This window comes from Acetobacter musti, from assembly GCF_011516835.1.
Classification (GTDB): Bacteria; Pseudomonadota; Alphaproteobacteria; order Acetobacterales; family Acetobacteraceae; genus Acetobacter; species Acetobacter musti.
The window spans coordinates 115343-156339 of record NZ_WOTB01000008.1 but is presented as its reverse complement, the minus strand read 5'-3'; the positions used below and the strand labels follow the sequence as shown (position 1 = coordinate 156339).

General features: G+C 61.4%; 31 protein-coding genes, 1 tRNA gene, 2 pseudogenes and 1 riboswitch (1 of these 35 cut by a window edge). Of the genes and pseudogenes, 17 read left to right on the top strand and 17 right to left on the bottom strand.

All coding sequences use genetic code 11. The annotated features are described in order from the left end of the window. Positions 1 to 322 precede the first annotated feature (322 nt). Positions 323 to 3142 carry a UvrD-helicase domain-containing protein gene (locus tag GOB93_RS08275; protein ID WP_173583023.1) on the top strand — a complete coding sequence of 940 codons (2820 nt, stop codon included), beginning with the start codon at positions 323 to 325 and terminating at the stop codon, positions 3140 to 3142. A 294-nt stretch (positions 3143 to 3436) separates the two neighbouring features. Here GOB93_RS08275 and GOB93_RS08270 read toward each other — a convergent pair. Beyond that, positions 3437 to 4140, bottom strand: a pseudogene (locus GOB93_RS08270) (transposase); the annotation flags it as partial. A gap of 482 nt (positions 4141 to 4622) precedes the next feature. On the opposite strand from GOB93_RS08270, the gene GOB93_RS21490 reads away from it, so the two are divergent. Beyond that, a complete protein-coding gene (locus GOB93_RS21490; protein WP_173583022.1) occupies positions 4623 to 4865 on the top strand; it encodes a helix-turn-helix domain-containing protein in 243 nt (80 codons plus the stop codon). A gap of 99 nt (positions 4866 to 4964) precedes the next feature. Here GOB93_RS21490 and GOB93_RS08260 read toward each other — a convergent pair whose 3' ends face one another. Both GOB93_RS08260 and GOB93_RS08255 read right to left on the bottom strand, forming a co-directional pair. Further along, positions 4965 to 6173 (bottom strand): tyrosine-type recombinase/integrase, encoded by a 1209-nt coding sequence (locus GOB93_RS08260; RefSeq protein WP_018308250.1) that lies wholly within the window; start codon positions 6171 to 6173, stop codon positions 4965 to 4967. Between the two features lie 155 nt (positions 6174 to 6328). Beyond that, positions 6329 to 6417 (bottom strand) — tRNA-Ser (locus GOB93_RS08255). 230 nt (positions 6418 to 6647) lie between these two features. On the opposite strand from GOB93_RS08255, the gene rplU reads away from it, so the two are divergent. The 4 genes from rplU (at position 6648) to proB (ending at position 9561) form a co-directional block, all read left to right on the top strand. Next, positions 6648 to 6962 (top strand): 50S ribosomal protein L21, encoded by a 315-nt coding sequence (gene rplU, locus GOB93_RS08250; RefSeq protein ID WP_173583021.1) that lies wholly within the window; start codon positions 6648 to 6650, stop codon positions 6960 to 6962. Positions 6963 to 7014: 52 nt separating this feature from the next. Next, a complete protein-coding gene (gene rpmA, locus GOB93_RS08245) occupies positions 7015 to 7284 on the top strand; it encodes a 50S ribosomal protein L27 (protein WP_173583020.1) in 270 nt (89 codons plus the stop codon). A gap of 118 nt (positions 7285 to 7402) precedes the next feature. Then, positions 7403 to 8440, top strand: coding sequence for a GTPase ObgE (obgE, locus tag GOB93_RS08240; protein WP_173583019.1), 1038 nt, complete (start codon positions 7403 to 7405; stop codon positions 8438 to 8440). A 5-nt stretch (positions 8441 to 8445) separates the two neighbouring features. Then, complete coding sequence (gene proB / locus GOB93_RS08235; protein WP_408742374.1) at positions 8446 to 9561, top strand: glutamate 5-kinase; 1116 nt, start codon at positions 8446 to 8448, stop codon at positions 9559 to 9561. A 228-nt stretch (positions 9562 to 9789) separates the two neighbouring features. On the opposite strand, the gene GOB93_RS08230 is transcribed toward proB, so the two are convergent. The 4 genes from GOB93_RS08230 to gatC all read right to left on the bottom strand — a co-directional run bounded on the left by GOB93_RS08230 (position 9790) and on the right by gatC (position 15290). Next, positions 9790 to 11478, bottom strand: a complete 1689-nt coding sequence (locus GOB93_RS08230; protein ID WP_173583017.1) for a putative bifunctional diguanylate cyclase/phosphodiesterase — start codon at positions 11476 to 11478, stop codon at positions 9790 to 9792. Positions 11479 to 12064: 586 nt separating this feature from the next. After that, the gene (gatB, locus tag GOB93_RS08225) at positions 12065 to 13519 is read right to left on the bottom strand and encodes an Asp-tRNA(Asn)/Glu-tRNA(Gln) amidotransferase subunit GatB (protein WP_173583016.1); all 1455 of its coding nucleotides are present in this window, start codon (positions 13517 to 13519) and stop codon (positions 12065 to 12067) included. Continuing rightward, positions 13516 to 15000 carry an Asp-tRNA(Asn)/Glu-tRNA(Gln) amidotransferase subunit GatA gene (gene gatA, locus GOB93_RS08220; RefSeq protein WP_173583015.1) on the bottom strand — a complete coding sequence of 495 codons (1485 nt, stop codon included), beginning with the start codon at positions 14998 to 15000 and terminating at the stop codon, positions 13516 to 13518. Before gatA ends, gatB begins: the two co-directional genes overlap by 4 nt. Beyond that, the gene (gatC, locus tag GOB93_RS08215; protein WP_173583014.1) at positions 15000 to 15290 is read right to left on the bottom strand and encodes an Asp-tRNA(Asn)/Glu-tRNA(Gln) amidotransferase subunit GatC; all 291 of its coding nucleotides are present in this window, start codon (positions 15288 to 15290) and stop codon (positions 15000 to 15002) included. Before gatC ends, gatA begins: the two co-directional genes overlap by 1 nt. Before the next feature lie 73 nt (positions 15291 to 15363). Between gatC and ruvX the strand changes: the two genes are divergently transcribed. Then, complete coding sequence (gene ruvX, locus GOB93_RS08210; protein WP_173583040.1) at positions 15364 to 15861, top strand: Holliday junction resolvase RuvX; 498 nt, start codon at positions 15364 to 15366, stop codon at positions 15859 to 15861. A 174-nt stretch (positions 15862 to 16035) separates the two neighbouring features. Here ruvX and GOB93_RS08205 read toward each other — a convergent pair whose 3' ends face one another. After that, a complete protein-coding gene (locus tag GOB93_RS08205) occupies positions 16036 to 17076 on the bottom strand; it encodes a hypothetical protein (RefSeq protein ID WP_173583013.1) in 1041 nt (346 codons plus the stop codon). Continuing rightward, positions 17073 to 18491 carry a sensor domain-containing diguanylate cyclase gene (locus GOB93_RS08200; RefSeq protein WP_173583012.1) on the bottom strand — a complete coding sequence of 473 codons (1419 nt, stop codon included), beginning with the start codon at positions 18489 to 18491 and terminating at the stop codon, positions 17073 to 17075. The genes GOB93_RS08205 and GOB93_RS08200 overlap by 4 nt, the downstream gene beginning before the upstream one ends. Before the next feature lie 207 nt (positions 18492 to 18698). Between GOB93_RS08200 and dapD the strand changes: the two genes are divergently transcribed. From dapD to GOB93_RS08185, 3 genes are read left to right on the top strand one after another with little or no spacing between them, the layout of a single operon-like run. Next, entirely contained in the window at positions 18699 to 19547 is an 849-nt protein-coding gene (gene dapD, locus GOB93_RS08195; RefSeq protein WP_173583011.1) for a 2,3,4,5-tetrahydropyridine-2,6-dicarboxylate N-succinyltransferase, read from the top strand. Positions 19548 to 19557: 10 nt separating this feature from the next. Then, the gene (dapE, locus tag GOB93_RS08190) at positions 19558 to 20700 is read left to right on the top strand and encodes a succinyl-diaminopimelate desuccinylase (RefSeq protein WP_173583010.1); all 1143 of its coding nucleotides are present in this window, start codon (positions 19558 to 19560) and stop codon (positions 20698 to 20700) included. Beyond that, positions 20697 to 21332 (top strand): hypothetical protein, encoded by a 636-nt coding sequence (locus tag GOB93_RS08185; RefSeq protein WP_338422324.1) that lies wholly within the window; start codon positions 20697 to 20699, stop codon positions 21330 to 21332. The genes dapE and GOB93_RS08185 overlap by 4 nt, the downstream gene beginning before the upstream one ends. 151 nt (positions 21333 to 21483) lie before the next feature. On the opposite strand, the gene GOB93_RS08180 is transcribed toward GOB93_RS08185, so the two are convergent. The 6 genes from GOB93_RS08180 to GOB93_RS08155 form a co-directional block, all read right to left on the bottom strand. After that, positions 21484 to 22593 carry a Gfo/Idh/MocA family protein gene (locus GOB93_RS08180; RefSeq protein ID WP_173583009.1) on the bottom strand — a complete coding sequence of 370 codons (1110 nt, stop codon included), beginning with the start codon at positions 22591 to 22593 and terminating at the stop codon, positions 21484 to 21486. Positions 22594 to 23541: 948 nt separating this feature from the next. After that, the gene (locus tag GOB93_RS08175; RefSeq protein WP_173583008.1) at positions 23542 to 24675 is read right to left on the bottom strand and encodes a glycosyltransferase; all 1134 of its coding nucleotides are present in this window, start codon (positions 24673 to 24675) and stop codon (positions 23542 to 23544) included. A 135-nt stretch (positions 24676 to 24810) separates the two neighbouring features. Continuing rightward, positions 24811 to 26862, bottom strand: coding sequence for a heparinase II/III domain-containing protein (locus GOB93_RS08170; protein WP_242010627.1), 2052 nt, complete (start codon positions 26860 to 26862; stop codon positions 24811 to 24813). After that, positions 26816 to 27490, bottom strand: a complete 675-nt coding sequence (gene rpe, locus GOB93_RS08165; protein ID WP_173583007.1) for a ribulose-phosphate 3-epimerase — start codon at positions 27488 to 27490, stop codon at positions 26816 to 26818. Before rpe ends, GOB93_RS08170 begins: the two co-directional genes overlap by 47 nt. A 219-nt stretch (positions 27491 to 27709) precedes the next feature. Beyond that, positions 27710 to 28552, bottom strand: coding sequence for a hypothetical protein (locus GOB93_RS08160; RefSeq protein WP_173583006.1), 843 nt, complete (start codon positions 28550 to 28552; stop codon positions 27710 to 27712). 10 nt (positions 28553 to 28562) lie between these two features. After that, positions 28563 to 29972, bottom strand: coding sequence for an RsmB/NOP family class I SAM-dependent RNA methyltransferase (locus GOB93_RS08155; RefSeq protein ID WP_173583005.1), 1410 nt, complete (start codon positions 29970 to 29972; stop codon positions 28563 to 28565). Between the two features lie 116 nt (positions 29973 to 30088). Here GOB93_RS08155 and GOB93_RS08150 point away from each other — a divergent pair, with 116 nt between their 5' ends. From GOB93_RS08150 to GOB93_RS08120, 7 genes and pseudogenes are all read left to right on the top strand, one after another. Continuing rightward, positions 30089 to 31231: a hypothetical protein gene (locus GOB93_RS08150; RefSeq protein ID WP_173583004.1), complete on the top strand. Its 1143-nt coding sequence runs from the start codon at positions 30089 to 30091 to the stop codon at positions 31229 to 31231. 2 nt (positions 31232 to 31233) lie between these two features. Beyond that, the gene (locus GOB93_RS08145) at positions 31234 to 32547 is read left to right on the top strand and encodes a hypothetical protein (protein ID WP_173583003.1); all 1314 of its coding nucleotides are present in this window, start codon (positions 31234 to 31236) and stop codon (positions 32545 to 32547) included. Between the two features lie 327 nt (positions 32548 to 32874). After that, positions 32875 to 33094: riboswitch (cobalamin riboswitch) on the top strand. 117 nt (positions 33095 to 33211) lie between these two features. Then, the gene (locus GOB93_RS08140) at positions 33212 to 35311 is read left to right on the top strand and encodes a TonB-dependent receptor plug domain-containing protein (RefSeq protein WP_173583002.1); all 2100 of its coding nucleotides are present in this window, start codon (positions 33212 to 33214) and stop codon (positions 35309 to 35311) included. 1 nt (position 35312) lies between these two features. Next, a complete protein-coding gene (locus tag GOB93_RS08135) occupies positions 35313 to 36173 on the top strand; it encodes an ABC transporter substrate-binding protein (protein WP_173583001.1) in 861 nt (286 codons plus the stop codon). Next, positions 36170 to 37177, top strand: a complete 1008-nt coding sequence (locus tag GOB93_RS08130) for a FecCD family ABC transporter permease (RefSeq protein ID WP_173583000.1) — start codon at positions 36170 to 36172, stop codon at positions 37175 to 37177. Before GOB93_RS08135 ends, GOB93_RS08130 begins: the two co-directional genes overlap by 4 nt. Positions 37178 to 37260: 83 nt before the next feature. Further along, a pseudogene (locus GOB93_RS08125) lies at positions 37261 to 37974 on the top strand (ABC transporter ATP-binding protein); the annotation flags it as partial. A 106-nt stretch (positions 37975 to 38080) separates the two neighbouring features. Beyond that, positions 38081 to 38473, top strand: a complete 393-nt coding sequence (locus GOB93_RS08120; protein ID WP_173582998.1) for a hypothetical protein — start codon at positions 38081 to 38083, stop codon at positions 38471 to 38473. 105 nt (positions 38474 to 38578) lie between these two features. Here the strand turns inward: GOB93_RS08120 and acs (GOB93_RS08115) are convergent, their stop codons facing one another. Continuing rightward, positions 38579 to 40531, bottom strand: coding sequence for an acetate--CoA ligase (gene acs / locus GOB93_RS08115; protein WP_338422323.1), 1953 nt, complete (start codon positions 40529 to 40531; stop codon positions 38579 to 38581). A gap of 270 nt (positions 40532 to 40801) precedes the next feature. Then, a protein-coding gene (gene acs / locus GOB93_RS08110; RefSeq protein ID WP_173583037.1) for an acetate--CoA ligase crosses the window boundary here: on the bottom strand, positions 40802 to 40997 show its 3' portion. The gene runs 1751 nt beyond the window's last position; only the last 196 of its 1947 coding nucleotides appear in the window; its start codon lies off the right edge, out of view; its stop codon occupies positions 40802 to 40804.

Sequence of the window (40997 nt, the reverse complement as noted above, 5' to 3'; positions counted from 1 at the left end):
TGGTATCCATACCTTCACCGCTGGCCGCTCTTGTCCTCTACGTCAAGAAAAACCGAAAATAGTCCGCTATTCGAGAAGCTTAACCGGGCATTGAATGACAAAAATGAGGCGTAAGTGGATGTAAGATGGGTGTCGAATGTCATTTCCGAAATTGACTGTGAGCTTCCCATGGAACAACGTCTGCTATTGCCAAAGAAAAGCGACAGATGCTTCTTTGAGTGCCGTAGCGCTGCTGATGCCGCATTTCTGCCTCTGGCTACTGTAGCCGTCAGCACTATCGAGGATCCTGAAAACGGATCTGCTGACAAGACTGAGGTGCAGAGTGACGTCGAGCAAGAGCCAGAGCCAGGCATGGAAGCCTTCAAAGTGGGGGCAGATCTTCACCGGCTCGCCTGAGTGGCGACTGCAACTCGAGGGGGAGGATTTTGTCCTTGTCCTTAATGGTGAAGACCATCGCACTCCGATCCGCGATGATGCGGTCATGCGTGTGCAGCCAGGTCTCTTTTGGGCAGATGTCGCGCTAAGTCCGGGAAGCGATCATGAACTGAAGGTCGACGGTCTCCCCAATGCCCAAGCTGTCGCTCTCCAGGCGGCGCTGGACAGCGTACTGAGTGAACAGAGGCTCCGTAGAGACACGGACTTCGTGCTCAAAGGTTATGCCACTATCCAGGACTGGCTGCGTCAAATAACCGGCATTCTCCAGCAAGCTGAGATCGATCGGCGCTGGATCCCCTATGAAACCCAAAGTAGTCTGCTGGCCGCATGGCCTGCTCTTGATGGCGAAACATTGGAGGCGCGTTTTCAGCAAGCTGCTGTTAAAGATCGGCTGGGTAAGAAAGGGCAGAATATTGAGACGGCTCTTAGGTTATGGAAATGCCGCTGGCAGCCGGACTGGGTGCAAATCAATGAGAAGCATACCCTGCGCGAGTTGAGCGCTTGCAAGGTATTGCTTGATAGTGTTGAGAGCCGCCCGCTTACGGAGGAGCAGGCGCGAGCGGTTATCTGTTTCGATAATCGCGTGCAGGTCGTGGCATCGGCCGGATCTGGCAAGACTTCAATCATGGTGGCAAAGGCTGCGTACGCCATCCATCGTGGGTTTATGGCTCCGCAGAATATTGTTCTGATGGCCTTCAATAAAAAGGCAGCCGAGGAACTGAAGGATCGCGCCATTCGTTCTTTTGAACGCCTCGGCATGGATGGCAATGGCGTTGAGGCCACGACGTTTCATGCGTTGGGATTAGGCATTATCGGTAAGGCGACGGGTAAGAAACCCGATGTTCCAGCCTGGGCGACTGATACCGGAGCCTCGTGCGAGAAGATCCTCGAGATTGTGGACCGCCTAAAAGATCAGTCCGATGAGTTCCGGACGCGGTGGGATATGTTTCGTATGGTCTTTGGTCGTGATCTGTCACCACCAGGTCAGCCCGTCGAGGGCGACGCCTGGGACAGAATGGGCACGGCTCTGATTAAGACTCTGGATGGCCAGCGCGTGCGCAGCCAGGAAGAGGCCATTATCTGCAACTGGCTTTTTTATAATGGTGTTCATTACGAGTACGAGCGCCCTTATGAAACGGACACGGCGGACGTAACGCATCGACAATACAAGCCTGATTTCTATTATCCAGACATTCAGCTGTATCACGAGCACTTCGCGTTGGATGCAGAGGGCAAAGCGCCGCCCCAGTTCAAGGACTACGTGGAAGGGGTGAAGTGGAAACGACAGCTCCATCACGACATGGGGACTGCGCTGATTGAAACGACTTCACATCAGGTAAGAAACGGCGGTGTTTTTGAGCATCTTGCTCATGAATTGACGTCACGTGGCGTCAAATTGGATCCCAATCCGAACCGGCCTATTCCTCAGGGTGCGATAAGGCCAATGGAAGCGATGGAGCTTGCTTACCTGGTTCGCAGCTTTATCAGTCATGCGAAAAGCAACTGCCTCAATTCTACAGATTTGCGACGTCGTCTGGATGCCATGCCAGAAGGCTCATTCAAGTATCGCCATCGCATGTTTCTGGATCTTTTTGAGCCAATCATTGCGAACTGGGATCGTGCTTTGGCTGAAGACGGCGGGGTCGATTTTGAAGACATGCTCAACATGGCAGCAGAACATGTTGAGCAGGGACGCTGCCAGGTTCCGTATGATCTGGTTATGGCGGATGAGTTCCAGGATGCGTCCCGCGCTCGTGCCCGTCTGTGTCATGCGATGGTACAGAAACCGGGACGCCACTTCTTCGCCGTTGGCGACGATTGGCAGTCGATCAACCGTTTCGCCGGAGCAGACGTGTCGGTCATGACAGACTTCGAACGCTGGTTCGATCATGGACAGCTTCTGAAGCTGGAGCAGACGTTTCGTTGCCCGCAGGCGCTGTGTGATGTCTCTAGTCATTTCGTCACTAAGAATCCGACACAGATCCGTAAGCGGGTGCATTCGGACACGCCAGCCGTCGGCCCCGTGCTCCAGGCATTCGAGGTAAGCAAAGAGCGTGAACTCGAACGAGCCGTCGGAGAATTTCTGGCCTCTCTCTACCAAGGAATATGTGCCGGACACATTCCTTTGGGGCGGCATGGTAACGTATCAGTATTTTTTCTAGGACGTTATAGGGCCGATAAACCGGAGCATCTGAGGCGCTGGAAATCTCAGTACGGCAGCAAGATTGAGCTATCTTTCGTGACGATTCACAGCTCAAAAGGCAGTGAAGCCGACTATGTCATTCTGCCATCAATGATCAGCCGTTTACGCGGCCTTAGTTTTCCAAGTACGCGGACGGATGATCCTGTACTGCAGATGGCCATGCCCTCGGGTGATAACTTTCCTCAAGGTGAAGAGCGACGGCTGTTTTATGTGGCACTGACGCGTGCTCGCCGGTCGGTGATCATGTTCACGGTTAAGGGTGAGCGCTCCACCTTTCTCGATGAACTAGTCGCTGACAAAGCGGTCACAGTGACGAATCTCCATGGGGAGAAGATTGAGGAGCAGCGATGTCCGGCATGTAAGCGAGGAGTGATTGTCACACGGACAGGACCCTTTGGTGAGTTCCAAAGCTGCTCCAACTATCCTGCGTGTGAGTATAAACCGTCCTCAAAAGATTATCCTAAAAATAGAAAAAAACTCTCTGAAATCCTCTCTCATCTGTGAGTGACGAGGTGGTTCTGGTTCTCTCCGACGCATAGAGAATTAACCGAAAGAAGATGCGGACGTTTCAGTGCGGTAGTTTTAAAATAGCGCTTGAAATCTTCAGTATGCTTCATGGTCTCGTCGGTCTCCTGATACGAACTTAAAACGCTCAGATGACCGGCACAAAACCATTACAAGTGGCGGGCTCGAAGAATCGTTGATTGAAGACCTTTCTGCCTGATTTTGGGCTTATAGTCTGGTATTGAAGGCTCTGCATGGTGATTTTTACTCTGCGTTTTAAACAGAGAGAGGGTTTCATGCTCTGGATTGCTTCGCGGCGGCGTTAATCCGCTCCAAGAGGAGAAAGCGGCGCATATTATAGACGATGTTGGCCTGCCCGATCCTCATATGGTGGCTCGAGCGATGCCTACAGTCCGGACGAACAGCCTCGTCTGTGATTTCTGATTGGCAAAGACATTCTCGACATGCGGCCGGATGACGGACTTCCCGGCATTGGAGCGTTGGGTGTGCCGGGGCATAGGTTTGGGATGCAGCTTCTTGCGATGGATTTTTGAGACAAAGCTTTGCTTTTCCATAAAGTCCTCATTGGCTTTTGAACGGAAGACTGTGTTTGCCCAGAGTGTTGAGGCTGTATTGGTTTTATCAAGCAAGCCTTCTCTCAATCGCGCACCATCACTGGCGGCGGCATCTGTCGTCTTCCATTTGCGGAGCAGACGAAATTTCCGGTCGATGGAAATATGAGATTTGTAGCCAAAGAACGGGATGGCCAAGTCTGTTGCGGGCATACTCCCGTCCTCCTTTCGTTTCGCTTTCGTGAACTTCAACGTCCAGCGCGCATGACGTTCCTTGTGGGACAGCTTGGAGGCTTGTCCTGCCTGTCCCTGTGGGATCCGTCGGATCCATCCTTCCCGCAGATCCGCCTTTTCATCGTTGGTATTGCGCTACTTTGGGGCTGCTACCAATGTTGCAGCCAGAATCTGGCCTGACATCGACAGATACGGGCGATGATCATGTTTGTGGAGAAGACGCATCCTCTCGATTCGAATCCGATTCGCGCAGAAAATGATCATTTTTACATCACTTGAATTCATGCCTTTTTTATGTGCAGTAAATAAATCATTGAAATAAAATTAGAATATTCATTTTCGTATTAGAGTAATATCGGATAACTTCAATTTATTTTATTGTTTATTTGAACATATTGAGTAATGTTTTCTCCTTTTCATATTTATATTAAAAATATGAGCGAATGTTATTTTTGAGTTCAATGGTTGGAAATTGCAAAGCCGCATATATTCACGTGTCAAGTCCAGAATATATGAAAATATACATATGAATACATGATTCTGGCAACAAGCTGAAGAATTCGGCACTATTTTTTGCTGATTATCAGGAATTTTTTCTATATTTGTGCAGATAAAAATATTTTATTGTTTTAAGTCGCGTTTTTTCGAGATATACCATTCGCATCAGAGGCGATATGCCTCGATATACTCTAATTTTTAAAGTAATTATTGGAGTATATGTTTTCTCGGAGGTAATGATGGCAGAAAATCTTCTGACAATTGCTCAGGTGTGCGAACGCGTGTCCATGTCGGCCTCTCACGTACGCAAAAGGATTAAGCTGGGAAAATTTCCAGCGGCGACGCACAGGTTGAGCACACGTATGGTGAGATGGAGCGAAAGCAGCATTAATGAATGGATTGAAAAGACGCACGAGTAGAAAAAACACTAAACTGTTGAATATAAAACAGAATAACTCATGACTCATGTGTAGAATGAAATGAATGGAAGAATTTACTCGATACGACGATCACCGACCTCACCGTTTTCTGTGTTGTAGAAGTGTCACGGCGTCGGCTGCGTCTGACATCAGAAGATCGGCCCATATCTGAGCCAGCTCCTGCCGACGTTCCATATGCAGAGCCCGGTTATACGCGGCTTCAACTCTGTTTTGATTTGAGTGTGCCAGCATAAGATCAATGACAGCTCTGTCCTGCGGATAATGCTCGTTCATGATGGACGAAAACGAAGCACGAAAACCATGTGGCACCTGTCTGCCAGCGTAGCCTGCCCGCTGCAGAAGATAACCGAGAGCGTTTTCGCTCATCGGGCGATGGGCCCACCGCGCATTAGGAAAAACAAGAGGGCCTCTGCCCGTCAGCGTAGAGACCGCATCAAGAATGTCCCGTGCCTGACGCGATAAGGGAACAACGTGCTCACGCCGCATCTTCATGCGCTCTGCTGGAATGACCCAGGTGGTTCTGTCCGCAGACACCTCATGCCAGGCCATTGCATGTACTTCACCGGGACGCACAGCAGTCAAAGCCAGAAAACGCATCGCCAGAAGCGTAACCGGATGGGCCGGGATGGCTTCGACGTCCTGGAAGAGCTGTCTTAGCGCATCAAGATCAATGAGGGCAGGTTGCCGTCCTTTCTTCAGAGGAGCCAGAGCGCCTTTGATAACGGCGGCGGGATCATGAGAACCCAGCCCATGCGCGATACCGAACAGAAAAATTGCACTTAATCTCTGTCTGATCCGGCGCGCCGTTTCCTTCGCACGCCCAGCTTCAATTTTCCTGATTGCTTCAAGGACCATCGGAGCAGTGATATCGTCCAGGTCGATGTGCCCCAGATGCGGCCAGATCAGACGCTGAAGACTCGTTCGAACGTCTTCACTATGTCGGGGTGTCCACCGGGCAGATTGAGTCTGAATCCACATTTCGCCGACATGCTGCAGCTGTCTATCAGTGCGCCTGGCTTGCGCTTGTCTCTGACGACGGGTCAGAGATGGATCACGGCCCGCCCGCAGCTCCGCGCGTGCCTGATCACGGGCGTCACGGGCCGCTGCAAGCGTCACCTCAGGGTAAGCGCCAAAAGCGAGCAGCTTTTCCCGCCCACCAAAGCGATACTTCATGCGCCACAGACGCGAGCCATTTTTCTGGACCAGAATGAACAGTCCGCCTGTATCGGCAAGCTTGTATGGCTTCTCTCGGGGTGCGAGGCGACGCAGCTGAACGTCTGTCAGCATTGATACCCCAACACCAGAAATGATACCCCCATATCTACCCCCACAATGCATGAGCTTGAAGGAACATCACAGCGCGTCATAGAGCACATAAGTGGCAGAAAACTGCCAGTCTTTCTGTGCTTGAAACGCTATAGACTGCTATGGGATATATCAACTGGCGGAGAAGGTGGGATTCGAACCCACGGTACCCATAAGGCACAACGGTTTTCGAGACCGCCCCAATCGACCACTCTGGCACCTCTCCGCACGCCTTCCGGCGTCTGAAGCGGCTTTTAGGGAAATCCGGCTCCCGGCACAAGAGAGATTTTTATCGCAGAACCGATTCTGGTTGACTGTGCGGCGGACTGCCGCGTAAAAGCGCCACTCCGCCGGCAACAGGCGGGGCAGGCTGCGTGTGCGGCCAACGAGAAAAAGCGACTGGACCTTACGCCTGCGCCAAAGCGCCGCGAGGGGCCGACAGATCGGAAAGACAGTATGTTCGCAGTTATCCGCACCGGCGGCAAACAGTATCGTGTGACGCCCAACTCCGTGCTCAAGGTCGAAAAGCTCGAAGGTGAAGCCGGTTCGACCATCACCTTCTCTGAAGTGCTCGCTGTTGGTGGCGAGGGAAGCACGACAATCGGCGCTCCGCTGGTTTCCGGCGCGACCGTGACAGCGACAGTCGTTGCTCAGGACCGCCTCCCGAAGGTCATCATCTTCAAGAAGCGTCGTCGTCAGAACAGCCGCCGCAAGAATGGTCATCGCCAGCCGGTTACCGTCCTGCGCATCAGCGAGATCAAGGCTGCCTGATCTCTTCTGACAGGAAGATCGATCACAGCCAGTTAATCCAGGAGCAAATCTCATGGCACAAAAGAAAGCAGGCGGTTCATCCCGTAACGGACGCGACAGCGCCGGCCGTCGCCTCGGTGTAAAGAAGTTCGGTGGCGAAGCCGTCATCGCCGGGAACATCATCGTTCGTCAGCGCGGCACGAAGATGCTAGCCGGTGCGAATGTTGGCATCGGTCGTGACCACACCCTGTTCGCTCTGGCCGATGGCAGCGTCCGCTTCCAGCGTCGTGGCGACAACCGCGTCCACGTCTCTGTCGACGCACTGCCAGTCGCCGCCGAGTAAGCGGCCCGGCGCGGAATTATTCCGCGTTCAGAGTATCAGACAGGGGCCGGTCCATCAGGATCGGCCCCTTTTTGTATCCCCGGCTCAACCCTGCCTGGACGGATACCGGAAAGCGACGATGAAATTTCTCGACCAGGCTAAGATTTATGTGCGCTCGGGTGACGGCGGTGACGGCGTCACGGCTTTCCGTCGCGAGAAATACATCGAGTTCGGTGGCCCTGACGGCGGTAACGGTGGCAGAGGCGGAGACATCATTTTTGAGGCTGTCCCGAATCTGAACACGCTGATCGACTTTCGCTACACACAGCATTTCCGCGCCCGGAAGGGCGGCAATGGCGCCGGATCGGACCGGACCGGTGCAGCGGCAGATCCTGTAGTGATTCAGGTGCCCATCGGCACGCAGATCATGGATGACGATCGGGAAACGCTGCTGGCCGATCTCGATAAAGCGGGCATGCGCGTTACGCTCTGCCGGGGCGGTGACGGCGGCCACGGCAACGCGCATTTCAAGACCAGCACGAACAGAGCGCCGCGCCGCTCCGATAAGGGCTGGCCGGGAGAAGAGCGCTGGGTCTGGCTGCGTCTGAAACTGATCGCAGATGTGGGGCTCGTCGGTCTGCCGAATGCCGGGAAATCGACTTTCCTGTCCGTCGTATCGGCGGCGCGCCCGAAGATCGCGGATTATCCGTTTACAACGCTGCATCCGCAACTCGGTGTCGTGCGGCTGTCGGTCACCGAGGATTTCGTGATCGCGGATATTCCGGGGCTGATCGAGGGCGCGCATGAGGGCACAGGGCTCGGAACACGGTTCCTGGGGCATGTCGAGCGATGCGCGGTTCTGCTGCATCTGATCGACGGTTCGGCCGGGGATGTCGTGGAAGCCTGGCGGACAATCCGTCATGAACTGGCGGAGTATGGCGGCGGCCTTGCGGACAAGCCGGAGATCGTTGTGCTGAACAAGGCAGACGCGATGTCGCCGCAGCAGATTTCCGGGCGTAAACGGGCGCTGGAAAAGGCATCCGGAGCGCCGGTGATGGTCATTTCCGCAGTGGCGCGGCAGGGCGTGACCGAAGTGTTGCGGGCTTTGTTCGAACATGTGGTCGAAGCGCGGGCGGAGCGTGCGGCGGAAACGCAGCAGGCTGACGACGAGGCATGACGGGAATGGTTCCGGATCTCGCCTCGGCGCGTCGGGTTGTCGTGAAGATCGGCAGCGCGCTGCTGGTCGATCCGGAGCGCGCGGCCCCCCGCGAGGCCTGGCTTGCCGGGGTGGCGGACGATATCGCTGCGTTACGGGCGGCCGGGACAGAGGTTGTGCTGGTCTCGTCCGGGGCAATTGCGCTGGCCCGGCATTCTCTGGGGCTGACGCGGCGGGCGCTGCGGCTGGAAGAAAAGCAGGCCGCCGCCGCCGTAGGACAGATTCGGCTGGCGCAGGCCTGGAGCGCGGTTCTGTCCGAGCGCGGGCTGACGGCGGCGCAGCTGCTGCTGACGCCGGACGACACGGAGGATCGCAGGCGGTATCTCAACGCACGGGCGACGCTGGATACGTTGCTGGGGCTGGGATGTATTCCGGTCATCAACGAAAATGACACCGTGGCGACGACAGAGATCCGGTTCGGCGACAATGACCGTCTGGCTGCCCGCGTCGCACAGATGATTGACGCGGATCAGCTGATCCTGCTCTCGGATATTGATGGTCTGTATACGGCCGATCCGCGGACGGACCCGGAGGCGGCGCATATCCCGGTGGTGGAGACGCTGACGGCCGAAATCGATGCGATGGGCGGGGCGCCTCCGCCGGGATATTCCTCAGGCGGGATGCGGACAAAACTTGTGGCGGCGCATATCGCGACCGGGTCGGGCTGTGCCATGGCGATCGCGCTCGGCAAGCGCGAGCATCCGCTGGCGGCTTTGCGGGACGGCGCACGATGCACGTGGTTCCTGCCCGGGGCGGACAGCCGTTCGGCGCGCAAGCGGTGGATTGCCGGAGGACTGACACCGGCCGGCGAGATCATCGTCGATGCCGGAGCGGCGCGAGCCCTGGCGCAGGGAGGCTCATTGCTGGCAGCCGGCGTCGTCGGGGTGACGGGGGAATTCGAGCGCGGCGATCTGGTGCGGGTCATCGACCGGGACGGCGAGGAACTGGGGCGCGGGCTGTGCGGCTATGCGGCTGACGAGGCCCGCCGGATTGCCGGGCGGCGCTCGGAAGAGTTCGAGGCAGTCCTTGGCTGGCACGGACGCGACGAGCTGATCCATCGGGACGATCTGGTGCTTCTCTGAAGGCAGCGCTGTCGTCGGGAAATGTACCTGGCCTGACGGAGTTTCCCGAAGAGGCGGGAGTGGAACGAAATGCCGGTGGCAATCTGTTCGTGCAGGCGAACAGGCGATGGACTGATGGTGATCGGTCTGGTGCCGGCGGCGGTGTTCAGCGGATGGGATTTACACCCTTCCGATGTCTTTACGAAATCAGCAAAGATTTTCGGAAGATGCGGGCGTAAGTAAGCCTGTTCAGGCTGCCTCTCGCTGCTGTCGGAGAAGACGGTTGATTTCATCGACGCGGGTGGCGTCCGCCTTGCCAGGAGCGGGACGTCTGATGAGATATCCCTGGATCTCGCTGCAGCCTTCTTCGGTCACTCTGGCGAGATGTTCGGCAGTCTCCACGCCCTCCGCGACTGTGGTGACACCGAGGCGACGTCCCAGATCGGCGACGGCCTTGACGACGGCGGCACAGTCCGGGCGCGTCACGGCATCGCGGACGAAGGTTCCGTCGATTTTGATCTTGTCGAACGGATAGGCGCGCAGATGTGCCAGCGAGGAATAGCCGGTGCCGAAATCGTCAAGGGCAATACGGACACCGAGTTTTCGCAGCCGCCCGAAATCACCGATGACATCGTGCTCTCCCGAGAGCAGGGCGGTCTCCGTGACCTCGATTTCGAGCCGGTCAGGCTGAAGACCCGTTTCCATGAGCGCCTCGCGAACGTTTTCAGTCAGCATCCCGTTGCCAAACTGGGCGGCGGAAACATTGACGGCGACGCGGGCGCCGTCTTCCCATTTTGCGGCGTCGGCGCAGGCGCGGTGCAGCACGAAGCGGCCGAGCGGTTCGATCAGGCCGCTTTCTTCCGCCACGGGAATGAACTCGACCGGTGAGATCCAGCCCCGATCCGGGTGGTACCAGCGCAGCAGGGCTTCCCGCGCAGTCACTTTCCGTGTCCGGATATCGACGATCGGCTGATAGAAAACAAACAGATCGTCCATGGTCTGAAGCGCGGCGCGGAGATCGGCTTTCAGATACTCACGATCGCGGATGCGCTCACCCATAACAGGTTCGAACACGACATATTTCCCCTTGCCGGCTGCCTTTGCGACATAGAGGGCGATGTCCGCGCGGGACAGAAGCTGTTCGACAGTGTTTCCGTGAGACGGGGAATAAGCAATGCCGATCGAGGTTCCGATCTGCATATTGGCGTGGTCGCCGAAACTGTATGGCGCGCCGAGTGAGGCGACCAGCTCCGCAGCAAGGCTTTCGGCCTGATACGGATCGTCGCCGGGCAGCAGAACGGCGAATTCGTCGCCGCCGATCCGGCCGATTTTTGCCTCTGCCGGGCCGCAGACCATTCGCAGCCGCTCGGCTACGGTTCTGAGAACCGCGTCGCCGACGCTATGTCCTCTTGTATCGTTGATGGTTTTGAAACCATCGAGATCGAGGAAAAATATCGTCATTGGCTGCCCCGCGTGTTCCAGGCCGGCCTCGATCCATTCCTGGAAGGTGTTGCGGTTCGCAAGGCCCGTCAGCGTATCGTACTGCGCGAGACGGAGGATGCGTTCTTCAGCGGCGACTTCACGGGTGACGATCGCCCAGGTCAGCATCGGCCCCAGGAAGCTGCCGTCATCGGCTGTAATGGCGGTGACATTCAGGTCCAGGGACTCCGGACCGAGCCGGATGCGGGCATTGTGGGGCAGGTTCGCGGGATCGGAGATCAGGCGGCGCTGGTGTTCGGGATGTCTGTGGAAAACGTCGATCGACGAGCCGACGAGGTTGTCGGCTTTGAGAGGCAGGAGATGCTCGATCTGACGGATCAGATTCTTCGATGTCTCATTGGCATAGGTGATCGTGAAGTTTTCCGGGTCTACGGTCATCACGGCGACCGGCATGTTGTCGATCATCCGCAGGAGACGGGAGACGTCACGCGCTTCCATTAACGGGTTGCCCTAAAGACCGTGTGACGGATCATGGCACGAAGCCCTGACCGGAGAGTCTGTCGGGACTGCTGACGCTGGCGGGATATCCTGGACCAGAGAAGGCGGTTTTCGAAGTGCGGCTGTGTCTGCATATCGGGTCCCGGTTTCTCCGCTTCGATCTCGCATGACGGATCGATACCGAAACAGAGTCCCGGTCTGTCCTGCCTGCCTTCTGATATGGCAAACCGGCCTTTCTTATTGATTAACGGAAGGTGGCAGATCCTGTCGGATGGCGCCGGGACGCGCGACTGGTGGCTGCTCATATCCGGTCAGGAACCTGGCAGGCGTCTGTGGCCGCCGGCATGCCGGTGACTGACGGGCTCGCCAGATTGTCTCCCGGAGCGGATTCCGGGACGGGTTTTTTGCGTTGATGTATTATGCAGACAAGAGACAAAGCAGGGCTCTGCCCCGTAATCGCAAGGGGTCGCCCCCATCATCCATTTAATTTAACAAACCGGGATCAAAGGGACTGCGTTTCTTTGCGGAGTTCGGGACAGCGCCCCGAAATAAGCCCGGGACTGTGACCGCCCGGGCTCCGGCATATTCAGCCGTGGATTTTCTTTTTCAGAATCTCGTTGACCATGGCCGGATTGGCCTTGCCCTGCGTGGCTTTCATAACCTGACCAACGAAGAAGCCAAAGAGCTTGTCCTTGCCGCCGAGATACTGCTCAAGTTTGTCGGCGTTCTTTGTAAGGACCTCGTCGGCGGCTTTTTCGATGGCGCCGGTGTCGGTGACCTGACGCAGACCCTTGCGCTCGACGATCTCCAGTGGAGCCTCGCCGGTCTCGAACATCGTTTCCAGCACCTCCTTAGCGATTTTGCCGTTGATGGTGCCGTCAGCGATCAGGTCGAGCATGGCGCCCAGCTTATCGGCACCGACCGGACTTTCCTCAATGGATTTGCCGGTGCGGTTGAGGGCGGCGAAGAAGTCCCCGGTCATCCAGGCGGCGGCGGATTTACCGTCACGGCCTTTAGCCACGGTTTCATAGAAATCCGCGATGGCCTGTTCAGCGACAAGGACGCCGGCATCGTAAGCGGTGATGCCGTATTCCTTCTGCAGCCGGGCGCGTTTCTCGTCTGGCAACTCGGGAAGGCATGCTTTGAGCTGATCGACCCAGCTCTGCTCAATGACCAGCGGGAGCAGGTCGGGGTCGGGGAAGTAGCGGTAATCGTGCGCGTCTTCCTTGGAGCGGAGTGAGCGGGTTTCACCACGGCCGGGATCGAAGAGGCGGGTTTCCTGATCGACCTCGCCGCCGGATTCCCAGATTTCGACCTGACGCGCGGCCTCGATTTCGATGGCCTGGGTGACGAAGCGGATGGAGTTGACGTTCTTGATTTCGCAGCGGGTGCGGAACGGCTCGCCGGCCTTGCGGACGGAGACGTTGACGTCAGCGCGCATGGAGCCTTCATCCATGTTGCCGTCGCATGTGCCGAGATAACGCAGGATCTGACGCAGTTTCCGCAGATAGGCGCCTGCTTCCTCGGGGGTGCGGATGTCAGGTTCGCTGACGATTTCCATCAGAGCCACGCCGGCGCGGTTGAGGTCCACGAAGGAGCGCTTCGGGTCCTGATCGTGCATCAGCTTGCCGGCGTCCTGTTCAAGATGCAGGCGGGTGATGCCGATTTCGCGGGTGCTGCCGTCGGAGAGTTCGATCTCGATTTTGCCTTCCCCGATAATGGGATGGGCGAACTGGCTGATCTGATAGCCCTGCGGCAGATCGGCGTAGAAATAGTTCTTCCGGTCGAAACGGCTTTCCAGATTGATGCGGGCCTTCAGACCAAGACCCGTGCGCACGGCCTGAGCGACGCATCCCCTGTTGATGACCGGCAGCATGCCGGGAAAGCCCGCGTCGATGAGGCTGACATGCGTGTTCGGTTCGCCGCCGAACAGAGTGGACGCGCCGGAGAACAGCTTGGAGTTGCTGATGACCTGCGCATGGACCTCAAGCCCGACGACGATTTCCCATGGGCCGGTGCTGCCTTCGATTACGTAGCTCATGCGGCTGCTCCTGCGCGCAGATCGGGCCGGGCGGAGAAGGCGGCGGCTTTCTCCAGCGCGGCGCCGGCGGCGATGAGGGTTTCTTCGTCGAAATGGCGGCCGATCAGCTGGAGACCAAGCGGCAGTCCGCGGCTGTCGAGCGCGACAGGTACGGACATGGCCGGCTGCCCGGCCATGCTGGCCGGAACGGTGAAGATGTCGTTGAGATACATCTGCACCGGGTCTTCAGGCTTTTCGTCGCGTCCAAAGGCGGCGGTAGGGGCTGTCGGGGTGAGCAGCACGTCCACTTTTTCGAAGGCGCTGGTGAAGTCACGCCGGATCAGAGTGCGGACCTTCTGAGCTTTCAGATAATAGGCGTCATAATAGCCGGCCGAGAGGACGTAGGTCCCGACGAGGATACGACGACGGACCTCCTCGCCGAAGCCGTCATGACGGGTCTTTTCGTAAAGATCGTCAAGACTGGCGGCCCCTTCGGCGCGGACGCCGAAACGGACCCCGTCATAGCGGGCGAGGTTGGAGGAACATTCAGCCGGAGCGATGATATAATAGGTCGCGAGGCCGTATTTCGTGTGCGGCAGGGAGACATCGACAATTTCGCAGCCGGCGTCGCGGAGCATATCGATGCCCTTCTGCCAGACGGCAAGAAGTTCCGCAGACATGCCTTCCGGGCGGTATTCGGCCGGGATGCCGACGCGCAGGCCCTTAAGGCTGCGGGTTGTGGCGGCGCGGTAATCCGGAACGGCGAGATCGGCGCTGGTGCTGTCTTTCGGGTCATGGCCAGCCATGGCCTGCAGCATGATGGCGGCATCCTCGACGGTGCGGGTCATCGGTCCCGCCTGGTCGAGCGAGCTGGCGAAAGCAATGGTGCCCCACCGGCTGCAGCGGCCGTAAGTGGGTTTCAGACCGACGATGCCGCAATACGCGGCGGGCTGACGGATGGAACCGCCGGTGTCAGTGCCGGTCGCACCCATGGCGATATGGGCGGCGACGGCGGCGGCCGACCCGCCGGAAGAGCCACCGGGGACGAGAACAGACGCATCGCCGGTGCGATGCCAGGGGTTTTCGACTTCACCAAAGGCAGAGGTGAGGTTGGCCGAGCCCATGGCGAATTCGTCGAGATTGGTTTTGCCGAGGAATACGGCACCGTTTTTCAGCAGATTTGCCGTGACAGTGCTTTCATAGGGCGGGACGAAATTGCCGAGGATGCGGCTGGCGGCGGTGGTTTTCACGCCTTCCGTGCAGAACAGATCCTTGATGCCGAGCGGAATACCGGTCAGCGTCGGGGCATCACCGGCGGCAAGAGCTTTGTCGGCCTGTGCGGCGGCGGCTTCGGCCTTATCGGCAGTGACGGTGATATAGGCGTTCAGGCGCTCATTGAGCTGACCGATTGCACCGGTATGCGCTTTCGTCAGTTCAGCGGCGGAGAAGTCGCGCCTGCGGAGGCCTTCGGCGGCCTGGGCGATTGTCAGATCTGTCAGCATCACTCGACCACCTTCGGGACGGTAAAGAAAGGACCGGCGCGGTCGGGCGCGTTCGACAGCACTTTTTCCTGACAGTCGCCGTCCGTTACGATGTCCTCGCGTTGCGGGAGGGCAGCGTTCATGCTGGTGCCGACCATGGGAGGCACACCTTCGACCTCGACCTCATTAAGGATTTCGATCCAGCCGAGGATGCCGCCGAGCTGGGTGCGGACGGCTTCCGTTTCCTGGTCATCGAGCCCGATCCGGGCCAGTCTGGCTATGCGTCTCGTGGTCGCGGGATCGAGCGACATGAAGCAAAATCTCTCAGGTCAGAGGAAAAAAAGAGCTGGCGTTGCCACCGGCGGCGCAACATACCCTCAGGCCATGGCACTGTTCAACATAGCGGAGCTGATGGCTGACCTGGGTCCGGGTCAGCGGCTGCTCGGAATCGATCCCGGCGCGAAGAGCGTCGGACTGGCTCTCTCGGATGTCATGCGGATGGTGGCATCTCCGTACGGGGTTCTGAAACGGGAAAAACTTTCGGTGATGGCGGTGAAGATCGACGCGATCATCCGGGAGCATGGCGTCGCCGGTCTTGTGGTGGGGCTGCCGCTATCGCTTGACGGGCAGTTCGGACCTGCGGCGCAGGCTGCGCGGGACTGGGCGGTATCATTGTCGGAGATGGTGAAGGTTCCGGTGACGATGTGGGACGAACGGCTGTCCTCGTCCGCCGTCAACCGGGCGCTGATCGGGGAGGCTGATCTGTCCCGGAAGAAGCGGGCGGATGTAGTCGACAAAATGGCCGCAGCCTATATGCTGCAGGGAGCGCTGGACCGGTTCGCGGTCTCTTCCTCGCCGTCATGGTTCAGTGAGGAAGAGTAGGGGCCTCTCTGCTCATTCTGGATTGTATATTTTGTGAAGCGGATGGGGCGGGTTTTCGGGGCTTTGCCCTGAGCCCCACAAAGGGACACGGTCCCTTTGATCCCGGGTTGCTAAGCAATGGAGGATGAAGGGCAGACTCCTGTCCAGACATCCTTAAATTTGCGGAGGAGCGCGTCAGGCGGCGACGGCCAGGCATTTATCGCGCAGGAAATCCAGCTGCCAGTTCATTTCGCGCGGGGTTAGGGCGTATTCACCGTCCGGGGCTGGCAGAATGGCGCGGGTCGGTGGAATGAGCGCCAGGTGAATCTGCAGCGCCGATGTCAGGGACGCGGGCAGGCCGAGTTTCCAGCCGAGGGCCGTGATGGCGCGGGCATTGCGTCCGGTGATGGCTTCCCGGGCGAGAGTGGCAGAACAGCCGGGCAGGCGCGACAGGATGCCGATCATGGCTTCGACGTCGTTGTCGTGCAAGGCGCGTTTCGCAGCCTCGACATTGTCATCGGAGGCCTCGGGCGACACAGCCGGGTCTTTCGGAGCTGCTGTTGTGACCTCGGATGCGGCTGAAAGCTCGAAAGACAGCTCTTTCTCGATTTTCATCCGCACAGGTGGCACGAGGCTGGCGCAGCGTTCTCTGACGAGGGCTTTCACTGTCACGGTGCAGGCGTAATCAAGTACGCCGGGGTGCGCAGGCTGGCGTTCCATTTCGTCGAGTGCCGGTTCAATCCGGGTGATTTCGCGGGTCGAGAGCGTTGCCAGCATGGCCTCCGAGCAGGAACTGACCGGCACAGGAGACATTCTGGCGCCTTCCTCACGGCGGTGCAGTTCGTCGCTGAGCATGGCGTCATCGATTTCGGTCATCAGCCGCGTGACGACCACCGGAGATTCCGAGAGGGATCCGACGATGGCGATGGCCAGCGCTTCCCCGGCCGCATCGGCAATGACGCGCTGGGTGCGTTGCCAGTTTTCCGTCAGAAGCTGTTCGAGCGTTCCCTGAAGGGATGTGAAAAGAGCATTGATCCGGGATGTGCTGAGATCAGGTCTCCGGTCCCGGATACGCTCTTTCAGCGGCTCCCACGCGGAAGAGGAGACCTGGCCCGGAAGCGTGGATTTTCTGACGCGGGTTCTGATGCGGGCGGCCTCTCCGGGCGTGGCGGGCACGGAGGACAATGAACGGGTGGGGAGAACCTGAAAGAATTTGGGATTGGCTGAGGATGTCATGGTGAGGACTCTTCCAGGGAGGTGTGCCAGCGGGCGCCTCCGGCAAGTTTCACGCTGCGCATGGCGAGACTTGCGCGGTCGATGAGGGATTCGACTCCTTCTCCGGTTTCCCAGTTGCGGGCTGCGAGACCGACCGAGAACGTCAGGGTGACGGGCTCGGAGAGGAAAATGGCGGCGCCCTGCTGACAGAAGGTTTCGGCGCGTTCGGCGGCGACAAAATGGTCCGCGCCGTCGAGCCAGAGACCGAATATGTCTCCGCCCAGCCGACCGGCGAGATCGGTCGGGCGGATGGCGTCGCGAAGATAGGTCGCGACCTGCTGGAGCGCGCTGTCACCGGCTTCGAAACCAAAGCGGGCGTTGATGTCCGAGAACCGGTCGAGACCGATGACGAGCAACGTTCCGGAGAGGCGCTCGCGGTCGAGCCGGGGCAGGCGCCGGGTGATCTCGGTGATCATGCCGTTGCGGTTCAGCATTCCGGTCAGCGGATCGAAGCGGGCGTTGCGGGCAAGCGCCCGGTTGAGCGCGCCCAGTTCTAGCGCGGAGGCGAAGGTGGCCAGAGCGGCGTCGGCGAGACTGGCGTCATCCTGGCTCCAGACACCGAGGCCGGCGCGCCACAGGGCCATGGAGGCCGGAGCGTTGTAGCGCACGCGGCTGCGGCAGATGATCACGTCATGCCCGTCGATCTGCATGAACCGGGGCTCGAAGGCCGTGCCGTCATTAGGCTCGCGCAGTCGCGCTTCGATTTCCGCTTCGAACGGAGTGATTTCGCCTTCGATGCGATGGACGAGATCTCCCTCGTCTTCTTCGGAAAACTCTGTTTCGCCTTCGGGCGTCTCGGAGATCAGAATCCCGCCGGCAGCGCCAAGCAGGGCCGCGAGTTCCTCGAAGGCGGGAGGAATGCCGAGCCGGGACAGAGCGCGGGAACGCATCGTGGTGGTGATGCGCCGGATGATTTCGCTGTGGAGGCGCGCGACGGACAGATCCGCATTCGTGTTCGCCTCGTCCGATACGTCGATTCCAAGGCCGCGCACGCCGGCGTGCTGGCCGGTGGGGGACTGCAGCGGTGTCGCGTAGATGAGCAGACAGGCGAAGCTTCCGTCAGCCCGTTTGATCCAGCAGCGGCGTCCACGTATGACGGTATGGGTGCGGAACGGGCTGGGACCGGGGGCGGCGTCCACGAAGGGAAGGAGACGGTTGCTGTTTTCGCCGATCAGCTCATGATCGGGCCAGCCGAGCGCGGAGCCGGCCTCGAAGAAGGTGAATTCCCCTTCGGCATCGGTTTCGAAGATGAGATCCGCGACCAGCTGCGTCAGGCTTTTCCACCGTTTGCGGCTGGCCAGAAGGGCGTCCATGAGTTCGCCACCACTCTCGGGTGGATTCGAATCCGGAACGGAGGAGGATGGCATCGTGTTCATGTCGGAGCCATTTCACCCCTGAATGGTTTCCGTCCCGTTAAAAACCTCTGCTCTGTTAAAGTCCTCTGCGTTGACAGGAGGGGACACGATCAGCATGGTCCCGCACAACGATGTGTCCGCGGACCGTGGCGGGGCGGCATGACACAGCCAGTTTGGGTAACCGGTCCGGGCAGCCAGCCTGGCAGACAGTTTTGAATGTGGAAGACGATGAGCGAAGATAAACTTCAGTCCCGGATCGAGGCGCTCTGGGAGGCGCGGGCTTCTGTTTCTCCGGCGACGTCGGGCGAGGACCGCGCCGCGATCGGGGCCGCGCTTGAAGCTCTCGATTCCGGCAGGCTGCGCGTCGCTGAGCCGTCCGGGTCCGGCTGGCATGTGCATGAATGGCTGAAGAAGGCCGTCCTGCTTTCGTTCCGTCTGTTCGACAACGTGGTGATGGAGGCCGGGGCTGCGGGTGCGCCGGCCTTTGATAAGGTTCCGCTGAAATTTGCCGGCTGGGATGCGGCGCGGTTCGCCTCTGCCGGGTTCCGGGCAGTTCCGGGCGCGGTGGTGCGTCGCTCGGCATTTATTGCGCCGGGCGTGGTGCTGATGCCGAGCTTTGTGAATGTCGGCGCGCGCGTGGACAGCGGCACGATGATCGACACCTGGTCGACGGTCGGCAGCTGCGCGCAGATCGGGAAGAACTGCCATATCAGCGGGGGGGTGGGGATTGGCGGCGTGCTGGAGCCGTTGCAGGCGGCGCCGGTGATCATCGAGGACAACTGCTTTATCGGGGCGCGGTCCGAAGTGGCTGAGGGCGTGGTTGTCGAGACCGGAGCCGTGCTCTCGATGGGCGTGTTTCTGGGGGCTTCGACGAAGATCGTGGACCGGACGACGGGTGAGATTCATGTCGGGCGTGTGCCGGCATATTCGGTGGTCGTGCCGGGAACGCTGCCGCCGAAGACGCCGGTGAACGAACACGGGCAGCCGAACCCGTCCCTGTCCTGCGCGGTGATCGTCAAGCGTGTGGATGAGCGCACCCGCTCGAAGACCTCGATCAACGATCTGCTGCGCGACTGATCGCCATCTGATGTCCGGTCCGCTCAATGTTACCGATCTTGCCGCCGATCTGATCCGTCACCCGTCGGTGAGTCCGGACCCCGGTGAGTCCCAGCTTGCTCTGGGCGCCATACTGAGCGCGATGGGCTTTACCGTGACGCATCTTCCGTTCGGGGAGGGAGCGGAGCGTACGCCGAATCTGTTTGCACGGCTGGGCACGGGTGCACCGCATCTCTGTTTTGCCGGGCATACGGATGTGGTGCCGCCGGGCAGCGCCGGCTGGACGCACGGGCCTTATGCCGGGGAGGTGGCGGACGGCCGGCTCTACGGGCGCGGGGCCTGTGACATGAAAGGTGGCATCGCCGCTTTCGTCGCGGCGGTGTCGGCTTTTCTGGCGGATCATCCGGAGCCGCGCGGGTCGATCAGCCTGCTCATCACCGGTGACGAGGAGGGGCCTGCCCGGTTCGGCACGCTGAAGGTGCTGGAGTGGATGCAGGCGCATGACCAGATCCCGGATTTCTGCGTGGTGGGTGAGCCGACCAATCCGACGCAGATGGGTGAGGTCATCAAGATCGGGCGGCGTGGCAGCATCAATGCCCGGATCACGGTGAACGGGCGGCAGGGGCATGTCGCCTATCCACACCGGGCCGATAATCCGGTACACCGGCTGCTGCGGATTCTGAATGCGCTCACCACGGAGCCGCTCGACAGCGGATCGGAGTGGTTCGAGCCGTCGAGTCTGCAGGTGACGAGCATTGATGTCGGAAACCCCGCCACCAATGTCATTCCGGCGCGGGCTTCAGCCGCGCTGAACATCCGGTTTAACGAACTGCATACGGGAGCGGCGCTGGCGGGGTGGATCAGCACGATCTGCCAGCGTTATGCGCCGGGCGCTGTTGTGGAGACGCAGATCAGCGGCGAATCTTTTGTCACGAAGCCGGGGCCGGAAGTCGATGCGCTGGCGACGGCGGTCCGGACGGTGACCGGGCGTGAGCCACGTCTGGACACAGGCGGCGGCACGTCCGATGCGCGGTTTATTGCTCTGTACTGCCCCGTAGCCGAGTTCGGACTGGTGGGGACGAGCATGCATCAGGTGGACGAGCATGTATCTGTCGACGATCTGCGGGCGCTGACCCTGATTTATGAAGACCTGCTGAAAAGGATGGTGGCGTGAGCAGCACCCGGCCGGACGAAACACCGGATCCGAAATCCATTGTTCAGGGAATGGCGCTGCTGGCCTGCGGGCGGGCGGAGGGGATCAGCCGGTTTCGCGGAACGGTAAACGCCTTCCTCGCGGCTCTGGCACCGGGAATTGCCTATAATGTCGTCATTTTCTTTCTGGCATTGCTGCAGAAGGACACCATTGTCGGCCTGATCCGGGTTGAGCTGTCGCTCTGTGCGTTTCTGGCGCTGCCGGTGATTTCGTATGCCTTCGCGAAGCGGTGGAACCGGGAGGAGCGGTGGCTGCGCTATGCGACAGCGTCGGCCTGGAGCCAGTGGACGTCGCTGTTCGTGTTTGTGATGGTCATGGCGATCAGTGCGCTTGTGCTTCCCGGGCTGGCGAATCGTCCGGGGTTTGACCGGGCGGTGATGATGGCCTCGCAGCTTTATGATCTGTGGCTCGGCATGTTCATCGCGCGCTGCGGTCTGGAGATCAGCCGGTGGCGGGCAGCACTGCTTTATGGTTCGACGGCGCTGTTCGTGCTGATCTGCTACACAGTGGCGACCTTGCTGCCGCCGCATCATTCCTATCTCTCGGAAATTCTGCTGGCGGATTTCGGCGCCCACGACAGGATGTCCGGCTGAGGCAGATTTCCCGTGACCGAGCGGCGAATCCGAGGAGAGGACCAGAGTCCTGCCCGGACAGGCGTGAAGCGGCGGGCGATAAGGGCGGGCCGCCGGTCTGTGCCCGGTCTGGCTGCATTCCGTTCAGGCTGAGTCTGGTCCCGGTGACGGTTCAGGGTGACTGAGGAACGATGCTGATCATCTCGTCCGGTGCGGGCTCTTTTACAGGCGGAAAGTCGCGGGCCTGGGAGAGTTCAGGACGTTTCCTGCGTGCAGCCGGAGGCAGGATCTGTTCCTGACCGGTGGCGAGGGCGCGTTCGATGGCTTCCAGAACACGCATGTCCATCAGTCCTTCCTCGCCATCCGGTTCCGGGTTTGTGTTGTTCAGGATGCAGTCGCTGAAATACCCGATTTCGCCGCCGAACTGTTCCGTAGGCTTATGAGAGAAGGTCCTGGTGCCTTCTTCCGTGGTGACGGTGTAACTGATGCCGGTATCCGGGCCGAACATGAAGCAGGGCGAGGCACGGACGGAGGCCCGCGTGCCCGCGAGGCGAATTTCCTCGACCGGCGCGCAGGTATAGCTGACGGTGAAGCTGGCGAGGCCGTGCCCTTCAAAACGAAGAGTGACGGCGACGGTGTCGTCAAAACTGAAGCCGCGTCCGGGCGTTCTGAAACCGTGCGCTGACACGCCGACGGGTTCGCGTCCCATGAGATTGCGCAGGGCGTTCAGCGGATAGGTGCCTAGGTCGGGAACGGGGCCGGACCAGTAGCCTGAGTGGCCGCGATGGTTGGCCTCGGCGAAGTTCTGGCCAAAGGAGGCGCTGAAAAACAGGATGTCGCCGAACTCGCCTTTCCGGCTGCGGTCGATCATCTCCAGCGTGCCGGGCTCGCAGTGGAGGCGGTAGGCGATCATCAGTTTGCCACCGCCTTTCTTCTGTGCCGCAATGATGGCCTCGGCGTCTTTCATGCTCCCTGCCATGGCTTTTTCCAGGAGCAGGTTTTTGCCACCTTCGAGGATGGGGATGGCATGCTTCGGATGCAGCGCGTTCGGGGTTGCGAGATAGAAGGCGTCGATCTCGTCAGAAGCGATCAGGCGAGGCAGATCATCGTAATGATACGCGGGGATGTTGTACTGTGCGGCGAGCCTGTCGGCTTTCACGGGATCGCCCGTGACGAGCGCGGCGAGAGTGGCGTTTTTCGCACGGGAGATGCCGGGCATGAAGGCCTGCTGTGAGATCTGGCCGCCCCCTACGACAGCGAAACGAATTTTCCTGTCAGTCATGCTTTCTCTCCACTGTTGCTCCGGAAGTAACGGGGGAGTGTGCGATCCGTTTCAGAAAAAGGATTTTCCCGACCGGTTCGGTGGACAGACTGACGGCTCTGCTGGGTTTTTGTGACGGAGCAGGATGTATAGAAATTCAGGCACAGCATCATGAGATGAATTTTCCGGTTCTTCATGAATGATCCTGACAAAGGAATAATATTTTCGAAGTATCGTAACAGATGCCGGGGGTGACATTCGTTTACGGTCGGTCTGGTCAGGGAGTTCCGGGAATCCGTTTGTGTGGAAGATGTTGTGAGAGGGACAGACTGATCTGTCTGGTCACGGCTCTGCCTTTTGTATGGCGTCGGGACGCGGAGCCGGGCCACGCAGCCAGATAGTTTAGGTGTCGCCGTCTGTGACCATGAGTCCCTCTCTCCATCCCATAAGGAGACGGTCGGCCAGGATGAGAAGGACGGCTCTGGAGGCGCACCAGAAGGGCAGCAGCGTAGCTCAGATCAGAAAGACAGATAGGCAGCGAGGAGGCCCGGCCGTACAGGACCGGAAGACCGCGCTGCCGGTCGCTGATTCGGCCGGCAAAGAGGTGGGTGGCCAGTGTGGTGAGAGACTGAACGCCTATGATCCGACCAGTTGACGACGCGTTTCTGAAATACGGTGTTTGTCTCTTTCGTGCCCGGCCCAGGGTGAAGGAGAGATTTTTCTTTTATATATTCTGGACAGAGAGTGCAGGGCCTCCCTGCATTCTTTAATTTAACAGACCGTGATTAAAGGGACTGCATCCCTTTGCGGGGTTCGGGCAGAGCTCCCCGGAACTCTGCTCCGCATATTTGCAAAGTATACAAAGAGCTTTTCAGAGCTTTGCCTGATATCGCAACGAGACGAGATCTCGCTCGTTCCGTTTAACGGTGTGAAGAGGTCCATACCCTCCTGCCGGATGCAGGGCGGAGATTAAAAAAATCCTGTCCTGCGCGGCGTATTTTCGAGCAAATCCGCAGTTTCTTTGAGAACGGTTTTTTCGCTGAAGCGTTGCAGAGCCGTGAAGCGGCCCTGTTTTCCCATGGCATGGCGCAGGGCGCTGTCAGCGACGAGACGGGAAAGAGCTTCGGCGAGGGGTGCCGCCTGACCTGGCGGGACGAGCAGTCCGGTTTTGCCGGGGACGACCTGTTCGCGGGGACCCCTGATGCTGGTCGCCACGACAGGAAGACCGGTCAGCATCGCTTCGATGATCGACATAGGCAGACCTTCGAAATGGCTGGGCAGGGTAAAAATATCCGCGGCTGCAAGAAGAGCGGGGATGTCGGTGCGGTAGCCGGTCAGGCGGAGACGGGAGCCGAGCTGAGCGGCCGCACGATCGAAAGCGGGGCGCAGCGACTCTCCGTGATCGCTGGCCAGGCGTTCCCCCACGATCCAGAGTTCCGCACCGGGAACCGATTCCATGGCCTCAAGCAGTTCAGGGTAGCCTTTATGGCGCACCAGGCGTGAGACGGCGATGATGACGACACGGTCTCCAGGCACGCCCATCGCGGCCCGGATACGGGTCCGGGCGGCGGGATCGGGGGCGAAAATACCCGGATCACGGCCGTTGCCGACGGGGTGCGGGTGGCGATGGATATGCAGGCGCCCGGCATCCTGCGCCTCCTCGCGGGAGACAGTGAGATAGGTGTCGGTGATGCGTCCGGCGGCGCGTTCCAGCATCAGCGCAATGGCACGGCGCAGGCGGGAGCCGGGCTGGTTGAACAGGAAGCCGTGGCAGGTATAGGCGATGCGGGGCACGCCGCAGAGCTTTGCGGCGAAGCGCGCCAGCAGCCCGCTGATTGGCATATGGGCGTGGACGAGATCGGGCCGTTCGCGGCGGATCAGGCGTATGAGGGCAATGAAGGCCCGGAACTGGGCGATGGGGGAGAGCGAGCGGGCCATGGGGACGGTGACGACGCGGAAGCCTTCCTCGCGGACATCGTCGAGAAGCGGGCCGTCCGCGCAGACGCCGGTGACTTCGTGGCCGCGTGCGCGCAGTTCGCGCATGAGGGGCAGCAGGAAATGGCGCAGCGAGAAATCGACGTTGGTGACTTCGAGAATCTTCACGCTACTGCTCTGAGTGCGAACTTTCTGATCGCCAGCTTTTCAGGTGCCCGCTCGCTGACTGCTGCCTCTCTCAGCACCAGAGCTCCGGGTAACGCTGTTTTCGTTATCAGCAGCCTGACAGCGTGACACATGGAATCACCCGTCGAGGCGGGTGAAGGCCCAGCGGATAGCGCTGGCGAGCATGGGTGGAGCGACGGGGCGAGTGGGTTCGGAGGGCGCAGTCTGCTCCTCACCTGCATGCGTCCCGGCGGCATGATCCGTGTCGGACTGTGGGTCACGCTGCTGTGTCCCGCTCATCGCGGACTCACCGGCGGATTCGTCCGACGGATGTGCCGACACTTCTTCCGGGTCAGATCGGGCGTGTAGTTCAGTAGCACGGTTTTCGGCGCTGTCCTGCGCCTCGCCTTCCGGGCCGGACCCATGCTGTGTGCCGCCCGATGCCCCGGCGGTGTTCTCTCCGGAGAACCCGTCGGCTTCGGTTTCCGGTTCAGCGGACTCCTGTTCCTCAGCGGTTTCCGGTGCCGGTGCCATTTCGTCCAGGACAGGCTCATCCGAAGGAAGTTCGGCGGGGCGGACCAGGATCTGGAGTGTCGGCACAGGTTTCGGGCCGCCGAAATATACGCTTTCCTCGATCGACGAATATCCGTCGCTGCGGAAACACCACATTTCCTCCGGCGTGCGCAGAAGGATGTCGGTGTCTTCCAGCTCGACTTTCACGTCCGGGTGCAGATGGAACCGGAGCACGAAGTCCGGGGTTGCGCCAGCACTATCCAGCCGGTCCTCGCCTCTGAGATCCGTGCCCTCCTGTCCGAGATACAGGCGGCGGTGCCAGGTTCCCGCGCCTGAGGGACGGTAGCAGTCCGAACTGAGCTCGATCAGATGATCGGCGCCGAGCACCTCATGCCGGCTGTTCACGGCTGGGTGGTTTTCGACATGGCCGTCTCCGCGCCACAGCACCGGGGGGCAGGACGGAAGGGACAGCACGGAATGGGCCGGCGCGTCACGCAGGGCGTTCCGCCAGGCAGGCAGAGGACTGGCGCCGCAGTTGACGACGATCTGGCACCGTCCGGATGACAGCTCAATCGACATGAGGCCACCATAGGCCAGCGCGTCGAAGGCGGGCTGCGGCGGAGGGCCGGCATCCGTGAACAGCACGGTGTTTCCGGAGGCGGCGCGGATGAAACGGCCGTCCGGCATGCCGCGCGCCATGACGTGTCCGCGCGGAAGAGCGCGGGCGATGACGAGGTCGATCATGGCCGGATCGTGCGGGCCGGTGCCGTTGAACAGGGCTAGACGACCGTCTCCGTGCCGGAAGGCACGCAGCACCGGCGCCATCCGGTCGAGCGCGGCGGCGAGGGTGGTGGGCATCGGGATCTGCGCCGTCTGCAGCATCAGGCGCATTTCGGCCAGTTCGCGCAGGACAAGAAACTGGGCTTCCGGGCTGCGGGAAGCGTGACAGCCATCCGCGAGAACCTGACATTCCAGTTCCGGGTCGATGAGCTTCATGTAGCGCGAGAGAAAGGCGCTCTGGCCGGGCAGGGCAATGGCGGCGGCGAGCAGGCCTTTCAGGGCGCGCAGCGATGTCCAGTCATGCCGGCCTGTCGGGAGCAGCGCCATGATTGTCCGCGCTTCGAGCACGATCCGCGACATGAGCCCATGACGGAAAGTGTCGTCGGCTGAGGCGGCGAAAAAATCGTATTGCGAGAGCCAGGAGGCGACGCGTCCACCGGTGACCGCAGGGTCCTGGAGAGCGGTGTCGCTCATGGGCTGGCCGATCCAGGTGGCGACCATGGCGCGCGCTTTGGCACGGGCGGATTCCGAACCCAGTTCACGCAGATCGCGCAGCCATTCGAAGCTCTGGAACCAGTCGCGGAACCGGTCCGGCCAGTCGGGACCCGTCCAGCGGGCATAGGTCAGGACGCGGGTGACGCCGTCATGGGAGGCCGAGCCCTGCACCAGCAGTTCGCCATTGACCGGATTTCCGGGCCAGGGGTCCCGCACGGTCTGGGCCGGGACGGAAGGGATTGATCGCATCCCGCCAAGGGGACCGAGAAGGGCCATGGACAGCCGCATGTCGCGCAGCCAGCGGTTCAGACCCATTCCGGGACGCCTCGCTTTGCAGATCGGAGATGAAGGGGAGTCACGATGCCGGACAGGCTCCGCGCAGGCCGCGGATGGCCGCGGCATAATCGCCGGCTCCGTAAATCGCGCTGCCTGCGACCAGCACATCCGCGCCGGCCGTCGTGGCGAGCGGGGCGGTCTCGGCGTCGATGCCGCCATCGACGGCCAGTCTTATGTCGCGTCCGGTGGCGTCGATCATGGCCCGCAAGGCTTCAATTTTCGGAAGCTGGCTGGTCAGGAATTTCTGGCCGCCGAAGCCTGGATTGACGGTCATCACCAGGATGATGTCGACCATATCGAGAATTTCCGAAAGCTGTCCGGGCGGTGTCGCCGGACAGAGGGAGACGCCCGCCTTCACACCAAGGGCGCGGATGCGCTGGAGCGAGCGGTGAAGATGGGGACCGGCTTCGGCATGCACGGTGATATGGTCGGCGCCGGCCTGGGCGAAGGCTTCCAGATACGGATCGCACGGGTCGATCATCAGGTGGGCGTCGAAGGGCAGAGTGGAATGCCCGCGCAGGGCTTTGATGACGGCGGGACCGAAAGAAATGTTGGGCACGAAATGGCCGTCCATCACATCGAGATGGATCCAGTTCGCGCCGGCTTTTTCGATGGCGGCCACTTCCTCTCCGAGCCGGGCGAAGTCGGCAGCCAGGATGCTTGGCGCGATGATAAGAGAAGAGGGATTCGTCATTTCTTCGTTATCCGGAATCATCACGCTACGCGCAACTGCTGGCTGAAACTCTTTTTTACGCAAGGGCCTGATCGGGGTTCAGGCCACAGTCCGGACCAGAGGTCACGCCGGCGCCGGGTCGGGCGGCCGGAGCGAGTGATCGGCCCGGATGTCAGCCGGCAGTTCAGAGCGATTTCCGGCCGGTCCGGCAGGAGCGACCCTGCCATTCCCACGAAACTGTTACCCGAGCCGGAAGACCACCTGACCGGAGGCCGTAAGCGGGGAGGCGGGTGAAGGACCGGAGCCGTCGGTCTCCACCTGGGAAAGGCGGGCCGCGATCTCCGTCAGGGAAGCGGGCAGCCCGCTGATCCGGACGGGAGCCACATAGCGCGGAAGGGCTGCGATCTCGTGAATCAGTGGCAGCAGGGTATCGGGTGCGATGGCCGGGTCGTACACGGCGATGGCGCTGGTGACAGCCTGTGGCGGGGCAGGAAATGCGTTCAGGGCGTCGGGCGGGAGCGGAGCGGCTTCGCGGGCGCCGAAGAGGAGCGTGGCATTGAGGCCGGGGGCTAGGATGGCGTCGATCGGATGGCTTTTGTCGCCGGCTGTCTCCGTGCCTGCCGGTCGTCTGGTGCCTCCCGGCCTGCCATCTGTGGATCTGATGCCGGTCAGCTGTGCATCGCTCAGGCCCGTGCTGGCCAGGAGAAGGCCGGGGATGTCGGGAAGACGGAAAATGGTGGCGTGTGCGCCGGCAAGGCGGGCTTCTCCCGAATGAATCATGCGTCCGGTGACAGGAGACGGGACGCGAAAGAAGCGGCGCTCGAAGAGTTCCTGCTGGTACCAGGGCAGATGAAGTCCGGCTGTCCGGGCCTGCAGCAGGGCGATGTAGCGGATCAGCGTTTCAAGCTGCGGCGCATGGTCCAGCATGTCGCGCCAGATCCGGCGTCCGTCCGGTGTGTCGATATGCGCGGTGTGATGGCCCGGAGGTGCAGCACCGTTCCCTGAGAGATCTGAGCGGGAAACGCCCTGTTGCAAAGGTTCCGCCTGCGAGGTGTTTATCCGGGATTCATCGCCCGTGGTCATGGGCTGCCTTTCAGCCTGCTTTCACGAAGCGGGCGGCGAAGAAGCCGTCCATGCCGCCCCGTTCCGGCCACATGCCGGGATGGGTCCGCAGCCAGCCTTCGGGGGTGAGGGCCTCAGGCAGGTCCGCAAGTTCTTCCGGCCGGATCGGATCGGGTTTCAGACCGTAACGTTCGGCAGCGCGGGCGCGGTCCGGTCCTTCTTCCTGCTGGAGGGAGCAGACGGCGTAAACCAGCCTGCCGCCGGGTTTCAGCATGCGGGCGGCGGCGGCGAGCAGGGAGTCCTGGGCCTCCGTCAGGGCCGCGAGATCGCGGGGACGTTTGATCCAGAGCGCGTCCGGATGCCGCCTGGCGGTTCCGGTGGCCGAGCAGGGGGCGTCGAGAAGGATGGCGTCAAGCGGCGCTTCCGGCTGCCATGCGGCGGCATCCGCGCAGACGGTGGTGACGGTCAGCTTCAGCCGCTCCATGTTCTGCGTCAGGCGTTCGAGCCGTCCGGCATCGCGCTCCAGGGCGGTGACATGCGCGCCGGTGAGGGCGAGCTGTGCCGTCTTGCCGCCTGGCGCGGCGCAGAGATCGGCCACCTGTTCACCGGGGCGGGCGGCCAGCATCCGGGCCGGCAGGGCGGCGGCGGCGTCCTGGACCCAGAAGGCGCCGTCCCCGAAGCCGGGCAGTTCGGTCACTTTCGTTCCGGCGGGCAGGCGGACGGAGCCGGTCGGGAGCAGGTCGCCACCTTCCGGGACTTCGGCTCCGGGGCGCAGGGTCAGGTCCAGCGGGGCTTCGTGTTCCAGACCCCGGGCGATGGCGCGGGCGACGCCGGGACCGAGGGTTTTCCAGGAGGACCAGAGCCAGGACGGAACGTCGAGCCGGTCCTGGTCGAGGCCTTCCAGAAGTGCGGGGCCGCCATTCGCGACTTTGCGCAGCACGGCGTTGGCGAGACCCGCAAACGGGGCCAGACCACGACGGCGCATCAGGTCGACGGTGGTGCCGACGGCGGCGTGCGGCGGCGTTTCGAGGAAGAGGAGCTGCGCGGAGCCGAGCAGCAGGGCCGCGCGCACGGGTTCCGGCGGCTCCTTGCGGAGAAACGGCTCCAGGACGGCGGACAGGGTGCCCATATGCCGCAGGGCGGAGGCGGCGAGGCGGTGTGCGGCGGCGCGGTCGCGCGCATCCGCGACTTTCGCGTCCGGGGAGCGGGACAGGGTGGTCTCGAGCATCCGGCGATTCTCGATCACGCCACGGACGATATCGAAGGCGATGTCGCGTGTCGGATCGGCGTTCCGTGGCGTGCCGGTGGATGTGCTGCCATCGGACGTGCCATTGGACGTGCCGGGGGCCTGACCTTTCCGGCTGCGGCTTTTCGACGATCCTGGCGCGCGTCCGCGAGGGGGACGCTTCGGCTTCTGTGCATCGCTTGACGGAATGTTCATCGTTCCCGGGTCTGAATGGTCTCCGGCGAGGACATGACACGTCATCCGCCGCGGTGCCAGCCCGTTTTTCCGCATGATCCCTTTCAATCCGCATACGCAGGACAGCACATAAACCCATGGAGAGCGTTCTCGAATCGCAAATGGCGCCCGTCGCGTCGATCGCTCCGGGGCTTTCCATCTTCCTTCCGACCACCAGCCCGCTCTCTGGCGGACTGATGCTGCGCATTCATCCGCAGCGGCCCGCGGAGCTCATTCTGCCGAACCCGTTTGGCGCCGGCGTGCTGGTCGCGCCGCCGGATCGTCTGGATGATTTCGGCTTCTCACCCTCCGCTTTCGACCGTGTTCTGATCCGCCGGATCATTGCCATGAAGCCGGTGACGGTGCGGGATGTGCAGGACAGCGCCCGCGCGACAGCGCTCTCGGGCTTTGCCGGCCGGGAGGCCCAGGTTCTCGCGCGCCGGGTGGCCGATGTGGCGGGCCGCCGCCAGCGGGTGCTGCGCGACCAGCTCGTTTCCATGTTCATCCCGCGCGGAGCATCGCCCGATCTGCCGGACTGGCTGGCCGGTGTGCTTCTCCAGACCGGGATCGCCCCGTCCGACCTGTCTTCCATACTCAGGCCTGCCACGTCTTCCCGTTCCGGTTCGTTTCGTCCTACATCTTCCGGTTCCGGGGCTCCCCGTCCGGTGAGGCAGCCATTCAGGCCCCGCTTTTCGCCTCAGCGGCCGGAGCGAAATGGTGCACCGGAGAAGGGAGGCGTGCCGGAGGCACGGGTTCCGCCCCGGCTGGCGCTGATGCGCGAGGTGATCGGCGGCCTGTCCGACATTCTGCCACCGGATTATAACGGCACCAGCGCGGGGCGGTGTCTGCGTCTGGCTGAAGACGCCCTGACCCGGATCGAGGCGCTTTATACCAGTCTGGCGGAGCTTCTGGTCATGCCGGATCGCCTTACCGCGCTGGTCCCGGCGCGTAATCCGTTTGCAGCTGATCTCGGTCTGCTTGCCGGCTGGAACCGCTTCTGCCTGATGGCGCGGGAAGTGGCGCGCGCACCCTGCCGGGCGCATGCGGTGGCGGATATCGCGGCGCTTGCCCAGGTGCTGGGTCACCGGAACAGTGCCGGAACGCAGGACATGCCGGGCGCGAACACGCCCCGGCCCGGACTCTCCGGCTGGCCGCAGGAAATCGATTATGCCGTCTGGCTTTCGGAGCGCAATGAGCGGCTGCTCCGCGCTGAAATCGCACTCGATGCGGGGAGAGCGTGAAAATGGGACTGTCCGCGACGAGCCGTGCGTCGTTCCTTTCCCGGTCCGCCGGCGACGAGGAAGCTGAAGTCTCCGTTGCCGGGCCGGGCATTATGCCGTTCGATCTGCTGTTCCGGCCGCTCTGGCCGCTGGTCGTGCCGTCCGCGCAGTGGCGCCGGTCCCTGAAGGAATCGACGACCCGCATTCCGGATACGCTGCTCGAACCCCTGCGGATCTGGATGTTCGACTGTTACCCTGAGGCCGATCTGGTTCTGCGGCTGATTGAATCGGGAAACGGGAGCAGGCTGCCGGCGCGTGACCCGCTGGAAGAGCCGGAATGGGCCGACCCGGTGCAGCGTGCGTCCGAACTGCTCTGGGCGCGGGCGGCGGCGGTGCTGTCGCGTCCTGTGCCGCCGACCGTGCTGGACGAGATGGCGGTGACGGCCGGGCTGAAGACCACCGACATTACCGGGTTGTTGCCATCGCTTGCAGTCCTGTTCGCCGAGGCGCCACTCCTGTTTCCGCACGGGAGCAGCCCTGTGCCGGCCGTGGCGGACCGGTCCGGACTGCTGGCCGCGCTGACCCGTATCGCCGGCACAGGGATACTGGCCTGGACGTTCGCGATGCCGCTGCTTCTCGCGGCGCGCAATGAGATCGACATCGTGCTCCCGGCGGCGCGGACCGTTGCGCTGTCCTTCGCGCATAAGGGCCGTTATGTCGCCGCCTGCGATGAGGCGCTGGCGGAGGTTTTCCCGCTTTTTGAGGCGCGTTGCACGAAGATTCTGCAAGACCTGAAAGGGGTAAAAGCCGTGGCGCGGGAGGGACGTCGCGTGACATTGTGGCTGGAGGTGCCGGACCTGGCCACTATTCTGTCTCTGATCCGCTTTGCGAATCGCTGCTCTGTGCACGTGCTTCCCGCCGCGCAGCTCAGGAGCGTGGCGGCGCGTGCATGCCGGCTGCAGTTCGATCTGCTGGTGGCGGAAGATCTGCTGATTCACTGGCCGCGGGCGTCCTGGCCTGACTCCCTGATGATTGCGTTCGAGCGGGGCAACCGGCGTCTGCGGAATCTGGCCTCGATCGGCGGGGGCCTGTCGCGTCCGGCGGATTACCGGGACTCGCTCAAACGTCTGGCGAAGCGCGTGCTGGATGACGTTCATCTTGGCCTGTCCATCGTTGAACGGATGCGGACGGCGGAATCGCTGATCGATCTTCGCAGGCCGTCCGCGCTGCTGGTGGATTATCTCGCCCTGCTGCCGCCGCCCGCGGATGAGCGACCGTCGGTCCGGCGCGTGCAGAAGGAGACGGTTCGTGGTCTGCAACCCTGGAACGAGCTCTGAGAGGAATCCTTTTCGGCTGGTGGTGACCGCCGCCGATGACTGGCGGCCAGTGATCCGCTGCACGTCCGGATGCGGATTTTCCAGGTTCCGGTGCATGGCCACTCTGTTTTGTGGGTGATCCACCGGGACAACAGGCCGGACGCTGATCCCGGTGATGGATTTTCGTTCGCCGGACGATCCTCTGGCGCAACACCTGAGTTATGTTCATCAGATATAACACCCCTGGACGGCGGCGCCCGGAACCGGCGGCCTTGCCGGGCAGAGGTCTGCGGACCGGCCTGTCCGGTGAGATATGCGGAACGGTTTCTTGACAGAAACAGATCGGGGCAGAGATAAGGCCGCGACGGTGCCCCGCTGATCCGGGGTCAAAAGGGAATGCAGTGCGGATGGAGACGTCCAAAGCTGCGGCTGTCCCCGCAACTGTAAGCGGTATGACTGCGCTGTAACCGGACAGTCTGGTCCGGGCCACTGGGAAGGTCTCTCCCGGGAAGGTTGCGCAGGGAACAACGCCGCGAGCCAGGAAACCTGCCGTCATCATTGGTTGCGACCGGGAAACGCTGGACGGGGTGTTCTGGCGGGCGATATCGCTGACTGTCTTATGACGCGGTCTGGCGATGATGCGTTCTCGTGGCAGCTAACGTGACCGCGAGACCTGTAAAACGCCATGTCTGTTTTCCGTAGTTTTCTGATTGCCTCCACCTTTCTGCCAGCGCTTGTTCTGCATGAGGCTCGCGCCGATACACCGGCCCGGCAGAACACCGGAAAGAAACAGACGTCCGGTGCCCCCGTAACGGGTGAGGCAAAAGTCCCGGCAAAACCGAAGACAGTGGTGAATACAGGCCTGCCGGAACAGATTACGGTGAGTGCCGCGCGCCGCCCGACCCCGGCCGATGAGATCGGCACCAGCATGACGATCATCACGGAAGAGCAGATCCAGACCCAGCAGCGTCGCGGATTGTCGGATATTCTCGCCCGTCAGGTGGGCATGAATGTGGTCCAGTCCGGCGGCCCCGGCGCCACGTCATCGATTTTCATGCGCGGGGGGAATGCGAACCAGGTAAAGGTTCGCCTGGACGGCATGGACATCAACGACGGCAGCACGCCCGCAGGTTCATTCGATCCCGCCCAGTTCACGACTGACGGCATGGGACGGATCGAGATTCTGCGCGGACCGCAGAGCGGCCTTTACGGCGCGGACGCCATGGCCGGCGTCATCGATATCACGACCGCACAGGGGCAGGGACGGTTTAAGCCATTCGTACGTATCGAAGGCGGCGCTTACGGCACATTCAATCAGGCGTTCGGAGCAAGGGGCAGCGCGGGCCGCTTCCATTACAATATCGATCTGTCACACTACCGTATGGATGGATTCAACAGCATTCCGGCCTATGCGGAGCGGGCCTACGGCGCCGACTGGCGGCAGCGGCATGAAGGCAACCGGAACGACAACAGAAGCGCGAATATCCGTCTCGGTTACGATGTCACGGATAATTTCGATGTCGGCCTGACATCGCGGCTGGTGCAGAGCAATTATCACTCCTATTCCCTCTACGATCTGCAGAGCGAGAATGAATACGGCTATTCCGGCCTCAGAGAGCAAAACAACAGCAACGAGGCCGTGGTCCGCGGCACGGCGCATCTCGTATCCGGCGGCGGTTTTTTCGAGCAGGTGATCGGGCTGGGCTACATGACCAACCGCAACCGCTGGACGGAGACGGGAACCTATTATGGCAGCCCGGCTAATCCGGACCCGGATTACTACCGCTCGTCACGCCTGAAAATTGACTGGCACGGCACATTCAATCTCAGACAGTATGGTTCTCTGCTGATCGGCGCGGAGCATTTCCACGACACGTTCAACACCAGCCACACTCCGGCCAGCGAATGGGACAGCGGGTACAACAACTCGGCCAGCATGGATACGACCGCCGGATACGGACAGTATCAGGGCAACTGGAATAAGATTCTCTATGGTGCTGCCAACATCCGTTACGATGCGAACTCCCGCTACGGCAACCATGTGACATGGCGCGTGGCCCCGGCAATTCATGTCCCCGGAACCGGCACGATCATCAAGGCCAGCGCCGGCTCGGGTTTTCACGGCCCGTCACTGTATCAGCTCTTCGCCAGTCAGGTCGGTGCAGGCTACGCGGAAGTCGGAAATCCGAAACTCCGGGCCGAGAAGCTGATCGGCTACGATGCCGGCGTCGAGCAGAAACTTCTGAACAATCATCTGAATTTCGGCGCGACCTGGTATGACAACCGCGTGCAGAATCTGATCCAGTCCTCACTCGCGATCGATTCAGGAAATTACATTTACTCTTACGCCAATGTCGCGAAAGCGCGGATGTATGGCGTCGAGGCGTTCCTGAACTGGAAAGCGCTTGAGAGCCTGGCATTTAATCTGAACTACACCTGGACGCACACGCGGGATGAGTCGACAGGTGGTGAACTTCAGCGCCGTCCGCAGCATAAATTCAATTTCAACACGACATGGACACCCGTCCGGAATCTGACATTCTCCGGCAACATCCTCTACACCAGCGGCTGGCGCGACCTTCCGGTCATCGGTTATGCAACCTGCGCCACCTGCGCGAAAGGACACGGCTATTTCACGATCGATATCGCCGCGAACTATAAGATCAACCGTTATGTCACCGTATTTGTCCGCGCGGATAATCTGCTGAACCGGCAGTATGAACCTTCACTGGGGTATCTGCAGCCAGGTCGCGGCGGCTATGCCGGCTTTACACTGAGCTACTGAAATGCGGCGCGCGGTCCGGAACAGTGTCGTGGCCGCGCTTTCCGGACTGCTCGCGTTCGGGACATCGTTTGCCGACATGGCTCAGGGAAAAGCGCCGACCCGCGTTATTTCTCTCAATCTCTGCACGGACCAGCTGCTGATGCTGCTGGCGCGACCGGAGCAGATCGCGGGGCTGACGGTGCTGTCGCGGGACTGTTCCAGTGCGATGCTTTGTGATCAGGCGCGGCATTTTCCGGTGATTCGTCCGGATGCCGAAGTCCTGCTGGCTCAGAAACCCGATCTCGTTCTCGGCGGGACGTTCACGACTGAAACCGCCCTGCTTGCCGCCCGGTCGGTGGGCGCGCGGGTGGAGACGTTCGCGCCGGTCAGCAGTCTGGCCGAAATCCCTGAACAGATCCGGCGTATGGCGGAACTGCTGGGCGCGCCGGAGCGGGGCGAGGCGCTGATCCGGGCGTTCGGCGCGCGCCTGGCGCGTCTTTCCACGTCACCCGCCGCCGGCGCGCCCGTCGCGGCGATCTATACGGCGAATGGCTGGCTGACGGGGCGGGATTCCCTGCCGGACGACGTGCTGCGTCACGCGGGATTCGTCAATTTCACGGTGACACATGGTGACGGATACACGCAGACCCTGCCGATGGAAGTTCTGATCGCCGGCCGGCCAGACCTGCTGATCCCCGACCCTTCCGACAGCGGTGTTTCACTGGCCGGAGCGATGCTGAACAGTCCGGCTCTGCGGAGCGCGTTTTCCGGTCCGCACCGGCTCGTCGTTCCCGCGGCGCGCTGGCTTTGTGGCCTGCCGGGGACGCTCGATGCGCTTGAGGCGCTGGTCAAAGCCCGCCAGGCACTGGAGGCCAGCCGATGACGGATCGCCACCCGGATCGTTTTCTGATCGCCGCCCTCTCAGCCGGGCTTGTCATCCTGTTCGTCTGCGCCCTCCTGTGGGGAGAAACATCCCTTGATATTACAGATGCTTTTCGTGATCTTCTCGCGGGACGACACAGTATCGGCGCGATCATTCTCGGGCAGCTCCGGCTGCCGCGCGCACTGCTTGCGGTGCTGATCGGCGGAACGCTGGGGCTTTCGGGAGCGGTTCTGCAGGGATATCTTCGCAATCCGCTTGCCGATCCGGGTCTGCTTGGCGTTTCCGGCGGCGCGGCGCTCGGGGCGGTGGTGACGTTTTATACCGGACTCTCGGCCCGTGTCGCGCTGGCTCTGCCTGCCGGGGGGCTGGCCGGGGCGCTTTTCGCTGTCGCGGCGCTTATCGGACTGGTGGGGCAGGGCGGCACAATGGCCCTGCTTCTGGCCGGGGCGGCGCTGACCAGTTTTTTTGCTGCGATGACGTCTCTGACACTCAATCTCATGCCGAGTCCATATGCGTCTTTTGAAATCATGCACTGGCTGATGGGCTCTCTCGCCGACCGGACGATGACTCATGTGTGGCTGTGTCTGCCGGGGATTGTCGCGGGCGGCACGCTCATGTTTTCGGTGCGGCGCACGCTGGATGCGCTGACGCTCGGAGAGGATGTTGCCGAAAGTCTCGGATTTCGCAGCAGCGGCCTGTTCGGGGCGCAGATGCGGATCGTCGTCGGCGCGGCGCTCGCCGTCGGGTCCTGCGTGGCGGTGTCAGGCGCGATCGGGTTTGTCGGGCTGGTCGTGCCACATCTGCTGCGGCCTCTGACGGGATATCGTCCGGGGCGGCTGCTGGTCCCGTCCTTTCTGGGCGGGGCGATGCTGCTTCTCTTCGCTGACGGGCTGGCGCGGGTAATTCCGACAAGTTCGGAACTCCATGTCGGAGTGCTGACGGCGCTTGCCGGGGCACCGCTGTTTTTCTGGCGGGTGATCCGTCTGAAACGGACCGTAACATGAGCGGGACGGCCGGGGCGCCGGAAGGGCTGTGTGCCGGGCGTATCAGCCTGTCGCTCGGCGGTATGACGGTTCTGCACGATGTGTCGCTGACGGCGCGCCGGGGAGAGGTGCTGGGGCTGATCGGCCCGAACGGGGCAGGCAAAAGCAGCCTGCTGCGTGTCCTGGCCGGCCTGCGGCAACCCGATGCCGGCAGCGTTGTTCTGGATGACGAGCCGCTTGCGGCGATGTCGTCCCGCCGTCGTGCAACGCAGATTGCGTTCATGCCGCAGAATGGTGGAGAACCGCCGCCTATGGCGGTGCATGATCTGGTGTCTCTCGGACGGCTGCCGTTCGGGGGCGATGCGGCGGATCAGGATGCGATCATCCGGGCGATGGAGGAAACAGGCACGATACCGTTGCGGGAACGACCGGCTTCGGCGCTGTCCGGGGGCGAACTGGCCCGCGTGCTGCTGGCGCGGGCTCTGGCGGTGGAAGCGCCCTATCTCCTTGCGGATGAGCCGATTGCAGCGCTGGACCCGGCACATGCGCTTTCCGTGATGGCGCTTTTCCGGTCACTGGCGCGAAAAGGCATGAGCGTGACAGTCGTTCTTCACGACCTGACGCTCGCGGCACGTTTCTGCGACCGGGTGGCGCTTCTTCAGGAAGGGCGGCTTGCAGGCTGCGGACGACCGGAAGATGTCATGACGGATGCCGCCATGCGGGATGTTTATAAGGTGGATGTGCGGCGTCTGGATGGCGCGGTCGTTCCGTGGAACCTGGTCTCGGCGGTCTCAGAAGGGACTGAACAGACCAGTTGAGGCTGATCCGGGATATTACTGGAAACGGAATATCTTTTCCGACACATGAAGGGCGGCCCCGGCCGGAAAAGCGGCGCTGCCCGCCTGAGATCCTCGCCAGCTGACAGTGTCGGACAAATATCGCCGGGCCTGTCAGTGTGCCGGAGAAAAGCACGGGGCGCAGAAGCCGGGCAAGGCGGTCGCCCCGGTCAGGCGCCGGAGTGCCGGCATCCGGGTCAGGCGACCCGATCAGGCATATGTGTCGAGCGAGCCGTCATCGGAACTGGCCGACTGGCTTGCCGAGCCTTCGGTGGTTTTCGAAACGACGTTGCCCGAGGCGTCTGTCACGGTGATAGTGATGGTGCCGTCGCTGTTCACGGTTTCCGTCGTCGTGTCGGACGAAGAAGATGATGTGGAGGAGGAACTGCCGGCCGACGAGGACGAACTGGCCGATGACGTGTCGTACAGGCTGGTGAGGGACGTACCGGAAACGCCGGAGATGGAAGAGGACACGAACTGAACTCCTGTTACTGGAACAGTTCCATTCTCTTCCGTCAGGCGTTGAGAAGGTGTTAAGGCACACGTAACGAATGGCAACATCCTGTGACGGGTGGGTTCCGTTTCATTACCCGGTGATAGTCTGCTCTCCGACGGCCGCAATCAGCGCCGGTATGACGGCGGGGTCCGCCAGCGCGGAGAGATCACCGAGATTTTCCGTTTCGCCGGATGCGATTTTTCGCAGCAGGCGACGGACGATCTTTCCGGACCGGGTTTTGGGCATGTCCTTTACGAGATAGATGCGTTCCGGCGCCGCATAGCGTCCGACGCGTTCGCAGATGACGCGGGACAGTTCGTCGACCGGCGGGGCGACTTTCGCGGATCGCGCCACGACGAAGACGACGATACCCTGGCCTTTCAGGTCATGATTTATCCCGACAGCGGCAGCCTCCGAGACAGAGTGACAGGTCGCCAGCGCGTCTTCGATCTCAGCCGTGCCGATACGGTGACCGGACACATTGATCACGTCATCCATGCGGCCGGTGATCATGTAATAACCGTTCTCATCCCGCCGGGCGCCGTCCCCGGCGAAGTATTTACCGGGGCTGAAGGTGAAATAGGTTTCACGGAAGCGTTTATGGTCGCCCCAGATCGTCCTTGCCTGACCGGGCCAGGACTGCGTGAAACAGAGAGCACCTTCGGTGGCGCCTTCGATGATCTCGCCTTTTTCGTTCGTGAGGACTGCGGACAGGCCGGGCAGCGGGGTCGTGGCCCAGCCGGGTTTCATGGGCTGCGCGCCGGGAATGACGCAGAGCATGCCGCCGCCGGTTTCCGTCTGCCACCACATATCGGCGACCGGACAGCGCTGCTGGCCGATCACGGTGTAGAACCATTCCCAGGCGTCCGGGCTGATCGGCTCCCCGGCGCAGGCCAGCCGTTCCAGCGAGGCGAGGGAGTATTCGCGGGGAACGTCGTCGCCGTCGCGCATCAGGGCGCGGATGGCGGTCGGCGCGGTGTAAAGGCAGGAAACCTGATAGCGGTCCACGATGTCCCACCAGCGACCGGGCTGCGGCCAGCCGAGCAGCCCTTCATAAATCAGCGTCGTGGTACCGCTCAGCAGCGGACCATAAACCACATAGGTATGCCCGGTGATCCATGCGATATCGGCTGTGCACCAGTGGATTTTTCCAGGCTGAGGAGACAGCGTCCAGTCGGTCGTGCAGGCGGCCCAGACCATGTAGCCGCCTGTGGCATGCACCATGGCTTTCGGTTTTCCGGTGCTGCCGGAGGTGTAAAGCAGGAAAAGAACATCTTCCGCCCGCATGATTTCCGGCGCGCATTCCGTTTCCTGCGGCGAGACGAGAGTGGTGTAGTCGTGGTCGCGGCCTTCCGTCATGGGAACAGCGTCGCCGGTGACCTGCACGACAATGACGTTCTTCACCGCGCCGATGGTTCCGGCGTGGGCGAGAGCGGCGTCGACGGTTGTTTTGTGCGGGATGCGTTTGGCGCCGCGACGGCTGAAATCGCAGGTAATGACCGCGACGGCGCCGCTGTCGATCAGGCGCTCGCCGATGCCCTCGGGCGAAAAACCACCGAACAGCACAACATGAATCGCACCGATGCGGGCGCAGGCAAGCATGGCGGCAACGCCTTCGACGACCATCGGCAGATGGATCGCGACACGGTCACCGCGTTTTACACCGAGGCCGCGCAGGGCGTTGGCAAGGCGGCAGACTTCGGCGTGCAACTCACGGAATGTCAGGGTACGGGAGACAGCCGCATCGTCGGCCTGCCATATCAGGGCAGGCTGGTCGCCGCGTGTCTCCAGATGCCGGTCGAGACAGCTGACGGAGGCGTTGAGGGTTCCGTCCTCATACCAGCGGATCGAGACGTCGCCGTCGAAGGATGCGGCCGAGGCGGCGGTCGGGAAGGTCGCCCAGTCGATCCGCTGCGCCTGTTCAAGCCAGAACGCTTCTGGATCGGACAGGGCATGGGCGCGCAGGGCGGCAACCTGCTGTGCTCTGACCGGATCGACGTCAGCGAGGTTGCGGATTACCGGGCGGTCCGAAATGTCGGTCACCTGTTTCTTCTCCTGACGCATCAGGGCGGGTTCGCCTCTGTTTTTCTTATCGCGGGACGCGGCGCCGATGGGATGTCCGGCGACACATTCCGTGTGCGTCAGTTAGAGCATTGTTTGCGGGACGAGGGAAGAATTGTCTTACGGAGCGGTGTCCGGACTTCGCCGCGAACCCCGCAAAGGTTCTGATCGCATTAACCGGAAAGGCTCGTCGCGCAAAGCCACGACGAGCTTTTCCGCTACGGGGCAGGTCCGCCGCACCGGCCGGCAAACTCAGCCCGCGCCGCTCTGTGCCGTAACCTGAGCGATCAGAGCGGGAACAACGGATGAATCAGCGAGAGAAGACAGATCGCCCAGACTGTCTGTTTCGCCGGACGCGATTTTTCGCAGCAGGCGACGAACGATTTTCCCCGAACGGGTCTTGGGCAGTTCGTTCACCAGATAAACACGCTCCGGCGCCGCATAGCGT

What these genes read in the sequence shown, in the direction of transcription:
- GOB93_RS21490 (WP_173583022.1), top strand. Translation starts at nt 4,623, where the DNA reads ATGCCTCGATATACTCTAATTTTTAAAGTAATTATTGGAGTATATGTT.
- GOB93_RS08260 (WP_018308250.1), bottom strand. Translation starts at nt 6,173, where the DNA reads ATGCTGACAGACGTTCAGCTGCGTCGCCTCGCACCCCGAGAGAAGCCA.
- rplU (WP_173583021.1), top strand. Translation starts at nt 6,648, where the DNA reads ATGTTCGCAGTTATCCGCACCGGCGGCAAACAGTATCGTGTGACGCCC.
- rpmA (WP_173583020.1), top strand. Translation starts at nt 7,015, where the DNA reads ATGGCACAAAAGAAAGCAGGCGGTTCATCCCGTAACGGACGCGACAGC.
- obgE (WP_173583019.1), top strand. Translation starts at nt 7,403, where the DNA reads ATGAAATTTCTCGACCAGGCTAAGATTTATGTGCGCTCGGGTGACGGC.
- proB (WP_408742374.1), top strand. Translation starts at nt 8,446, where the DNA reads ATGGTTCCGGATCTCGCCTCGGCGCGTCGGGTTGTCGTGAAGATCGGC.
- GOB93_RS08230 (WP_173583017.1), bottom strand. Translation starts at nt 11,478, where the DNA reads ATGGAAGCGCGTGACGTCTCCCGTCTCCTGCGGATGATCGACAACATG.
- gatB (WP_173583016.1), bottom strand. Translation starts at nt 13,519, where the DNA reads ATGAGCTACGTAATCGAAGGCAGCACCGGCCCATGGGAAATCGTCGTC.
- gatA (WP_173583015.1), bottom strand. Translation starts at nt 15,000, where the DNA reads ATGCTGACAGATCTGACAATCGCCCAGGCCGCCGAAGGCCTCCGCAGG.
- gatC (WP_173583014.1), bottom strand. Translation starts at nt 15,290, where the DNA reads ATGTCGCTCGATCCCGCGACCACGAGACGCATAGCCAGACTGGCCCGG.
- ruvX (WP_173583040.1), top strand. Translation starts at nt 15,364, where the DNA reads ATGGCACTGTTCAACATAGCGGAGCTGATGGCTGACCTGGGTCCGGGT.
- GOB93_RS08205 (WP_173583013.1), bottom strand. Translation starts at nt 17,076, where the DNA reads ATGACATCCTCAGCCAATCCCAAATTCTTTCAGGTTCTCCCCACCCGT.
- GOB93_RS08200 (WP_173583012.1), bottom strand. Translation starts at nt 18,491, where the DNA reads ATGAACACGATGCCATCCTCCTCCGTTCCGGATTCGAATCCACCCGAG.
- dapD (WP_173583011.1), top strand. Translation starts at nt 18,699, where the DNA reads ATGAGCGAAGATAAACTTCAGTCCCGGATCGAGGCGCTCTGGGAGGCG.
- dapE (WP_173583010.1), top strand. Translation starts at nt 19,558, where the DNA reads ATGTCCGGTCCGCTCAATGTTACCGATCTTGCCGCCGATCTGATCCGT.
- GOB93_RS08180 (WP_173583009.1), bottom strand. Translation starts at nt 22,593, where the DNA reads ATGACTGACAGGAAAATTCGTTTCGCTGTCGTAGGGGGCGGCCAGATC.
- GOB93_RS08170 (WP_242010627.1), bottom strand. Translation starts at nt 26,862, where the DNA reads ATGCCGCGGCCATCCGCGGCCTGCGCGGAGCCTGTCCGGCATCGTGAC.
- rpe (WP_173583007.1), bottom strand. Translation starts at nt 27,490, where the DNA reads ATGACGAATCCCTCTTCTCTTATCATCGCGCCAAGCATCCTGGCTGCC.
- GOB93_RS08160 (WP_173583006.1), bottom strand. Translation starts at nt 28,552, where the DNA reads ATGACCACGGGCGATGAATCCCGGATAAACACCTCGCAGGCGGAACCT.
- GOB93_RS08155 (WP_173583005.1), bottom strand. Translation starts at nt 29,972, where the DNA reads ATGAACATTCCGTCAAGCGATGCACAGAAGCCGAAGCGTCCCCCTCGC.
- GOB93_RS08150 (WP_173583004.1), top strand. Translation starts at nt 30,089, where the DNA reads ATGGAGAGCGTTCTCGAATCGCAAATGGCGCCCGTCGCGTCGATCGCT.
- GOB93_RS08145 (WP_173583003.1), top strand. Translation starts at nt 31,234, where the DNA reads ATGGGACTGTCCGCGACGAGCCGTGCGTCGTTCCTTTCCCGGTCCGCC.
- GOB93_RS08140 (WP_173583002.1), top strand. Translation starts at nt 33,212, where the DNA reads ATGTCTGTTTTCCGTAGTTTTCTGATTGCCTCCACCTTTCTGCCAGCG.
- GOB93_RS08135 (WP_173583001.1), top strand. Translation starts at nt 35,313, where the DNA reads ATGCGGCGCGCGGTCCGGAACAGTGTCGTGGCCGCGCTTTCCGGACTG.
- GOB93_RS08130 (WP_173583000.1), top strand. Translation starts at nt 36,170, where the DNA reads ATGACGGATCGCCACCCGGATCGTTTTCTGATCGCCGCCCTCTCAGCC.